This window comes from Streptomyces sp. NPDC127190 (assembly GCF_042672505.1).
GTDB lineage: Bacteria > Actinomycetota > Actinomycetes > Streptomycetales > Streptomycetaceae > Streptomyces.
This window is the reverse complement of record NZ_JBHXVE010000006.1, coordinates 115,343-162,811: the sequence shown is the minus strand read 5'-3', so window position 1 is coordinate 162,811 and position 47,469 is coordinate 115,343. Positions and strand designations below refer to the sequence as shown.

Genomic DNA, 47,469 nt, shown 5'->3' with positions numbered 1-47,469 from the left:
GCGGGGGTGCGTTTCCGGGGGTGTGGGCGTGCGGGTGGGGGTGGGGGTGGCGGGGGGGCCCGGGGGGCGGGGGGGCGGGGCCGCGCCCCCCCCCCCCCCCGCCCACCCTCCTGGAGCGTCAGGCCGCCAGCGCGGCGGGCTGGTCGGCCTCGTCCAGCAGGTCGATCAGCGTTGCGCGGGCCCGGGCCACGCGGGAACGGACGGTGCCGATCGGGCAGTCGCTGATCGCGGCGGCCTCCGCATAGGGCAGGCCGAGCAACTGCGTGAGGGTGAACGCGTCCCGACGGTCGTCGGGCAGCGAGGCCAGCAGATCCAGCAGGGCGATGCCGTCGTCGAAACCGGGCAGGTCGCGCGGCTGGGCCAGTTCGGCGACCAGCTGCCAGTCCGGTACGTCCGCGAGGCGCGGGCGGGCGGCGGCGTACCGGTAGCTGTCGATCACCGCTCGGCGGGCGATGGACAGCAGCCACGCCCGGGCCGAGGAACGACCCTCGAACCGGTGCAGGCTGCCGAGCGCGCGCAGGAACGTGTCCTGTGCCAGGTCGTCGACGGCCTGGGGATCCCCGCAGAGATGGGCGACGTAGCGCTGGACGTCCCGGTGCAGGGCGCCCACGAACTGCTCGACCGCGTCCGCGTCACCGCCGCGTGCGGCCAGCGCCCACGCGGTGATCGATTCGTCGCTCCGGTCGCTACTGGCGCGCGAGGTGGGCAGGGCAGAGGTCATCACCTGGTGTCCTTCTCGGGTCAACCGTGATCCGGACCAGGGCACGCCGCAGCGCGCGGTCCGGCGAAAGGGGAAGAGACGGCCCTACGGCGTCGCAGTGGCGCTAGCGCGCCATGCAGGCGTACAGCGCCTGTGCGGTCGTACGGCCGTGGCCCGAGGCGCACACGGGGAGCCGGGCGGCCTCGGGAAAGCAGCTGTCTTCAGACGACAGCCGTTCCCACGGGCGGACCTCGAGAAGTGATCGCGTGGACGAGGAGCAGAAGACGCGGTGCCCGGGCCGAGCGGCGGCGCCGCAGACGGACGTCCGGACGGTCGGGAGTAGGGGGCAGGGCCAGCAGCAACCGCAGCGGCGCCGCCAGCCATCCGGCCGCCGCCCGCAGGATCCGGAATGCGGCCTTCTCGCCGTAGGCCAGCCACAGGCCACTGAGCACCGCGGCGAGCAGGTGGGCGGCGAGCATGCCGGACGACGACGAACCGCTGTCCATGGCGTGCCCCATGTGACCCATGGGGCTCATGCCCGTGTGGTCCATGTGCATGGCGCCCATGTCCATGGAGCCCATACGCATCGCGCCCATGTCCATGGCGGCGGTGGCACCGGACGGGCCGTACGTCGACTGGGCGCAGGAGAACGCCTCGTGGAGCGCCGTCTGAGCGGCGACCACGACCGTCACGATCAACGGCAGCCCGCGCTCACGCCCTGCCAGACACCAGCCCACGGAACCGGTCACGGCCCCGCCGGCGGCCAGCGCCCACGCGGGCACGTCGCTGCCGGACATCAGGACGTGGCCCAGGGCAGCGAGCAGCACGCACACGGCCGCGAACACCGCGGCCCGTGTCGCGCGAGCACACCACCCTGCTGTCATGGCGCCTCATCCTCGCATCCGGGCTTCGGTCGTCATGCCTGGGTACGGACATCCAGGGGGACCGTACTCAAGGCGATCACAGACTGCTGCCGCCCGGGCGGACCACCACCGCGACCGTCTCGACCGGCGCGCTGCGCTCGAAGTGCAGCGTGAACGGCACGAGGTCACCCACCCGCCGGCCCGCCCCGGCCCGCAGCGTCACGTCCACACCGCGCGGCGACATCGACAGCACGCCGCCCGCGGGCACGCCGGCCGAGGTCACGTCCGCCGCGGAGGCGGCCCGGCCGCCCAGCATGCGATGCCCGCTGAGGGCGATCCGGCCGTGCACGGCGGAGGACGTCACGCTCACCAACCGGTCGTCCGCGCCACCGACGTTGGCGATGTCGAAGAACGCCGCGGTGTCCGTGCTGTCCCCGTACGGCAGCAGGACGCGCCCGTTCGAGACGGTGATCCGGGCCGGGCTGCCCGCCTTCCCGGCCCCGGCCCAGGTCGCCAGCCCGCCCAGGGCGAGGCTGCACGCGGCCACCGGCGCGAGCGCGGCGAGAAGGGCGTCGGTCAGCCGACGGCGCGTGGGTCGCCAGGGATTCTCCGTCATCGGGTACGCCTCCGGGCGGGTGCGGGCTTGGGCTGCCAGGCGCGCAGCCGCAGGCTGTTGCCCACGACCAGCAGCGAACTCACCGACATCGCCGCCGCGGCGAGCATCGGGTTGAGCAGGCCGACCATGGCGAGCGGCACGGTCACGACGTTGTAGCCGAAGGCCCAGACGAGGTTGGCCCGGATCGTGCCCAGCGTGCGCCGGGCGAGCCGGACCGCGTCCGCCAGCGCCTCGATGTCCCCGCGTACCAACGTCACGTCGGCGGCCCCGATGGCCACGTCCGCGCCACTGCCCATGGCGATGCCCAGGTCGGCGCCGGCCAGGGCCGCGGCGTCGTTCACCCCGTCGCCGACGACCGCGACGCGGCGGCCCTGCTCCCGCAGGTCGCGGACGAGTTCGGCCTTGGCCTCGGGGGTGCAGCCGGCGTGCACCTCGTCGACGCCCAGGGCCGCGGCCACCGCCCGAGCGGGGGCCTCGCGGTCACCGGTGGCGAGCACCGGGCGCACGCCGAGGCGCCGTAGCCGGTCCACGGCCCGGTAGCTTCCGGGCCGTACGACGTCTCCGACCTCGATCAGGGCTTCGGCGGTACCGTCCACCCGGACCAGGACGGGGGTGTGGGCGGCGGCCTCGGCCACCGCCAGCGCGTCTGCCAGGGCGGTGGGCAACTCACCGTCCGGGGCGAGGACTTCCACCCGCCGGCCCTCGACCAGGCCGCGCACGCCCCGCCCCGGCGCGGCGGCGAACTCGCTCACGTCCGGCAGCGGCCCCTCGGGGAGGTGCCGCCGGGCGTGGGAGACGATCGCCCGGCCCAGGGGATGCTCCGAGCCGCGCTCGACGGCACCGGCCAGCCGCAGCACCGCCTCCTTGCCCAGTCCGCCGGGTACGACGGTGACATGGGCGACGGTCATGTGGCCGGAGGTGAGTGTGCCGGTCTTGTCCAGGACGACCGTGTCGATGTGCTGGAGCCCCTCCAGCGCCTGGGCTCCGCCGACCAGGACGCCCAGTTGTGCGCCGCGGCCGGTCGCGGCCATCAGCGCGGTCGGTGTGGCCAGGCCGAGCGCGCACGGACAGGCCACGACGAGCACCGCCACGCACGCGGTCACGGCGGCCTGGGGATCGGCCCCGGCACCGAGCCAGAAGCCGAGACAGGTGACGGCCAGCGTCAGTACGACGGGGACGAAGACGCCCGCCACCGTGTCGGCCAGCCGCTGCGCCCGTGCCTTTCCGGCCTGGGCCTCGGTCACCAGCCGGGTGATCCGGGCGAGCTGGGTGTCGGCGCCGACGGCGGTGGCCTTCACCAGCAGCAGCCCGCCGGCGTTGACGGCGCCGCCGACCACCGCCGCCCCGGGCCCGACCTCGACGGGCTCGCTCTCCCCGGTGACCAAGGACAGATCGACGGCCGAACTGCCCTCCGTCACCCGCCCGTCGGTGGCCACGCGCTCCCCCGGCCGCACGACGAAGACCTGCCCCGGCCGCAACCACTCGATGGGAACGCGCCGTTCGTCGTCGCCTTCGCGGACCATCACCTCTTTGGCGGCGAGTCGAGCCAGTGACCTGAGCGCGGCACCGGTGCCGCGCCGGGCCCGCGCCTCCAGGCACCGCCCCGCCAGGACGAACAGCGGTACACCGACAGCGGCTTCAAGATAGAGGTGCGCCGCGCCGTCCGCGGCCGCGGCCGCGGCCGCGGGCACCAGAGTGAACGGCATCCGCATGCCGGGTTCCCCTGCGCCGCCGAGGAAGAGCGCGTAGGCGGACCAGGAGAAGGACGCCACCACACCCAGCGACACCAGGGTGTCCATGGTCGCCGCCGCATGCCGCAACCCACGCGCCGCACGCACATGGAAGGGCCACGCGCCCCAGACGGCGACCGGCGCGGCCAGCACGAAGCACAGCCACTGCCAGTTGCGGAACTGAAGCGCGGGCACCATCGACAGCACCAGCACGGGCACCGCGAGCAACGCGGTGATCAGCAGCCGGTCCCGCTCCTGGCGGGCTTCCCCGGGCTCGCCCGCGTCCCCGCCCTCGCGGGTCCCGGGCTGCTGGGGCGGTTCGGGCAGGGCAGCGGTGTAGCCGGCCTTCTCGACGGCGGCGACGAGTTCCTCGGGGCTGGTCCGCGGCGGGTGGCTCACCCGCGCCCGTCCGGTGGCCAGATTCACGGTCGCCGTGACCCCGTCCACCTTGCCGAGCTGCTTCTCGACGCGCCGCACACAGGCCGCACAGGTCATGCCGCCCACGGTCAGATCGGTCGTCACCAGGTCGACGGCCACCGGTTCCCCACCCATCAGTGGCCACCCCCGTGCATGTCCCCCATGTCGTCCGTGCCGCCGCCCCCACCCCGGTCCGAGCCGGTGCCGTGCATGCCGGGGGCGACGGGCCCCGCGGCGGCACCGACGGCGTACGACGCCGTGAACAGCAGCGCCAGCAGGAGAAGGAATCCGCACAGGGCGGGCGGAGGCACGAGTCTCCGCACCACCGCACCTGCGCCGGAGGAGTTTTGCCGGGCCTCGTCCATCAACCGCGTCTCCAGATCACGTCCCTACGGCGTCGGTCGGATCGAGCCGCACTGCATCAGGAGTCGGGGCCTTCGGGGGTCGAGTTCCGGAGCGATGTTGTGGTCCGCGTCACGGGAGGGACACCTGTGTCCGGAGGTCACGGCGACGGAGCGGCGCGAAATGTAAGGCACCCTTTCCAGCAAGTCAGGTTTGCTTGACCTGATGGAAGGGAGACTTTACATTCATCGCCATGACACAACAGGGAGAGCAGGACCAGGTGACGCGCGCGGCCCGACGCGCGGTCCTCATCGACGGCATACCTGTGTCCACTTTGGGCGTGGTAGCCCTGGCACTGGGCAGCAACCCTCATCAGAGCACCGCCCAGAAGGCGTGGTGGATCGCCACCACCGCCGTCTTCACCCTCGCGATCGCCTGGGTGCTGCTACGGGCTTTCCGGCGCGCGGACGAATACCTGCGCAGGATCCAGCTGGAGAGCATGGCCATCGCGTTCGCCGCAGTCCTCGTGGCGCTGCAAGCGGCCACCCTGCTCGACGCCGCGGGCATCATCCAGCTCCATCAGCTCGCGCAGGTGATCCTCCTCGGCGGCGTCGCCATCTGGATGACGATCGCCGACCTGCGCACCCGTCTGAACCGGTGACGAAGCATTGTGAAAAACCGACTCCGCGAACTGCGTGCGGCACGCCGGTGGAGCCAGGCCGACCTGGCCGACCGGTGCCACGTCTCACGGCAGGCCATCAACGCCATCGAAACCGAGCGGTACGACCCCAGCCTGCCTCTGGCGTTCACCATCGCCGACGTCTTCGGCCTGACCATCGAGGAGATCTTCCACCCCGACCGGCCGGAAACGACGGACAACCCCACCTGACACGTGAGGGATGGCCGGGACGTCACGTGCAGGGACCGGCGTCGACACAGGCACGCCTGCGCCCGTGCGCGAACCGGACGGCACCGGTGCGGCAGTGGGGGCGCCGGCCTGGACAGGCCCTCACCTGCCGGCCGTCACCTGGCGGGACGGCCGGATCCAGACGTACGGCGTTCCGTCCCGGAACGCGCTGTGAACCGCTCCGGGACCCAAACGGCCATCCCCGCCCCTGCACGCTCGTCGCATGCCGGGACTGCTGCTGCGGCAATCCCCGCAAGCACCCCGGCATCGACCACGCCTGGCCGCTGGACCGGCTGCGCGCCGGCGCGGCGGAACACGGCTTCCGGATCCGTACGACGGACTGCCTCGGGCCTTCCTGCCGTACACCTGCGACCTCATCGCCCGCCTCAGCGGGGAACTGCGGTCCTGCGCAGTGGAGTTCACCGACGACCAGACCCCGCCGCCCTCCAAGGAATGAGCGCGGCCAGCTCCTGCGCGCCCTGTCCAGCCACGGCATACGCCACATCCCCTGCCTGCGCAGCCCCCGAGCAGCCGTTCGCACGCGGGCAAGAGACGGCAACGGTTTCGTCTCCATTGATCCGAAAATCATTTCCATCCAGCGTCGCGGATGTCGCCACCACGCGGCACTGAACGGCTGCCTCATGGCCGATGGCGAGCACCTGCCGCCCACGGACCTGTTCCCCGCCTGGGACACCTACGGCATCGACGACACCTGCGAGCACGAGGATCCCGCACTCGTGGCAGGCCCCTGAGGACCCGGGGCGGATCCGCTGTCGGTACAGGGCACAACGGAAGGTGCCGACACCTTCGAGGCCACCCGCCATGGCATGCAGAACCCTCGGTGGTTCTGCTGCCTACGGCGGGTGGCCATCGCCCTATCGGGAGCTGTACGGAACTATCGGGAGCTGTAGGGCAGGAGCGCCATCTCGCGTGCGTTCTTGACGGCCCGCGCGATCTGCCGCTGCTGCTGACGGGTCACATGGGTCACCCGACGGCTGCGGATCTTTCCACGGTCGGAGATGAACTTCCGGAGCAGATCGGTGTCCTTGTAGTCGATGTAGATGATGCCGGCGGCGTCCAGCGGGTTGGTGCGCTGTCGCGTGGCGGTCTGCCGCCGGGTGCTTGCGGGTCGGGGCATGGTGAGGTCGGTTCTCTCTTTCAGGTCACAGGGTCGAGCAAGCCGTCGAAGGCGTGCGGGAGTTGTTTCCAGCGGTCACTGCCCGCCGCGTACTCGTCGTCGGTGAGCAGGCATGAGTCGAGCAGGGCCAGGAGGCCGTCGCGGTCCAGGCCCGGCGAGGTGAAGGTGAGGTGCTGGCATCGGTCGCCGATTTCCGGGTGCCAGTCCACCGAGGCGGCAAGGCGGCGCTCGGCGGCCACCAACTCCCAGGCGGCGTCGGGCAGGGCGGCCAGCCAGGGGCCGACCGACTCCACGCACAGCGCGCCGCCCGCAGCCTCCCACGACAGCAGTGTGTCGGGGTGGTCCGCCAGCCAGAACCGCCCACGGCTGCGGGCGGCGGCGCAGGTCAGGTCCTCCAGGGCCGCGTACAGGCGCTGCGGATGGAAAGGCCGTTCGCGCCGCCAGACGAAGGTGCTCACACCGTGCTCGTCGCACGACTGCGGCAGCAGCGCGCACGCGGGATGCACACGGGCGGCGGCCGCTGCCACGTCGAAGCCCGCCAACAGCGCTGCCCCCAGGGCTCCGTCGCTCTCCACCCGTACGCTGCGGGCGCCCGGTGTGAGCTGGGCGAGCAGCGCGCGGTCGGTGTCGTCGGCGACCTCGCCGCAGGCATCGTCGTCGCCGAGGGCGATCACCGTGGGGTACTCCAGCTGCCGGGCGAAGGTGTCGGCGACCGTGCGCTGGTCGGTCGGTGCGGCGGCGAGGCCGACGTCGGCCAGGTCGTCGCCGTTGGACAGGTACGGCAGGACGAGTGCCGGGTCGACCGCGGTGGCGACCCCGGTCAGGGCCAGCGGTGCGCCCGCGGCGGCGATGACTGCGGCCATGGCCTGTGGTTCCACGGAGTCCCACAGTTCCACGACGGCCAGCCGGTACCTGCCCTCCGCCGCGAGCCGCAGCAGTTCGGGGACGAGGTCCTCGCGCAGCGCGCAGCACGCGCAGTCGTTCACCAGGGGTGCGTCACCACTGCCCCGCAGGCCGTCGGCGTCGCGCACCGTCCGGTGCACCGCGCTGTCCACGGCGGACGTCAGGTCGTGATGCAGCGCCACCGAGCCGGGGACCGTACGCAGGATCTCCGCTACGGCGGTCCGGCGGGCGTCGGCGTGCAAGCCGGCGACGATCGCGACCGGAAGCCGCGCCCCTCCCCCGCTCACGGCTTCCGCCCTCCGTGACCGTAGCGTCGCTCGAAGCGCTCGACCCGGCCCGCGGTGTCCAGGACCCGCTGGGTGCCGGTGTAGAAGGGGTGGCTCGCCGAGGAGATCTCGACGTCGATGACCGGATAGGTGCTGCCGTCCTCCCACTCGACGGTCTTGTCGCTGGTGGCGGTCGACCGGGTGAGGAAGGCGTAGTCGGCGGCCCGGTCACGGAAGACGACCGGGCGGTACTCGGGGTGGATTCCGGGCTTCACGGCTTTCAGCGTTCCTCTCGGAAGTCGACGTGGCGGCCGGCGGCCGGGTCGTACTTGCGCAGGGTGAGCCGGTCGGGGTTGTTACGGCGGTTCTTGCGGGTCACGTAGGTGTAGCCGGTGCCGGCGGTGGACCTCAGCTTGATGATCGGGCGCAGTTCGTTACGGGCCATGTGCACACCATACAAGAGATTGGTTTTCATTTTCATCTAGCGCTACTGTGGTGCCGCATCCACGCCAAGGAGGAACAGTCGTGTCCGCCCACTGCCAACTCACCGGCCGGCAGCCCGGCTTCGGCCACCACATCTCCCACTCGCACCGGCGCAGCAAGCGCCGCTTCGACCCCAACATCCAGAGCAAGCGCTACTGGTTGCCGAGCGAAGGCCGCCATGTCCGGCTCACGCTCTCGGCCAAGGGCATCAAGACGGTCGACGCGATCGGCATCGAGGCCGCGGTGGCCCGCATCCGCGCCCGGGGAGGGAAGGTCTGATGGCGAAGAAGAGCAAGATCGCCAAGAATGAGCAGCGGCGCCTCATCGTGGCCCGATACGCCGCGCGCCGTGCCGCGTTGAAGGCGATCATCGCGTTCCCCGGAAGCTCCGACGAAGAACGCGCCGCCGCCCAGCGGGAACTCCGCCGACAGCCGCGCGACGCCAGCGCCACCCGCGTGCGCAATCGCGACTCCGTGGACGGCCGCCCCCGCGGTTACCTGCGCACCTTCGGCCTGTCCCGCATCCGCGTACGCGAGATGGCCCACGCGGGCGAGCTGCCTGGCGTGACCAAGAGCAGCTGGTAACCCGGCACGCCAGAGGCCCACCCCGCACGCGAACGGCTCCCGCGTGCGGGGAAGGGCGGGGTGCGCAGCGCCATCGACCCGTCCATGAGAGCGTCCCCCGGGTCACTGGCTCATGTGACAGCCGGATCACTGGACCAATGGATCAGCCGGGCCGAGTCGCGCGCACCGGCCGGAATCGCCATCGGACCAGGTCGGAGGGTTACGGCCGCGCCCGACCGATGAGCCATTGGTACAGTCGTCCATCATGGCCGTGGACGAACTCGACACCCGCATCCTCAGACTGCTGCTGGAGCAGCCGCGCACCAGCGTGCGCGAGTACGCCCGGATCCTCGGGGTGGCCCGCGGCACGCTCCAGGCCCGCCTGGACCGGCTGGAGCGGGATGGCGTGATCACCGGCACCGGCCCCTCCCTCTCCCCCGCCGCCCTGGGCCATCCGGTGCTGGCGTTCGTGCACATCGAGGTCACCCAGGGCCATCTGGACGACGTGGGCGACGCGCTGGCCGCCGTACCGGAGATCGTGGAGGCCTTCTCGATCACGGGCGGCGGAGATCTGCTCGCCCGTGTGGTGGGCCGGGACAACGCCCATCTGGAGGACGTGATCCAGAAGCTGATCAGCCTGCCGGGCGTCGTCCGCACCCGGACCGAGGTCGCGCTGCGCGAACGCGTCCCCTACCGGCTGCTGCCTCTGGTGGAGTCGGTCGGCCGGGCCTCGCGCGGCTGACGCCCGGCGCTCCGGGCGGCCCCTCGGCGACCTTCGGCGGCCGGTCGGCCGACGCGCGCGGAACGCTTCCTTCCGTGCGTTGTGCCTGGTGGCTGCCTAGCGTGGCCCCATGACCATCTCTCAGACCCGGCCGGACACCGGCGACCGGCGACGGTGGAAGGCGCTCGGGGTCTGTCTGACGGCGGGCTTCATGACGCTGCTCGACAGCTCGATCGTGAACGTGGCGCTGCCCTCGATGGAGCGCGGGCTGGGCGCCGCCCCGGCCGATCTGTCGTGGGTGGTCTCGGGGTACGCCCTCACCTTCGGCCTCGCCCTGGTCCCGGCGGGCCGGCTCGGGGACCTGCGCGGCCGGCGCGAGGCGTTCCTGTTCGGACTGGCCCTGTTCACCGTGGCCTCGGTGGCGTGCGGGCTGGCGCCCGGCGCCGGCTGGCTGGTGCTCTTCCGGCTGCTCCAGGGCGCGGCGTCGGGCATCGTCGCACCGCAGACCACCGGGCTGATCCAGCAGATGTTCCAGGGCGGCCCCGAGCGGGCCCGGGCCTTCGGCATGCTGGGCAGCGTCGTCGGGATCTCCACCGCGGTGGGGCCGCCGCTGGGCGGTCTGCTGATCCAGGTGTTCGGCACCGGCGACGGCTGGCGCTGGGTGTTCTACGTCAACCTGCCGATCGGCCTGGCCGCCTTCATCGCGGCGCTGCGCCTGCTGCCCCGCTCACCGGCCCGGACCGGCGGGCGGGAGAGCCTCGACCTGCCGGGCGTGCTGCTGCTCGGCGCGGGCGTGCTCGCTCTGATGCTGCCGCTGGTGCAGGAGCAGCAGTGGACCGGGCGGGAGAAGTGGGCCCTGCTGCCGGTGGCCGCGGTGCTGTTGGGCCTGTTCTGGGGGTGGGAGCGGCGACAGGGACGGCTCGGGCGGGCGCCGCTGCTCGATCTGGCGCTGTTCGCGCAGCGGTCGTTCTCGCTGGGCGTGCTGCTGAACCTGGTGTACTTCGCGGGCTTCACCACCGTGTTCTTCGTCTACACGCTGTTCCTCCAGAACGGGGTCGGCTACGGCGCGCTCGCGGCGGGGCTGTCCTCGCTGCCCTTCGCGATCGGCTCGGCCGTCGGGGCGGCGGTGAGCGGCCGGATGGTGGTCCGCCACGGCCGCAGGCTGGTGATCGCCGGGCTGGCCGGGGTGGCGCTGGGCCTGCTCGGGGTGATCGCGGCCGTGCAGCTGGTGCCGGGGCGGGGTGCGGCGCCGGTGGCGGCGCTGCCGCTGCTGGTCGCCGGGCTCGGCTCGGGGGTGACGATCTCGCCCAACACCACCCTCACGCTGGCCGGCGTCCCCGTGCGGCGCGCCGGGGCGGCGGGCGGGGTCCTGGTGACGGCCCAGCGGATCGGTTCCGCGGCCGGGATCGCCGCGGTGGGCGCGGTGTACTTCGCGCATCTGGCCAACCACGGCAGCGCCGCGACCGCCCTGCAACTGGGGCTGCTCACCGCCGTGGGAATCATCGTGGTGGCACTCGGGCTGGCAGTGGCCGACCTGCGGGGCCGCCGGACGCCGCCGTATCCGGAGCACGGCGGTACGCCGGAGCGCACCGGTGCGCCGGGCGCCCGGCCGCGACCGGAGGAACCGGACCCGGCGCCCTGAAGGGCTCCCCGGCCGCTACGACCGGCGGCGCGGCTTGCCCCGCCTGGGGGCGGTGGGCTTGGCGCCGGCCGCGCGGCCCCGCGCATCGCGTCCCGCCGACTTGCCCTGGCCCTGCTTGGCCTGGCCCTGCTTCGTCTGGCCTTGCTTGGCCTGCCCCTGCTTGGGCCGGGTGCCGCCGCCCTGCTGGGTGCGCTTGCCCTGCTGCCCGGCCGGAACGCCGGCCGCCGTACGGCCCCGGGTGCTGTTGACCGTGCGTCCGCGGACGATGCCGATGAAGTCCTCCACCAGGTCGGTCGTGGCCTCCTCGGGCCAGGACAGGGCGACGCTGGACTGGGGGGCGTCGACGACCGGGCGGTAGGTGAGGTCGCGGCGGTGGTAGAGGCGGGCCAGGGACTGCGGCACGACCAGGAGGCCGACGTTCGCCGCGACCAGCTCGATCGCGTCCGGCGTCGTGGCGGGCCGTTCGAAGGCGGGCTCGCCGGGCGGGGCGTCCCAGTCGAAGACGTCGTCCAGGGGGTGGAAGAGCACCTCGTCGGCGAGGTCGGCGAGGGTGACCTCGTCCGCCGCCGTGATCACGTGGTCCTTGGGGACGATGACCACGGTGGTCTCGGTGTAGAGGGGGATCGCGCTGAAGTAGGCGCGGTCGACGGGCAGCCGTACCAGACCCGCGTCCGCCTCGCCCGCGCGCATCAGTTCCGGGGCCTCGGCGGCGGGGGCCTGGACGAGAGTGAGCGGGATGTCGGGCAGGCGTTCGTGCCAGACCTTCACCCACTTGGCGGGCGTCACTCCGGGGACGTACGCGAGCCGGAACGACGGTGATTCCTCCGAGCCTGTCACCAGGCCAGGTTACCGGGCGTGTCCGACAGCACCGTCACCGGCCACGGCCGCGACCTCCGGCACCGGCCACGGGCACCCGCCACGGCACCGGCCATCGGCCACCGGCACCCGCCACGGCCCCGACCGCCGACACCGGCCACAGCCCCGCCACCGTCACCCGCCCCGGCCCTGGCCGCCGTCACCGGCCACGGCCCCGACCGCCGTCACCCGCCGCGGCCCCCGGGCGCGCTCGCCCGCCGCGGTCGGGCAGGGCCTGTCCGGCCGATACCCTGGAGGCATGAGTTCGCAGCAGAGCACCCAGACGATGAAGCCCGCGACCGCGGCGAAGAAGCTGGGTGTGTACCTCCCCGCCACCCCCGCCTCGTTCCAGGAGGGCGTGGTCACCCGCGCCGAGCTGAACGAGTTGCAGGCCGATCCCCCGGAGTGGCTGCGCGAGCTGCGGCGCAACGGCCCCCACCCGCGTCCCGTGGTCGCCGCGAAGCTGGGCGTGTCCATCTCCGGGCTCGCGCGCGGCGGGATCACCGACGCGCTGACCACCGAGCAGATCGAGGCGCTCAAGCAGGAGCAGCCCGAGTGGCTGGAGAAGGAGCGCGCGACGCAGGCCGAGGTCCGCAAGGAGACGGCGCGGATCAAGAAGCAGCAGGCCGAGCGCGCCGAGCAGGCCCGCCCCTGACACCCGGCGTCCCCGATGCCCCCACCGCCGTCGGCGCTGGGGGCATCGTGCTGACCGCGTGCGTTCCCTTGTCCCCAGGCCCCGGGGGCGTTGTCAGTGGCCTGCCCTAGAGTTCCCGGCACTTGATCACTGCGGGTGCGGGAGGCTCGGATGGGGTGGGTGTCGGCCGGCGACTACGAGGTCGCCCTCGACAGCGGAAAGGTGGTCTGCCGCAACGCGGCCGGGCGGTTGCTGAAGTCGGTCCCGCCCAAGATCGCCGACGATCCGGCCGTGGTGGGGCTCAGGCAGCTGACCGAGTGGCTGGAGCGGCACGAACGGCAGTGTCTGGAGGATGCCGAGCGGTGGATGATCCGCTCGCTGCCGGTGCCGCTCGCCGTCCTCACGCGCGTGTGGCCCGACCCCGCCTGGCAGGCCGCGCTGCGCGACCTCGTCGTCACCGGCGCGGACGGCCGGGTCGCCGGCTTCCTGCGGGACGCCGACCCCGAGCGCGGTCTCGGCCTCGTCGACCTCGACGGCGACACCGTCCGCATCAGCCCCGAGCTGGTCCGCATCCCGCACCCGGTCCTCCTGGAGGAGCTGGAGGAGCTGCGCGAGTTCGCCGTCGAACTGGGTGTGGAGCAGAAGGTCCAGCAGCTGTTCCGCGAGGTCTGGCACCGCCCCGAGGTGTTCGACGCCGAGGCGAAGCAGGTCGAGGAGTACGCGGGCGGCTCCTTCAAGGAGCTGCGCTTCCTCACCGGCAGGGCGGCCCGGCTCGGCCATCGGGTGCGCGGCGGCTACGCCGTGTGTCCCGTGGTGGAGGACGGTCGCAGCGTCGAGGCCCGCGTGTGGGTCGGCGACTACGAGGGCTACGACGAGACCGAGACCGGCCCCCTGCTGTGGGCCGACCCGGCAGGCCGCGTACTGACGCTGGGCCAGGTCGGGCCGGTGGCCTGGTCCGAGGGCATGCGCATGGCGGCCGGGCTGTACGCCGGGCGGGACGTCGAGGACGAGGAGCAGGCGGCATGACGTACGGCGAGTACGACGAGAACACGGCCGCCGCGCTGCTGGACGCGGGGGCGGGGGGGGGGGCGGGGGGGGCGCGGCGGGGGGGGGGGGGGGTGCCGGGGGGGGGCGCCGTGGCGCGCGCGCCGCGGGCGCCATGCCGGCGGGCCACCCCCCCCCCCCCGCGCCCCCGGGGGGGGGGGGGGGGGGGGGGGGGCCCCCCCGGCCCCCCCCCGACCGCGAGGACGCCGACCTGCTCACCGTCCGCACCTACACGCACCCCGCGCTGGACGGCCGCCGGGTGGTCCGGCTGGTGCCCGGCACGCTGGGCGAGGCCGAGGACCTGGCACTGGAGTTCCTGGGACTGGTCCGGGAGCCGGAGACACCCGAGGTCGGCCAGGTGCGCCGGGAGACCCTGGGCTTCCCGGCCTGGGCGCTGGTCCACGACCCGGCCAACGGGCACCACGCGCTGGCCCTGGTGCAGGACATGGAGCGGCTCGCCCGGCAGGCCGCCTCCCGCCCGGGCACGGCCAAGGACGGCTTCGAGGCGCTGGGCGAGCGGCTCGGGCGGGCGGTGCCGCACTTCCTGCCGACGTTCTACGAACAGGCCGCGCGGGTCTTCCTCCAGCAGGAGAACACCACCTACGCCGCCGCGTTCTTCGGCAAGGCCCGCGAGGCCGAGCGGGTGCACGCGCTCGCGGTGGACGAGGAGCGGCAGCGCGCGGTGTTCCTGGAGTTCGCCTTCGCCGGGGCGCTGACCGTGAAGGCCCTCAAGCAGTATGTGAAGGACCTCACCGCGCGGCTCGACCCGGCCGCCGCCTGGGCGCAGTTCCGGCAGCTGACGGTGGAGCGGTGCGCCGCCGGTACGCCGCCGTACGCCTCGCTGCCGCAGGACGCGCGCGGGCTGATCAGGGGCGCGGGCCTGGACCGGGTCACCGAGGAGTGCGCGCTCGTCGCCGACCTGCTCGCCTCGCCCGCGGCCCTCCGGGCGCCCGCCTCCTTCTGGACCGCCTACCGCGCGGTGCTGCCGGTCCTGGCCGACCGCCGGCCGGAGATCCGGGTGCGGCTGCTGGAGATCATGCCGGCCGGGCTCGGCCGGAAGGTCGAGGACGACGAGTTCTGGCTGACGCTGCTCGCGGAGACCGGCGCGGACCGGCTGCTGACCGACCCGGCGGCGGCCGCGGAGCACGGCGTCGATCCGGCCGGCTGGCTGACCCGGTGGGCGTCCTTCCGCAAGCACGGCGGCTCGTGGTCGTGGCGCTCCCCCGCCACGCTGGCGCTGGCCGGGCGCATGGTGCCGTTGCTGCGGGCCGCGGGCCGCCCGGTGGACCTGTTCGCCGGCGGCTGGCATCCCGGCGCCGATGTCGACCTGCTGGACCTGTGCGTGGCCGAGGGCGTCCCGCTCACCGTCCCGGAGGGCGACGACAGGATGTTCCTGCCGCTGGCCGAGTGGCTGGGCGACACCCGCGACGGCCGGCGCGACCTCACCGCCGTCGCGGCCGATCCCCGCTTCCGGCGGCTGCTGCACCAGGCCGTGGAGAAGACCGGCGGACACCAGCGGTCCGGTGAGCTGCTGGCATCGGTCGCCGGCCACCCGGTGCTGTCCGAGGTGCTGCGCGAGTGGCTGGAGGAGACCGCCGTCGCGTACACGCGCGCGGTGGGCCTGCCCGGTGCGCGTGCGGCACTCGACCGGCTCCGGCCGTTCCGGACGGTCGCGGCCGAGGTCAGCCCGGCGGCCGTGGCCCGGATCGCCGGACACGACACGGCTCCGCTGCTGGGCCGCACGCTGCGGGCCGGCATCCTGGACGAGCTGGGCTGGCCCGCCCTGGAGGAGGCGCTCGCCCTGCTCGACACGGAGCAGGGCGCTAAGGGCGAGGACACCTCGCTGGCCGTCCACGAGGCCTGGCCCGCGCTGATCCTGTGCCGCAGGCGCAGGGTGGTCGTGGTCGGCCCGGACCGGGTGCTGCTCGACCACGCACTGCGGCTGCCGCAGGAGCTGGACCGCTGGCAGCGCCCCCGCTACCGGTACGTGGACGGCGAGCTGCTGGTGATGTGGCGGCACGGCGGCAAGCAGTACGGCTACTGGTCGGCCCGGCCCGCCGAGGTGTTCGAACTCGGCGGCGAACAGCTGCCGTCCTGGTGGTCCGGCAACGAGACGATCGTCCCCTCGATCCCGCTGCCCCGCGGCGGCCGCGCGAGCGGCGGCCGCACCCTGCACGCCGGCGACACGGTGCTGCCGCCGACCCGCTCGGTCCTCGGGGACGGCACCACGTACTGGCGTCAGGGCCGCCAGGGCCGGCAGACGGTCTGGCTGGAGTACGACCCGGCCACCGGCACGCACGGCCGTGCGTCGCTGCCCGCGCTGCTGCGCGCCGGCATCCGCGAGGACGCCGAGCTGCTGCCCGGCCGGTGCGAGGTGCTGCCGCTGCAACCGGGCCTGGAGAACAGCCCGTTCGGCACCGACGGCACGGTGCTCGGGCGCTGGGTGCGCACCGAGGGCAAGGGCACCGGACTGCGCCGCACCGCCGGGACGGCGGACGGGCGGACCGTGTCGCTGCCCGGGGTGGTGGACGGCTGGCGGGTCGTTCCCCTGGGGGCGCTGCGGCTGCCCGGCGGCGTCGAGCCCGTCGTCGCCCAGACCCCCCGGCATGTGGCGCTGTTCGCGGGCGACGACGCCGCTGCCGGTGAACTGGGCCGCGTGTCGCCGAACAGCGGGGGCGGCGACTTCGCCGCCGGCACCCGGCTGGTGCCCCCGCTGCCCTACTGGCACGCGCTGCGCCCCCGCGACACGCAGGCCTCGGCCGTGCTGCGCGCCCTGACCGACGCACAGGCCGCGCAGCTGCTGCGGAGCACGGCCGAGGCACTGGCCGTACGGCAGGAGGAGCTGGCCCGCGCCGGTGACGACGAGGCCGCCAAGGCCGCCGTACCGGCCGTGGACACGGTGGCCGTGTGCGCGGTGGCCGCCGCGCTGCCCGCCCTGGCCGACGAGCGGCTGCGCGCCGGCGTCGCCGCCCTGGTCCGGTACGGGCTGCGCGTCGCCGAGTCGGCCACCGCCTTCGCCAACCCCCCGCAGGAGCGGCCACGGCAGCCGCGCAACCGGACGGAGGGCATGTTCGCCGACTACAGCCCCGAACACGGCGACGACCGCGGCCTGTTGGAGGCCGTCTCCGGCTTCGGCGGGGTCCAGGGCTGGTGGCGGCCCGAGCAGTGGAGCGCACTGCGCCAGATCCGCGCGGTCAACCATGTGCTGTCCGGCCATCCCGCCGACGGCACCCCGCTGCCCGACGCCAAGCGGCTGGGCAACCTCGGCGACGGCTGGACCGGCGAGCCGTACACCGTCCCGGACGCCGGGCTGGCATGGCCGAGCCTGCTGGGGCGCTTGCGCGCACTGGCCTACCGGGCCACCTCGGCGGCCCTGACCGACGCCCAGCGGGAGCCGCTGCTGCTGCTGTTGGAGGCCCTCGCCGAAGGACCGCTCGCCACGGCCGGCGGCACGCTCCGCACCCTCCTGCTGAACGAGCCGTACGACCACCAGCAGCGCGCCGGGCAGGTGCTGCGCCGCGCGGGGCGCACGGTGGTGATCCTCGGCTGCCAGAACATCGACGTGCAGCGGGGCGGGGTCAACTGGCTGGCGGTGGACCACGATCCGTCCGGGGCGTTCGGCCGGGTCGCCCACTTCACGCTGCACGCGGAGGCGCACTACGAGCCGGGGATCTCCGCCGAGGACCTGGCCGCCGTCACCCGTCTGATCCGGGCGAAAGGCGCCGCGCCCTGGCCGTCCGAGGCGCCCGCGGCACTGGTGGCGGCGACCGGCGGCGGGCTCGGCCCGCTCCAGGCGGCCGTGCTGCTCGCCGGTCAGCCGCGCGAGCCCCACACCGACGGCCTGACCGCCCTCGGGCTCAAGCCCCGGCAGCGGGAACTCGGCGAGCGGCTGTTGCAGGGGCTGGACGCAGGCGGCCGGACAGAACTGATGGGCGCGCTGCTGCCCGCGGACCCCGCAGCCCTGTGGACGACGGGACCGGACACCGAGGCCGCGGGCCGGGTGTGGGCCGAGCGGTTCGGCTCCCTGGTGCGGGTGCCGGAGGACGTCCGGGAGGAGCTGGCCGGGCTGGGCGTCGGATACGCCGACGACGTGCTCAATCCCTCCCTCACGCCCTGGCTGAGCCGGACCACGGTGCTGCGGCCGGACAAGGACGGCACCCTGGTGCCGGAGGACCCCGCGGCGGTACCGGGCCGGTACGACCTGGGGAACGCCGTGCGGGGGCTCGCCGCGCTGGCCTACGGCCTGCCGTACGGCCACCCGCTGCGGTCCGCGCTGCCTGCGGGACTCGCCGCCGTGCGCCAGCGGATGACCGACCCCGAACTGCTGCTCGGGCTGGGTGTCGAGATGACGGAGAAGGGCGGCCCCACGGCGGTGGAGGTGCGCAAGGCGTACGGGCTGCCGGAGACCGGCGGCGCCGACGCGCACGGACTGACCCGGGTCGGCGCGGCCATCGTGCTGCGCCCCTGGTACCGCGACACGGAGACGGTGCAGATCCGGCCGGCCGGGCTCACCGGGGCCGACGACCCGGTGTTCGGGCTGCTGGAGGGCCTGGTGGGACCGGAGCGCGGAAGCGGTCTGCGGGCTCTGCGCACCCTTCTCGGCGCCGAGCTGGAGCGGGCCGTCGCGGTCGGCGCCGAGGGCCCCGCGGGGTATGCGCAGGACCCGGCCACGAGCGTGCCGGAGCTGGTCGCCGAGGTCGCCGCGGCGCATGGCCTGGGTGCCGACGCGGCCGGGCTCTACCTCCAGTTGCTGGCCCTGCCCGATCCGACGGACCGCAACTGCGCCCGCTGGACCGGCTGGAAGCCCGCGCGGCTGAGGAAGGCCCGCGCCGAACTGGCCGCGACCGACCTGGTCGTGGAGGCGAAGCGGCCGCGCGCCGGGCGGAGCCTGTTCCTGCCCGGCGGCTGGCGGGACCTGAAGTCGCCCGCGCTGCCGGTGGAGACGTGGAAGGAGGGCCTGTACCCGATCGGCCGTCTGCGCGCGATACCGCTGCTGCCGGTGCCCGAGCTGTTCGGCCGCGCCTGGGCCCGGGTCCGCGCGGGCGACGCGCCGGCGTACGAGGAGCTGACCACCCGGGCGACCAGAAGGGGGCGGCGCCGATGAGCGGGCCGTCTCCGCTGCCGCCCGCCCGCCGTTCGCGTGCCTGCGGTCCCGCTGCCCGAGGCCGGCGTGCCGGTACGGCGGCCCTCCGTGCCGTCCGCACCCCGCTCGCCGCCCCTTTCCGCACCCCTGCCCTCGCCCCTGCCGTCGGCTCTGCCGTCCGCGCCGTCTCGAAGGATCCCCGCCCATGACCACCGCCGTCGTCTCCGACCCCGCGCCGCAGCCCGCAGCGGCGGCCCGGCAGATCGTCCCGCCCGAGGACCGGTACGCCACCGAGCTGGCCTTCCTCGCCGCCCATGACCAGGGTCCGCGGCCGCCCGCCTGGCGGCTGACGCCCCGTGCCGTCGTCACGTTCGTCGTGGGCAGCGAGGGCCGGGCGCTGCAGCTGCCGGACGACGTGGAGGCGCCTCAGGGAGTGCCGCGCCGGCTGGAGATCACCGGAAAGTTCGTCGGCGACCGGGCCCTGGTGGAGCGGTGCGTCGTCACGCTGGCCGGGGAACGGGGCCTGCTGCTCGTCGGCGAGCCCGGTACCGCCAAGTCGATGCTGTCGGAGCTGCTGTCGGCCGCCGTCTGCGGCACCAGCGGGCTGGTCGTGCAGGGTACGGCCGGTACCACCGAGGACCAGCTCAAGTACGGCTGGAACTACGCCCTGTTGCTCGCCCAGGGGCCCAGCCGGCAGGCGCTGGTGCCGTCGCCGGTGCTCACGGCGATGACCCGGGGGGCGATCGCCCGCGTCGAGGAGGTCACCCGCTGCCTGCCCGAGGTGCAGGACTCCCTGGTGTCCCTGCTGTCCGAGCGGCGCATCGCGGTGCCCGAACTGGCGGGCTCCGAGGAGGCGCTGGCTCATGCGGCGCCGGGCTTCAACCTCATCGCGACCGCCAACCTGCGGGACAAGGGTGTCTCGGAGATGTCGGCCGCGCTCAAACGCCGCTTCAACTTCGAGACGGTGGGGCCCATTTCCGACCTCGACGCCGAGGTGGCGCTGGTGCGCGGCCAGGCCCGGGCGTCGGTGGCCCGGTCGGGCGCGCCCTTCCAGGTCGACGACGCGGTTCTGGAGGCCCTGGTGACCGTCTTCCGCGATCTGCGCGAGGGCCGGTCGGCGGAGGGCTGGGAGGTGGAGCGGCCGTCCACGGTGATGAGCACGGCGGAGGCGGTGTCCGTGGCGGGCGCGCTGGCCCTGGCCGCGGCCTACTTCCCGGGGGACCGTGACGTCCTGGCGCTGCTGCCCGGCCATCTGCTCGGGGTGGTGCACAAGGACGACCCGGCGGACGCGGCGCGGCTGCGCGGCTACTGGGACGGTCCGGTGCGGCGCCGGGCCGAACAGGGCGCGGCGACCTGGCGCACGCTGTGGGACCTGCGCACGGTCCTGGAGGGCTGAAGCACCGTGTCCCCTGTCTCCCCTCCCGCCGGTGGCACGACCGCCGCCCCGACGCCTCCCGCCGGGGGCACGACCGCTGCCCCGACGCCTCCCGCCGCTGGCACGACCGCTGCCCCGGCACCTCCCGAGGCGGCCGTGGCGGCCCTGACCGACCCGGCGGGGCCGTACCTCATCGGCGTACGGCACCATGCTCCGTCCCTGGCCGCGGCCGTGCCCGCGCTGCTGGACGCGGCCGGGCCGGATGTGCTGCTGGTCGAACTGCCCGCCGAGGTGCAGGACTGGCTTCCCTGGCTCGCCCATGAGGAGACCCGGGCCCCGGTGGCTCTGGCGGCCGCGCCCGTGCCCGGGGCCGGGGCCGGGGGCGGGGGCGGTGGACCGGCGTTCTATCCCTTCGCCGACTTCTCTCCGGAACTCGCGGCCGTGCGCTGGGCCGCGCGGCGCGGCGTCCCGGTGATCGCCTGCGATCTGCCGCTGGCGGACCGGGCGTGGGCGGGGCCGGCGGAGTCCGGTGGGGAGCCGGGCGGGCAGTCCGGCACGGAGGCCGGCGGGGAGCGTGGCACACCCGGTGATACGGCGGGAGGTGACCCGGCATCCGTCGGCGGGCCGGAGCCGGAGAGCGGCTCCACGGCCGGGGGCCCGGGCGTGGCCGGGCTCGGCGCCGCGCTGCGCGCCCGCCTCACCGGGCGCCCCGGGGACGATCTGTGGGACCGGCTGGTCGAGGCCCCCGCGCCCGGTTCCACGCCGGAGGCGCTGCGGCGCGCCGCACTGCTGACCGGTTGGGCGCTGCGGGCGGAGGCGGAGGCCGCGGGCGGGGTGCCGGAGCTGGATCTGCGGCGGGAACGGTGGATGCGCGCGCGGCTGGCGGCGGCCACGGCACACGGGGAGCGCGCCGCCCTGGTGATCGGCGCCTTCCACGCCCCGGCACTGGTCCCCGCGGCCGGGGAGGTGCGGCAGGAACTCACAAAGACGGCTCGGGCGACGGGCTCCCGGGCGGACACGACGACAGCGGAACGCGGCCGGGGCGGACCGAACCGCCCGGCGGAGGCCTCCCCCGCTGCCTGGACGACCTCGCTCATCCCGTACAGCTACCCGCTGCTGGACGAGCGCTCCGGTTACCCGGCCGGGATCCGCGACCCGGAGTGGCAGCACCTGGTGCTGGACGCGGCCGGTGATCCCGGCGCGCTGGCGGAGGCGCTGACCCGGGCCGCCGTGCGGGTGTGCGCCGAGTTGCGCTCCCTGGGACACCCCTCGGGCCCCGCCGACGCGCGCGAGATCGCGCGGGTCGCCGGCGATCTGGCGCGGCTGCGGGGGCTGCCCGCGGCGGGCCGCGGCGAGCTGGTCGAGGCGGTGCAGACGGTCCTCGCCCAGGGCGAACCGCACGGCCGGGGGCGGGCCGTCGCCCGGGCCATGGAGAAGGTGCTCGTCGGAACACGGACCGGACGGCCGGCGCCGGACGCGCCGCGCAGCGGGCTGGCCCCGGCGGTCGAGGCGGAGCTGGCGGCGCTGGGGCTGCCGGGCCCGGCCGAGTCCGGCCCGGGCAGCGCGCGGGACCTGCGCCTGGACCCGCTCCGCTCGGAGCTGGACCGCCGCCGCGAGCTGCTGCTGCGCCGCCTGACAGCGTGCTCGGTGCCGTACGCGGAGCCCAAGGCGGTGACGGGCACCGGCGGCGCCGACGCGCTCACCTCCCGCTGGGAGGTGCGCTGGACCCCGGCCACGGCGGCGATGCTGACCGCGGCAGCGGTGCGCGGGGTGACTCCGGCACAGGCCGCGGAGGGGGTGCTGCGGCAGCGGCGGCGCACGGAGCGGGACGAGGGCGGGCCCACCGCCGCGCAGTCCCTCCAGGGGCTGGCACAGGCCGCGGAGTGCGGGCTGCCCGCGCTGGCCGACGAGCGGCTGGAGGAGCTCGCCGAGGTGCTGCCGGACTCCGGCACGCTGCCCGAACTCCTCGCCGGACTGGCCCTGTTGGACCGGCTGTGCGCCGGGCACATCGCCGGACTCGGCGGTGACGGAGCGCGTACGGCGCGGGCGACGGCCGTCGCGGGGCTGCTGACGGCCGCCGCGGTGCGCCAGGTCGACGGGCTCACCGGTTCCGAGGACCCGGCAGACGCCCACGCCCTGCTGGAGCTGGCGCACCGTGCGGACAGAGAGGGTGGCATCCGGCTGACGGACGCGCTCGCGCGGCTCGCGGCCGGCGGTTCGCCGCTGATGCGCGGCGCCGCCGGGGCCGTACGGGTGCTGCTGGGGCAGGAGGAGGCCCGGGTGTTCGGCGACCGGGTGGCCTCCTGGGTGGACGGTGCCTGCGATCCGGCGGGCCGGTCGGCGCTGAGCGCGCGGCTGGCCGGTCTGCTGACCGCGGCCGGACCGCTGCTGGAGTCGGCGGCGCCCGCCGTGGAGCCGCTGCTGAACCGGGTGTCGGACCTGTCCGACCAGGATTTCCTGGACCGGCTCCCGGCGCTGCGCGACGGCTTCGACACGCTCAGCCCGGCTGCCCGGGAGCGGCTGCTGACCGCCGTGGAGCAGCGGCTGGACGGCGTACGTCCGGACGGAACGGGTGCCGTCACGCCCGCGGCCCTGGCCCGGTGGACCCGAGCCGATCTCGCAGCCCGCGCGGCACTGGACGCGCTGGGGCTCCTGCCGACCGCCGCCCCGGCGAAGGGCGCTTCGGCGGACGCGACCGGCGAGGGGAGGACGGCGGTCGACCGGGAGCGAGCCTCGATCGCAGCCCCGGGCGAACCCACTGCGAAAGCCGCGGGGGAAGCCCCGGGACAGGCCGCCGGCGATGCCCCGGGGACCGCGCCCGCCGCGTCGGACGGCGAGCGGCGGCTGACCCCGGCCGACCGCTGGCGTCTGGTGCTCGGCCGGCGCAGCGACCAACTGCCGGTATCCGCCCGGCCGTTCGCGACCGCGCTGGACGAGCTGTACGGCAGCGGCCGGGGCGAGGGCAGCCGCGGGGACCTCTCCCACCGCGGCGGCGGACGCGAGAGGTCGTATCCCGGGGCGCGGGAGTGGTCGGAGGAACTGGCCGCCCTGTTCGGGCCCGGCATCCGTGAGGAAGTGCTGGCGGCGGCCGCGGCGGCCGGACGCCAGGACGTGTTCGCGGAGCTGGACCCGGACGCCGTACGGCCCTCCGTCGACCTGCTGCGCTCGGTGCTGCGGCACGCGGGTGGCCTGCCCGAGGCGCGGCTGGCCGCACTGCGACCGCTGGTGCGGCGCCTGGTCGACGCGCTGAGCCGGGAGTTGGCGACCCGGCTCCGCCCGGCCCTGCACGGCACCACGCTGCCCCGCCCGAGCCGGCGCCCGGGCGGCGGCCTCGATCTGCCCCGCACGCTGCGGGCCAACCTGGCGACCGCCCGCCGGTTGCCGGACGGCACGGTCCGGGTCGTACCGGAGCGTCCCGTGTTCCGCAGCCGCGCCCGGCGCGCGGCCGACTGGCGGCTGATCCTGGTCACCGATGTGTCGGGCTCCATGGAGGCGTCCACGATCTGGGCGGCGCTCACCGCGTCGGTGCTGGCCGGGGTGCCCACCCTGTCCACGCACTTCCTGGCGTTCTCCACCGAGGTGATCGATCTGACCGACCATGTCGCGGACCCGTTGTCCCTGCTGCTGGAGGTGCGGGTGGGCGGCGGTACGCACATCGCCGCCGGGCTGCGGCACGCGCGCAAACTGGTCACCGTACCCTCGCGCACGCTCGTCGTGGTGGTCAGCGACTTCGAGGAGGGCTACCCGCTGGGCGGGCTCCTCGCCGAGGTGCGGGCGCTGGTCGGCGCCGGCTGCCACGTGCTGGGCTGCGCGAGCCTCGACGACGCGGGCCGCCCCCGGTACTCCACCGGGGTGGCGGGCCGGTTGGTCGCCGCGGGTATGCCGGTCGCCGCGCTCAGCCCGCTCGAACTCGCCCGCTGGGTAGGGGAGAAGATCACATGAACCCGGAAGCCACCCCACAGACCGGTGCCGGACTGCCCGCGGTCGCCCCGTCCGTGACCGCCGAACTCGTCGCCGCGCTCACGCCCCGGCTGCGCAAGCGCCTGGACGCGGGCATCGCCAAGCTGGCCGGCCGTCCCGTGGTCCGCGACGGCGACACCGTGCGGCTCGCCGTCGACGACGACACGGATCTCGTGCTGCACGCGCCCGGCTCCACGGTGACGCGTGCGGACGCGATCCGGTGCGGCTGTCTGCTGGCCCCGGACTGCCTCCACCGCGCCGCGGTGGCGTCGGCGGCCCCGATCGCCGACACCGACACCGTCGCCGTACGGCAGGACTCCACGACCGTCGCGGACGACGCACCCGAGCCACCGGCCGCGCAGGAAACCGCGGCCGCCTCAAAGACTGCGGCCACGCCCCCACAGACCGCCGCCGCCCGCGCGGTGCACGACGCCGCGGCCGCCGTGCTCGAGGCCGGTACCGACGGCGCGGGCGCGGTGCTCCAGGCCGCCTTGCTGCGGGCCGCGCACACCGCACGGCTCGCCGGGCTGCACCGGGCCGCCGCCACCTCCGTCTCCGTGGTCACCGCGCTCCGCGCGGGGCGTTCGGCCGACCCGGCGTTCCGCCTCGCCGACCTGGTGGCGGCCCTGCGGGACGTGCTGTCGGTCGCCCACCGGCTCCGCCACGCCACCGGTGCCGAGCTGGACATGCTGCGCGGGACGGCACGGCAGCCGTACCGCCCGGACGGCGCGCTGCGGCTGTACGGCCTCTTCTCCGAGCCGGTCCTCACCGCGAGCGGTCACGCGGGCGCCGTCACCTGGACCGCCGACGCCGAGGGCCGCCTCTACCAGGTGTCCGACGTGGCTCCGGGCGGGGCCGGGCGCGCGACGGGCGCCGCCGACCGCACGGTGCGGATCGGCGACACGGCGCTGACCCACCGCGAGCTGTCCCGCGCGGGTCTCGCGGTGACAGGGGCGACCGTCTCGCCCACCGGGCGGCTCGGCGCGGGCGCCGGGGTCCGGGCGGTCCGGGCCTCGGGTGCCGACTGGCGCGCGGAGCCGCTGGACCGGCTGTGGGCGGTTCCGGTGACCGAGCAGGTCGCCGGCGCGCAGGCGGGCGGTCCCGGGCTGCTCTTCCTGGAGGTCACGCTCGTCGGTACGGCGGCCGAGGCGGCGGGCGCCTGTCTGCTCGCCGAGTGCGGTGGCGTCCTGGTGCGGCTGACGGCAGCGCACGACGACCCCGCGCTCGCGTACCGGGACAATCTGCGGCTGCTGACCGCCGCCCGGGGCAGCAGGCTGCGGATCGTCGCCCGGCTCGCTGCGGCCCCGCACGCCCGGGCCCTGCTTCTTGCGGCCGAGCATCCGACCGTGCCCGGCGCCCGTGTCGACCTGGGCCTGGACCGCCTCCAGCGCGTCGACCTGCCCGCCACCGGCGCCACCCGGCAGCAGACCGTGCCGACCCCGGAAGAAGCACCGGTCCATCTGCTGCGCCGCCGGGTCCAGCAGGCGGTGGCGGGCGGCCGGCGGGTGCTCTCCTTCCCCGGTGACACGGCCGCGGACGTACGGCGCCTCGGGCGGGCCGGGCTCGCGACGGCGGGCGAGCTGCTCGAGGAGCTGCACGCGGCGGCGGCCGAGCGCTCCCGCGATGTCTTCGGCAGGCTCCTGCCGGCCGACCCGGACCGGTTCGCCCGGGCCTGGCTGGCGGCGGCCCGCTACACCGAGGAGCTGGACCGGGCGCTGTGCGTCGCCGCGTGGTCGGGTGAGGTGGAGTGAGCAGGCGACATGACGGGCGTCACCGAGGCGGGCGGGGAGGGGTCCGATCCGATAGGGGGACCGGTTCTCGAGCAGCCCTGCGCCGTCGGTGACGCCCGCGCTACGGTCGGCCTGAGATCGTCAGGGAAGCGGGGGGGCATGGCCGGTACGACGGACGAGGACGGCCCGAGCGGCACGTGGGCGCGCGAGTTGTGGGACTACGCGCAGGCCGTGCTGAGGGAGTGGCAGTCCACGCAGGTATGGCAACCCGCCCAGCAGTTGCGCGCGGCCTCGCACGGCAACGCGCGCGACTACGCCGGACGCTTCCTCCTGGAACTGCTCCAGAACGGCCACGATGTTCACAGCAAAGACCGGAACGACGGGAGCGTGCACGTCCTGCTCGACGAGGGCGAAGGGGCGCACGGCACGCTCTATGTCGCCAACGGCGGCACTCCCTTCACCTGGGCCCGCATCCAGGCCGTGTGCAAGCTCGCCCGGAGTGAGAAGACCGTCGGCGAGGGCATCGGGAACAAGGGGGTCGGCTTCCGCAGCATCCTGGAAATCACGGATGCCCCGGAGGTCTACAGCGCCGGCGCGGCCGGAGAGGGTCCGGCCGTGCTGGACGGGTACTGCTTCCGGTTCGCGGTGGGGGACGACCTTCGGGTGCTGCTCCGCGACGAGGACCTGGTCCGCAGGGCGGAGGAGGAACTCCCGCCCTTCCAGGTCCCCTTCCCCCTCTCGGACGTGCCCCCGACGTGCAAGGAGCTGGCCGCCGACGGTCATGTGACGGTCATCAGGATCCCGCTGCGCAACGAGGCCTCCCGGCGTGCGGCCGTGCGCCGCCTCGACGAGCTGGGCGCCGCGAAGGCTCCCGTGATGCTGTTCCTGGACCGGCTCGACCGACTGGTCATCGAACGGCGCGGAGGCGAAGCCCCCCGCCGTACGGAACTCACCCGGCGGGAAGCCCCCTTGGCGCTCGGCGGGGACCAGCCCGAGGGGCACGGTGTGCTCGCCGGTGCGGCGCAGAGCGTTCCGGTCGTCTCCCTCGCCCGTGTCGATCTCGGCTCCCTGGGCGCGTACCTGGTGGCCAGGGGCGAGGTGCCCGTGGCACGCCTGCGTGCCACGCTCGAGGCGGCGACCGAGCGGGGGCAGCTGGACGACTCGTGGGGCGACTGGAAGGAACCGGCCGTCGTCGAGATGGCGTTGCCCCTCGACGGCGCCGAGTCGCTGCGGGGTGGCCGGATCTACACCTTCCTCCCCCTGGGCGAGGACGCCGGCGCGCCCCTGCGGGGACACCTCAACGCCCCGTTCTTCACGAAGGTGGACCGTACGGCCCTCGACCGGGAGCACCCGCTGAACAGCATGCTGTTCGCGGCGGCGGCCGAGACCTCCCTGGCGGCGGCCGCCGTGCTGCGGGAGGGGGCGCGGCCCTCGGACCGCAGGCTGGCGGTCGATCTTGTGACATGGGAGCACGAGCCGCGCTCCCACCACCTGTTGCGCGAAGCGGCGCAGCGGGTGCATGGCGCCGAGTTCGCGGACGTTCCCGTCGTACCGCTGCTGGACCGCGGGGCTGCGCACGGTTCCTGGGGCACGCCCCGCGATTCCGTGCTCTGGCCCGATCTCAGGCTGTCGGTGCTCACGGCCGAGGCGGCCGGGGCGGTGGGCATCGCCGTGGCCGACCCGGACGTCGGGGCCAAGCCCCTGAAGCGTCTCGCGAGGTTGTGCGAGGCGCTCAAGTGCCCCTTGGAGCCCTCGGCGCAGCAGCGGGCCGACCATGCCGAGCGGATCGTGGAAACGCTGCCGCGGCCCGCTCCCGATGCTCCCGCCGACCACTGGAACGGCGTGTACGCCGATCTCGCCCTGCTGTTCAAGGAGGAGGGGGGAGTACTGCGGGGCAGGAAGCTGTTGCTGGCGGACGACGGGGAGCTCCGGCGGGCCAACGGCGACCAGTCCACGGGCACGAAGGACGGCTCGCGGCGCAGAGCGGCCAGGCGGGAGGCGTTCTTCCAGCCGGCTCGCGGCGAGACAGCGGGTGACAAGGCCCTGGCCGTGCCCGACGCCTTGAAGAAGCGCATGTTCTATCTGCACCCGGGACTGAACTGGGTGGAGGAGGAAGGTCACGTACGACGTCAGGAAGCCCGGCTCTTCCTGGAACGCTTCCGGCTCGTCCGCCGTTTCGACGCCGCCGGCCTGCTCGACCACGTCCGCCGCGCCCTCACCGAGAGCACCTCGGCGCGGCTGCGCGAACAGGCCCTCCGCTTCGTGTTCCGCCTCCACCAGTCGAGGCAGTCGCAGTCGCTGCAACTGCGCCAGCTGGGACTGTACGTTCCCTCCGCCGAAGGCCCCGCCATCAAAGCGGCCGATGCCGTGTTCGGGGCCGGATGGACCGGGACCCAGGGCGACGCGCTGGCCTCCGTCGTGGCCGAGGGGCGGGAGTCCTCGGCCGGCCTCCGCTTCATGGCGGAGCGGCTCCTGGCGCCGCCCGAGGGCTTCCTGCGGCGGGGCGAAACCCAGGAGGAGTGGCGGGAGTTCCTCGGCTATCTCGGTGTCACCGACGGGCTGCTGCCCGTGGTGTCCGCCGGCGCGGAGACGCAGGCCGAGGGGGGCATGCTCACCACGAGCAACCTGATCAGCATGGCGAAGGTGTCCGACGTGGTCGCCGATCAGTGGCGGCCGTTCATCGACCGCGCGCGGAGCCGGGTCGCTCATCGGTACACCCCGTACGTCGGAACCGCCGCGTTCCGGCTGCCGGGCCAGGACGTCGCCGGGCGGCTGAGCGAACCGGGCCGGATCGCCTATGCACGCCTGGTCCTGGACGGCCTGGCCCGGTGGCAGCACAAGCACCTCACCAGCGTCTGGCACCGGGACCGGACGGGCAACAAGGATTACCAGCAGGTCCCGACTCCCCTGTCCGCCTTCGTCCGCGGTCAGCGCTGGCTCCCGGTGCGTGGCCGTGGCGGCAGCGTCCACTTCGTACGGCCGGACGAGGCGTGGCATGCCCCCGCGACCCTGGAGCAGGAGCCGGTCTTCGCCCCGACCGTGCTGCGGCAGCTCCGCCCCCTGCTGGACGACGATCAGGTCCTGCGACGGCTGCGCGACGCCGGGCTGCCGACCTGGGGCGACCCCCGGGACAGCGCCCGGCTCATCGCCACCCTGGGCGAGCTGGTGAAGACGGACGCCGTGGACGACGGGGACCGGGCCGCCCTTCAGCGGGCGAACGAGCGCGCCTGGCAGAGCCTGGCCGCCCAGGCGTCCTCCCTCGAGCCGCTCATCGGCTCGGCCCTGCTCGCGGAGCGGGGCAAGCAGCTCATCGCGGTCGACTTCGCCACGCTCCTCGACGGCTCGGTCCGGCTGTACGTCACCGGGGACCGGGACAGCCTGAAGGCACGCCTGGCCGGAGAGCTCACGCTTCCGCTGCTCGTGGTGCCGGAAGCGGCGGCTGACGTCGCCCGCATCCTGCGCCGGCGCTGCCCGGACGCGATACGGCACGCCGACGACGCCGACCTGTCGGTCGAAATCGTCAGCACCTCCGGCACCACCGTCGTCGGAGCCTCCGGCACGACCGAAGGGCTCGGCACGCCACTCGTCGACGAGCTGCCGTGGCTTCCGCTCGCGGTGGGCGTGCTGGCCGACCATCCGCCCCGGGGCGGCCGTCCGACCGATGCCGAGCTCACCGAACTCGTCGCCGCCGTCCGCCGCGTCCGCGTCCACCGCTACCTCTCGCTGAAGATCACCCTCGACGGGGCGGACGTGGAACTCCCGGAACGGCAGGACGGCATGCTGCCCCTGCCCGACCCCTCGCACCCGCTGGTCCTCACCCCGGACCTGCCCCTCTCCTGGGACTTCGTGGCCCGGACCGGCTACGCGGTCAGCCAGGTCCTGGACCGTCCGACGTACGCCGTCCCGCTCAAGCTCGCCGCCCGCGAACTGGAGCGGTGGCACGCGTCCCTCGATGAGCCGACCGAGCAGCAGCTCGCAGCAGCGCTCGACTTCTCCGTCGACCAGGTCGGGGAGACCGCCCACCGCCTCGACGGCTCCCTGGCGGGAGTGCTGGAGCGCTGCCACCCCTTCCTCGTCCACGCGCTCGGCGCCGGCAGGGCCAGGGAGCTGACGGAGCCTGCTCCGGCCGACGCCCGGGAGTTCCTCGCCCGCCTCGCACCGTACGAGGGCGCCCTTCCGCTGCCCGCCGCGCAGCTCATCGAGGCCGCGCGCGACGCGCGGGACATCGACGGCCTCCGGAACGTGGCCGAGGTCGACTTCGCGGACCTGAACCGCACCCTGGCGGGGCTCGCGCCCCGGTACCGCCCGATCAGCCACGCCGAGGCCCACGACGAGGCCGTACGCCGGTACGTGGACTTCGGTCGCGGCGTCCTCATCGACCGGCTGCGCTGGGCCCGTCGGGAAGAGTTCGACCATCGCAGGCCCATCGCCGACTGGCCCGCCCTCCGCTCCCTGAAATGGATCACGGCTCCGCAGGAGTGGGCGCTCACCGTCGACACCGCCGACGACGGCCTGCTGCGGGCCCACGTCGAAGAGGCACTCACCGCCCGGCTGGGGGCGCCCGCCCCGGCCAAGGGCGAACGGCTTGCCGCCATGGACAGGGTGCGCAGCCACAACCACGCGCTCATAGCCAAGGCGGCACCCGACCTGGTCGCCCTGGTCAACGCCGCGAAACAGCCGCTGCCCGCGGCGCTGGCGAAGGCGGCCGCCGCGGAGGAGATCACCGCCCTGCTGGACGAGGCGGGCGCGCTCGACTTCCGTGAGCTCTCGGCGGACGATGTCGTCGGCTGGCTCGCGGCCCTCGGACAGTGGCCGGCGGGGATGGACGCCTCCTCGGATCCCCGGGTGCACGGGCTCACCCCGGCCGAGCTGGACCGAGCACGGAACGCCGCGGAGCGGGCCCGCACCGAACGGGCCAAGCGCAAGCGGATCATCTCCCTCGGCGAACGGGACTTCGACATCGAGTCCGGCGACTTCTCCGAACTGGCCGCGGAGCTGCGCCGCACTCTGGAAACCGACCCGCCGCTCCACGGCAGCCCCCGATGGCGCTGGGCCGCGCTGAAGCCGATCCCGCCCCGGAGGACGGCCGGCCCCTCGGGTGAACGGCCAGGCGGGCGCGTCGAAGCAGAACGCGGGCTGTCGTCGGCCCAGCGCTCGGCGATCGGCTTCGTCGGCGAGTGGTACGCGTACCAATGGCTGCGCGAGCAGGACCGGGCGACCGACGAGACGAGCTGGGTCTCCGGGAACCGGGCTCACGTCTTCCCCGGCCCTGGCGACGACAGCCTCGGCTACGACTTCACGGTCGGCTCCGGCAGGAGTCCGCGGCTGTACGAGGTCAAGGCCACCCAGGGGCCGGGCGGGCGGATCGAGCTCGGCGAAACCGAGGTGCGGGCGGCGCAGAAGTACGCCGGCAGTGACCGCTGGCGGATCCTGGTGGTCACCTCGGTGCTGGACGCGGAACACCGACAGGTGCGCATGCTGCCGAACCCGTTCAGCGAGCGCGGCCGCGGGCTCTACCGCGAGGAGGGCGGCGCGCTCCGCTTCGCCTATCGGCTGTGAGGCGCGGCCGCTCCCTCCGCCACGATCGGCTCGGTCAGCCGAGGAAGCTCAGCCGCACCGTGCGGTCCGGGTTGTCCTTGTTGGTGTCCACCAGGCAGACGGACTGCCAGGTGCCGAGTTCCAGCCGGCCGGCGATGACGGGAAGGGTCGCGTGCGGCGGGACGATGGCCGGCAGGACGTGGTCGCGGCCGTGGCCGGGGCTGCCGTGCCGGTGCTGCCAGCGGTCGTCGGCGGGGAGCAGGCTGTGCAGGGCGGCGAGGAGGTCGTCGTCGCTGCCGGCACCGGTCTCGATGACCGCGACCCCGGCGGTGGCGTGCGGGACGAAGATGTTCAGCAGGCCGTCGCGGCCGGCCGCCGCCTCCCGCAGGAAGTCCTCGCAGTCCTGGGTGAGGTCGACGACGCGCTCCCGCGTACCGGTGGAGACGTTCAGCGTCCGGGTGGTGAAGGCATCTGGCATGAGGTCATCCTGACCCATGAGCCGGGATCCACACTCCCCGGCACGGCCGGTTCTGATACCGGCGGTCCACGGAGCGAGATGCGGCGTGGCTTTTCCGGCACCCCGGCCGGCGCCCCGGAAGGGGGTACATGCCCGAACGCTGCGTCGCCGAGCGGGTGTTGGCCGAGGCCGGGCTCGGCCACCGGACGGGCGCCTGGCCGCGCCCCCTCTCCGGCGGCGCGGCCCGGCTCGGCGTCGACCCTTGGGCCGGCACGGCTACTGTTCGCCGGTGGCCGGACGGCCGGGCCTCATTTCAGGTGTCGGGTGAAGAACTGGGCCGCGGCATCCGCCGCGAACTGCGGAACACCGGTATGGCCGCCCATATTTGCGTGCAGCGTCTTCTCCTTGGAGCCGAAGGCGTCGAACAGGTCCAGGGCCGCCTGCCGGTCGTTCCCCTCGTCGTCCCACTGCAACAGGACGTGCAGCGGGATGGTGACCTTGCGGGCCTCCTCGAACATGGCGCGAGGGACGAGACTCCCGGCGAACAGAACAGCGGCCGAGATGCGCGGCTCGACCACCGCCAGCCGGGTGCCGATGGAGATCACTCCCCCCGAGTATCCGACCGGACCGCCGATCTCGGGCAGCGACAGGAGGCCGTCCAGGGCGGCCTGCCATTCCGGGACCGCCTGGTCGACCAGCGGGAGGATGAGGGCGTCGATGATCTCGTCGCTGACCGGCTCACCGGCCTCAATAGCCCGGCGCAGATCGGCGCGAGCCTGCTCGGCGCCGGGCAGACGGGGCCGCTCGCCGCTTCCGGGAAGTTCGATGGTGGCCGTGGCGAAGCCGTCCGCCGCGGAGTTCCGGGCCCGGGCCACCAGCCGGGGGTACGCCGTGCGCAGCCCGAGAGGAGGGGGGCTGAGCAGGATCAGCGGCGTCGGTGCGGATGCGGATGAGGGCGTCCACAGGATGCCGGGGATCTCGCCGAGGGTGAATTCGCGTTCGAGGACAGCGTCGTCGAGACGCCGGGCAGAAGTGACGTGCATGGTCGTGCCTTTCGGGAGTGCCATGGAACGGCGCTCCCGGACGACCTATCGCCCGACCGTGACCCCGGAGGGGAGCACCCATGTCGATACGTTCACGGGTACCACCTCCTCGCTCTCTTGCACGGCCTTCCGAAACGTAGCAGTGGCCGCCATGACTTCGCCAACGGGTTTTCGCTGAGCACCGGTCACGCGGGCCCTTCGACCTGTGACGTCAGCCGTCGACGCCTCGGCGGATGCGGCGGGAGGGGGTGAACGCGTACAGGTCGAGCACGCCGGGCGGCTCGGCGAGACCGGGGCCGCCGGCTTCGATCCAGGTGGCGATGTCGTCGGCGGCGTCGGGGTCGTTGACCAGGCCCAGCCATACCGGGCGGCCGCCGGCCACCCGGCCGGCGGCGGAGGGCTGGACGACGATGACGTTCGCCTGCTCACAGGCGTCCAGGCAGTCGGTCACCCGCACCTGCGCAAGGCCGTCGAGCGCGTGGCGCAGCCCGGCCAGCTGAGCGGCGTGGTCGATGCCGGGGATCTTCGCGGTGCCGCAGCAGCAGCCGCGGCAGACGGTGACGGTACAGCGGGCCGGTCCGTCGGTGGCGGGGGCGGCCTTGCGTGCTCGGCGGCTCACCGGGCGGCACCGGCCCGGGCCTCGGCGGCGCCGGTCGGACGTATGACGCCGGAAACGGCGGACCGCTGTGCTGCGGTCGTCACTGATCCCCCTTGAGACATGCCATCGGCCGACAGACGCGGGCCGTTGCGTCCGACGATAACAGTGGAGCCTTCGTGACCTGCGGCGCCGAGGGGCAAGGGGCGGGTGCCACCGGGTCCGGATGGTCAGGCAGCGAGCGGCGCGGCAGCGGGAAGATCCGGGCCCGGCACCCTGTTAGTGGAAGCGTGAACGAATCACGCGAGGTCGAGGTTGTGGTCATCGGCGCCGGTCAGGCGGGGCTGGCGGCCGCCTACCATCTGCGGCGCACCGGTTTCGAGCCCGGCCGCGACGTCGTGGTGCTCGACCACTCCCCCCGGCCGGGCGGCGCCTGGCAGTTCCGGTGGCCCTCACTGACGTACGGCAAGGTTCACGGGATGCACGCGCTGCCCGGCATGGAGCTGACGGACGCCGATCCGGCGCGGCCGTCGGCGGAGGTGATCGGCGAGTACTTCGACCGGTACGAGCGCGTCTTCGACCTGCGGGTACGGCGCCCCGTCGATGTGCGGGCGGTGCGCGAGGGCGACGCGGGACGGCTGCGTGTGGAGACCTCGGACGGCGTGTGGTCGACGCGGGCGCTGATCAACGCCACCGGCACCTGGGACCGTCCGTTCTGGCCGCGCTATCCGGGGCAGGAGACCTTCCGCGGACGGCAGTTGCACACCGCGCAGTATGCGGGGCCCGAGGAGTTCGCGGGGCTGCGGGTCGTGGTGGTGGGCGGTGGTGCCTCGGGCACCCAGCACCTGCTGGAGCTGGCCCCGTTCGCCGCCGCCACGACCTGGGTGACCCGGCGGCCTCCGGTGTTCCGCGCCGGGCCCTTCGACCAGGAGGCGGGCCGCGCCGCGGTCGCGCTGGTGGAGGAACGGGTGCGCCAGGGGCTGCCACCGCTCAGCGTCGTCTCGGTCACCGGGCTGCCGCTGAACGACGCCGTCCGGCAGGGGCTCGCGGACGGGGTGCTGGACCGGCAGCCGATGTTCGACCGGATCACCCCGGACGGGGTGGCCTGGGACGACGGTCGGCGGGTGGACGCCGATGTGATCCTCTGGGCGACCGGGTTCCGGGCCGCGCTCGACCATCTCACGCCGTTGCGGCTGCGCGGGCCGGGCGGCGGTATCCGGCTGGCGGGGACCCGGGTGGCGGCCGATCCACGGATCCATCTGGTCGGGTACGGCCCCTCGGCCAGCACCATCGGCGCGAACAGGGCCGGGCGGGCGGCCGTACGGGACATCCGGCGGCTGCTGGCGGAGCAGGAGGCCGTCGCCGCGTGAGGTCCCGCCGGTTCAGCGGCCCGCGTCCTGGGCGGCGACCGGGGGCCGCTGCGGACCGCCGCTCGGTGTCTGCGTCTGGCCCGTCCCCTGGTGGAGGGCGTTGAACTCGGCCACGTTGCGCATGTGTGCCGGGTAGTCGGCGGTGAAGCGGGTGTCCCCGGGTTTGACGGTGACGAAGTACAGCCAGTCGCCCGGCGTCGGGTTGACCGCGGCGCGCATCGCCTCCTCGCCGGGGTTGTCGATCGGCGTCGGCGGCAGGCCCATGCGCTGGTAGGAGTTGTACGGGCTCTCGATCCTGGTGTCGTCCTGGCTGGTGCGGACGGTGCTGCGGTTCAGCGCGTAGTTGACGGTGGAGTCCATCTGGAGCGGCATTCCGCGCTCCAGCCGGTTGAAGACCACCCGGGCGACCTTGCCCATGTCGGCCTTGGTCGCGGCCTCGGCCTGGACGATGCTGGCGATGGTGACGGCCTGGTAGAGACTCATGGTGTGGCGCTGCGAACCGGCCGTCAGCGTCGGGCCGTTGAACTTCCGGTTGGCGGTGTCGACCATGAACCGCAGCACGGACTCGGGGGTCTCTCCCTTCCGGATGGGATAGGTCGCCGGGAAGAGATAGCCCTCGGGGTTGCCCCCGGCGTCGTTCGGCAGCTTCAGGCCGGCCCTGCCGACGGCCTTGCGGGTGCTGCCGGGGGGCAGCTCAAGGGCGCGGTCGACGGCCTCGTACACCTGGCCCGCGCGCCAGCCCTCCGGGATGACCAGCATGGTGGGCTTGGGCTCCTCGGGTGCGGCCCCCAGGGTCAGCAGCGGCACCGCCACGGCGGTGCCGGCCACGACGGCGCCGGCCACGACGAGGACGAGCCTGCCCCGGCGGGTCAGTCGGATCGTGTTCCGTGGCGGAGATTTCAGCTGCATGCAGGCACGGTAATACGCATATCACTACAAACCCGGCATATAGTCAGTTTGTCGGCGGTAGCGTCTCCTTGCCGCGCGGGATCGCCGCCTCCCGCATCAGCTCGTCGGCTCCAGCTGAGCGTCCCGGCGCACCAGGGCCGCGTACCGCCCGTCGCGCTCCAGCAGCTCCTCGTGGGTGCCGCGTTCGGCGACCCGCCCGGAGTCCAGGACCACGATCTGGTCGGCGCCGCGGACGGTGGACAGACGGTGGGCGATGGTGATCGTCGTCCGGTTCGCCGACAGGGCGTCGATGGCCTCCTGGACGGCGGCCTCGGTCCGGGTGTCGAGCGCGCTGGTCGCCTCGTCGAGGATGAGGACCGGCGGGTCGCGCAGGATGGTGCGGGCTATGGCGAGGCGCTGCTTCTCGCCGCCGGAGAAGCGGTGGCCGCGTTCGCCGACGACCGTGTCGTAGCCGTCCGGCAGCGCGGCTATGTGGTCGTGTATCTGGGCCGCCTTCGCCGCCGCGTGCAGCTCCTCGTCGGTGGCGTCCGGCTTGGCGAAGCGCAGGTTCTCGGCGACCGAGGCGTGGAAGAGGTACGTCTCCTGGGAGACCACGCCGACCGCGCGCGCGAGGGTGTCGAAGTCGAGGTCGCGGACGTCGACGCCGTCCAGGGTGACCCGGCCGCCGGTGACGTCGTAGAGCCGCGGCACCAGATAGCCGAGGGTGGACTTGCCGGCGCCGGTCGGTCCGACGACGGCGAGACTGTCGCCGGCCGGGACCGTGACGTCGATGCCGGCCAGGACCGGGCGCGTCCTGTCGTCGCTGTCGTAGCGGAACTCCACGTCCTCGAAGCGGACTTCGCCCTTGATCCGGTCCAGGCGGACGGGCCGCTCGCGCTCGGTGATGTCGATCGGCAGGTCCAGATACTCGAAGATGCGCTGGAAGAGCGCGAGCGAGGTCTGGATCTGGACGCCGGTCGCGAGGAGGCTCACGGCCGGGCGGAACAGGCCCTGCTGGAGCGAGACGAAGGCGACGATGGTGCCGAGGGAGACCTCCGGGCCGCCGAGCTGGAGGGCGAGGCCCGCGGTCCAGTAGATGACGGCGGGCATCGCGGCCATGACGATCGTGATCACGGCCATGCGCCAGCGGCCGGCCATGTTCGCTCTCACCTCGAGGTCGACCAGGCGCTCGGACTCCTCGGCGAAGGACGTGGTCAGCGAGTCGGAGCGGCCCATGGTGCGGCCGAGGAGGATGCCGCTGACCGACAGCGACTCGGTGACGGTGGCGGCCATCGCGGCCATCTGCTTCTGCCGCTGGGTGGTGATCTTCTTGCGTTCGTTGCCGACCCGCCGGCTGATCCAGACGAACACCGGCAGCAGAAGCAGCGAGACGACGGTCAGCCGCCAGTCGAGGGCCACCATCGCGACGATCGTGGCGACGACGCTGGTGACGTTGGAGACCAGGGAGGTGGCGGTGGAGGTGACCGTCGCCTGCATGCCGCCGATGTCGTTGGCGATGCGGGACTGCACCTCACCGGTGCGGGTGCGGGTGAAGAAGGCGAGCGACATGCGCTGCAACCGGCCGTAGACGGCGGTGCGCAGGTCGTGCATGACGCGCTGGCCGACGGTGGTCGAGATCAGCGTCTGGAGCACACCGAAGACGCTGGACAGGACCGCGCTGAGGATCATGCCCAGCGCGAGCAGGCTCAGCAGACCGGTGCGGCCCTGCGGGATCGCGACGTCGAGGGTCTCCCGCAGCAGGAACGGTGTGGCCACCGAGACCAGCGAGGAGGCGCCGACCAGCAGGCCGACGATCGCGAGCCGTCCCCGGTAGGGACGGAAGAGCTTCAGGATGCGACGCACCTGCCGCGGCTGTTCCTTGGCGTCGGCAGGTGGGGTCCAGGAGGGTTCACGGTCGGGATGCATGGGCTCCTACGGAGGTCGGCAGGCGCCGGTCAGGGATCGGCCGACGATGACGGAACGGATCGTAGCTCATTGTTACCTATACTCACAATGAACGGCATCCTGATATTGTTCCCGCATGACCTCCCCCGATCCCGAGGGCCTGCTCGCGGAGCAGTTGCTGCGGCTCACCCGCCGGGTGCACCGCATCCAGAAGCGCCATCTGGAGCAGCGCGCGCTGGGTGTCACCCCGGCCCAGTCCCGGCTGCTGCGCACCCTCGCGCACTACGGCTCACCCCCGCGCATGGCCGATCTCGCCGAGCGCCTGGAAGTGGTGCCGCGCGCGGTGACGACGCTGGTCGACGGGCTGGAGGCGAGCGGCAAGGTGCGCCGGGTGGCGGACCCGTCCAACCGCCGCGTGACCCGGATCGAGTTGACGGACGACGGCCGCGCGACCCTGCGCGAGCTGCGCGGCGCCCGCCACTCGGCGGCCGAGGAGATACTCGCCCCGCTGACCGAGAAGGAGCGTGAGGTGCTGGGCGTGCTGCTGGACACGCTGGTCGACGGGGAGACGGCCAAGCGCTGCTGACAGCCGGGGCGTGCGGCCAGGGGACGGCTGTGGCCTGCTCCGGCCCCGGCCGCCGCGCACCCCTGCCGCGTCAGCAGCGGTCGCGATCCTCCGTCAGCACCCCCTGGACCGACGTCAGCGAGCGGTCGTAGCAGCCGTCCGAGCCGTACAGCCGATAGCGCTCGGTCGATGTGCCGACCGCGTGCCGCTGGTCGCGCGGGACGTCGAGCGTGTACGCGGCGTCGCCGCGATAGGTGTCGTCGAGCCGGGACCACACCGTGCGGCGCCCGTCGCGCTCCTCGGTGACCGAGGCGCGGTCGCCGAGGGTCAGCACGGTGCGCAGCCGGTTGTCGGAGCCGAGGGTCGTGGCGCCGTTCATGGCGTACGTCCGCTGCGTGTGCGTCGTCCGCACGGGACCGTGCCCCGCGACGGTGACCGTCTCGTCGTCGGTCCAGGTCGCGTCGAGTCCGTCCGTGTTCTCGCCGTCGGTCCAGCGGTGCGCGGAGGTGTTGCCGAGCGTCCGGGTGACGGTGGTGGTCACGCGGCCGTGCGAGGTGTCCAGGTAGCCGGAGACGGTGAGCCGGTGCCCCGCCCGGGTGTCCACGCGGTTCTCCGCACCCGGCGTGTAGACGGAGGAGTTGGCGAGATCGGTCGCCGTGTCCTCGGTGACGGCGCCGGTGAGCCGGTCGCGGTGCGCGTCCTGCCAGACCAGGACGTTCACCGGGGTGCTCCAGCCGGACTGCCCGGCCGGGACACCGGCCACGGAGACCTCGACGCGGTGCGGCCGGCCGTCGTCGAGCAGCGCGGCGAACGGCGTCAGGTCGTACTGGATCGGCCGGACGTCGAAGGCGTGCGGGGCCGGGACGACGTACCAGAGGAAGGGATTGGACCAGCCGCCGGTCCAGACGTTGGGGTAGGGCGCGGCGATCCCGGCGAGCCGGCCGTCGACCGTGATCTGCACCTCGCGGTAGGGCCCGTGGTCGGCCTTGCAGGAGTACGACGCCGGGTCGGCCACGGTCAGATACCAGAACTCCTCACAGCCGCCGCCCGATCCGGTGGCGTACACCTCGGCGACGATCCGCTCGCTGTTGCGCGGGGCGGTGAGGGTGGTGCCGCCGGGAGCGCCGGCGAGGGTCAGGACGCGGTCCGGGGTCCGCTCGGCGGGACGGCCCGCGTAGAAGGTCAAAGTGACGTGCACGTCGATGACACCGGTGTAGGTGTCGTTCACGACGTTGCCGATCAGCATCTCGACGTCCTGCGGGCTGCGGAAGGTGTCGCTGTAGCGGGTGACGTCCTTCTCGACATGCCACTCGATGCCGTCGGGCGAGGGCTCCGGGGTGGAGGTGCGCAGGATCTCGACCCCGCCGACGTGCAGATAGCCGAGCCGGTCGTACTGTCGTCCCTTCACCTTGCCGTCCAGGCGCAGGACGACCTTGCTCCACCGGTCGCCGCAGCCCTGCGGCGGGGTGTAGGCGCTCCGGTAGGGGGTGAAGTCACGGAACTGGGCGTCGGCGAGGGTGACCTGGCACGACGTGGTGTGGGGCCGCTCGACGGGGGGTTCCGCCGTCACCGGGTCGTGCCAGTCGGTGCCGAACTCGGCGGGCACGTCGGCGGCTTGGGCGGTTCCCGCCCCCGCGCCGAGGAACGTGCTCAGCAGGAGGGTCGCCCCTATGAGCATGGACATGACTATCCGTCTCTTCATGCCCGGTGTTCTAACGGGGCCGCCACCCCGTCCGCAATGCCACCCGCCACGGTTCGGCCGCGCACGGGCGGTGGCGGACGGAAGCCGGGCCGGTCAGGCGCGCAGGTCGTCCCTGTCCCCCATCACCATCACCGGATGCCCGGCCGGGTCGAGCCTGCGCAGCAGGAACCGCATGGCCTCCGCGGAGACGCTGATGCACGCCGAGGTGCCGCTGTCATGGTCCACGTGCAGCCAGATGCTGCCGCCCTTGTCGTCCCCCTCCGGGCGGGTGGGGTCGTCGGGGGCGGTACCCCGGGCGCGGTTGTAGTCGATGGCGATGACGTAGTCGAAGTCATGCTGATGCTCCTCGCCCTCGAACGGCGGGGAGTAGGCGTCCTCGTCCTGGTCGTACGGCAGCTTCGTGCCCGGATCGGAGAGCACCCCGCCCGCGTCGGAGAGCGTGAACACACCGACGGGGCTGCGCTCGTCGCCCATATGATGGTCCGCCGTCCAGCCGTTGCGGCCGTTGTGCGCGGGCCAGCTGCCCACCGGCCGCCATTCCGCGCCCTGCCGGGTGTACAGCACGACCGTGGAGTCGGCCGAGTCCGCACCCTCCCCGTAGACGGCCACCACCTGGCGGGAGTCCGCGGGGATCTGCCGGAAGAGGCGGTCGCCCACCCCCGGGATACGGGCCGGATCCGTCGCCGGGGGCTCCGACACGGCCGGACTCTTCGGGAGCCCGCCGCTCGGACCCGGCGCTCCGCCGGTCCGGGGCGGCCCCGGGTTGTCCGTGTCGCACGCGGACACGGATGCCAAGAGTGTTCCAAGGGTCGCCACCGCGACCGTCATTCGCCGCACGCTGTCGCTCTGCACTCAATCATCGTGCATCACATACCCGTTGCTTGTGTGATCTTCTGGACATTCGGGTGACGGGGTGCGGGACGGCCGGAACGGGGCCCCGCGGGCCCGTGGCGGAAAGTCGGCGAACTGTGCGGAGCGGCCGAGAAAACCGGTTGAAATCCGCAGCGCCCCGAAGCGAACCTTGCACGGTTTGGTGCCGCCCTTCGCCTTGCACTCCCCCCTCGCCCCCATTCCTCTCCCCCTCCGCTGACACGAGCCACTGGGACGTCAGACCTCATGCAGATTCAAGACCTTCCGTACTCCGATCCGGGCGTTCCCGACGCGCGCTCGGGTCCTCGATTCCTGTGGTGGCTCTGGCGCAACCAGCTGGGCGGGCAGCTGAAGTCGCTCGCCTGGGGCCTGCTCCACTTCGTCTCCGTCTCCGCCCTCCCTTTCTGTGTCGGTCTCGCCGTACAGGCGGTCGTGGACCGCTCCGGCACCCGGCTCGCCCTGACGGGTGGTCTGCTGGCGCTGTGCGGGACGGGCATCGCCCTCGGTGACACCTTCCTGCACCGGACCGCCGTCACGAACTGGATCACCGCCGCCGCCCGCGTCCAGCAGCTCCTCGCACGCAAGGCCGCCCATCTGGGCTCCGCGCTGACCCGGCGGGTCGCCGCCGGTGAGGTGGTGGCCGTCTCCACCGGTGACGTCGAGAAGATCGGCTGGTTCGTGGAGGCCGTCTCCCGGTTCACCGCGGCCGCGGTGACGGTCGTCGTGGTCTGCGTCGGCCTGCTCGTGTACCAGCCCGCGCTGGGTGTGGTGGTCGCCGTCGGCCTGCCCGTCGTGGCGGTCGCGGTGCTGCCGCTGCTGCCTCGGGCGACCCGCCGCGCCGATGTCCAGCGCGAGAAGGCCGGCCGCGCCACCGAGCTGGCCTCGGACACGGTCGCCGGACTGCGCGTGCTGCGCGGCATCGGCGGCGAGGAACTGTTCCTCGACCGCTACCGCCGCGCCTCGCAGGAGGTGCGGCACGCCGCGGTGCACAGCGCCCGCATGTGGTCGCTCATCTCGGCCATCCAGGTGCTGCTGCCCGGGCTGCTGCTGATCGCGGTCGTCTGGCACGGCATCCACCTCGCCCGCCAGGGACGGATCGCGGTCGGTGAACTCGTCACCGTGTACAGCGCGGTCATGATCCTCAACTATCCGCTGCGGCACTTCGAGGAGATCGCCATGGCGTACTCCTTCTCCCGGCCCTCGGCCAAGCGGGCCGCGCGGGTGCTGTCCCTGCAACGGCCCACGGCCACGGACGGAGTCCGCGCGGCCGAGCAACCGAGCGGCGATCTGTACGACCCCGAGACCGGTCTGCTCGCGCCCGCGGGCCGGCTCACCGCCGTGGTGTGCGGCGACCCGGACGCGGCGGGCCGGCTCGCGGACCGGCTGGGCGGCCACCCCGCCGAACCGGGCCGCTCGGTGCTCCTCGGCGGCGTGCCGCTGGACGAGCTGCCGCTGGACAGCGCCCGGACCGCGGTCCTCGTGCAGGACAAGGACCCGGTGCTGCTCTCCGGCACCCTGCGCGAACTGCTCGACGTGCCCGCATCCGGTGCCGTACAGGCCGCGGACGCGCTGGCGGCGGCCCAGTGCGCGGACGTCCTGGACGCGCTCGTCCAGGGATCGCTGGGCGCCGACGACCCGATGGACGCGCGGATCACCGAGCGCGGGCGCTCGCTCTCCGGTGGCCAGCGGCAGCGGCTGGCGCTGGCCCGGTCGCTGTTCACCGACCCCGAGGTGCTGGTGCTGGACGAGCCGACCTCCGCCGTCGACTCGCACACCGAGGCCCGTATCGCGGACGGTCTGCGCCGGCTGCGCTCGGGACGGACGACGGTGGTGTTCACCTCCTCCCCGCTGCTGCTCGACCGCGCGGACCGGGTCGCGCTGGTCCACCAGGGCGAGGTGGTCGCGACCGGCCCGCACCGGGAGCTGGTCGCCGGCGAGCCGCGGTACCGGGCCGTGGTGACCCGGGACACCGAGGAGGAGCTGGCCGCCGCCGAAGAGGGCGCTCTGCTGGACGCCCTCCAGGAGCTGGAAGAGATCGAGGAGAGCGCATGATCGGCGTTGCGCCGCCGGCCTACGACCCGGCGGCCCCGACGACCGCCACCACCCTGCCCGTCGGTACGGCCGCGACCGTACGGACCTACGTCGTCGCACTGTTCCGCCGGCACCGCCGGTCCTTCCTGCTGCTCATCGCCGTCAACACGGTGGCCGTGGTCGCCTCCATGGTCGGGCCGTACCTGCTGGGCGGGCTGGTCGAGCGGGTGTCCGGCCACGCGCGGGATCTTCGTCTCGGATGGAGCATCGGACTGTTCCTGCTCGCGCTGGCCGTGCAGGCGGTGTTCGTCCGGCAGGTCCGGCTGCGGGGCGCGATGCTCGGCGAGCGGATGCTGGCCGATCTGCGGGAGGACTTCCTGGTCCGCTCGGTCGGGCTGCCGCCGGGGGTGCTGGAGCGGGCGGGCACCGGCGACCTGCTGTCCCGCATCACCACCGACATCGACCGGCTGGCCAACGCCATGCGGGAGGCGGTGCCCCAGCTGGCGATCGGCTTCGTGTGGGCCCTGCTGCTGCTCGGCGGGCTCGTCGTCACGGCACCGCCGCTGGCGGCCGCCGTGCTGCTGGCCGTGCCGGTGCTGGTGGCCGGGTGCCGCTGGTACTTCAAGCGCGCCCCCTCCGGCTACCGCTCCGAGGCCGCCGGGTACGCCGCTGTCGCCGCCGCGCTCGCCGAGACCGTCGACGCGGGCCGCACCGTCGAGTCCCACCGGCTCGGGGACCGCCGCATCGCCCTGTCGGAGCAGCGGATCAAGGAGTGGACGGCCTGGGAGCGCTACACGCTCTGGCTGCGGTCGGTGCTCTTCCCGGTCATCAGTGCCGTGCATGCCATCGTGCTCGGCTCGGTCCTGATGGTCGGCGGCGTGTTCGTCCTCCAAGGCTGGATCGGCGTCGGCCAGCTGACCACCGGCGCGCTCGTCGCGCAGATGCTGGTCGACCCGGTGAACCTGATCCTGCGCTGGTACGACGAGGTGCAGGTGGCCCAGGTGTCGCTGGCCCGGCTGGTCGGGGTGCGGGAGATCGAACCGGACGCCGGGGAGGACACGCTGGCCCCCGACGGGCGGGACGTGCACGCCGACCGGGTGCACTTCGGCTACCGGGAGGGCGTCGACGTGCTGCGCCATGTCTCCCTGGAGGTGGCGCCGGGCACCCGGCTGGCCCTGGTCGGCCCCTCCGGCGCCGGCAAGTCCACCCTGGGCAGGCTGCTCGCCGGCATCTACGCGCCGCGGGACGGCCGGATCACCCTGGGCGGGGCGGAGCTGTCCCGGATGCCCGCGGAACGCGTCCGCGCGCATGTCGCCCTCGTCAACCAGGAGCACCACGTCTTCGTCGGCTCCCTGCGCGACAACCTCCTGCTGGCCCGCACCAGCGCCACGGACGCCGAGCTGTGGGCGGCCCTGGGCGCGGTCGACGCGGACGGCTGGGCACGGGCGCTGGACGACGGTCTGGACACCGAGGTCGGCTCCGGCGGGCTCGCGCTGACACCGGCGCAGGCCCAGCAGATCGCGCTGGCCCGGCTGGTGCTGGCCGACCCGCACACGCTGGTCCTGGACGAGGCGACCTCCCTGCTCGACCCGCGCGCGGCCCGCCATCTGGAACGCTCGCTGGCGCGTGTCCTCGACGGCCGGACGGTGGTCGCCATCGCCCATCGGCTGCACACCGCGCACGACGCCGACATGATCGCCGTGGTGGAGAACGGCCGCATCAGCGAGCTGGGCAGCCACACCGAGCTGGTCGCGGCGGACGGCGCGTACGCCGCGTTGTGGCGCTCCTGGCACGGCTGAGGCCCTTCGACCGCTTCCGTCGGCGCCCGCTGCTCGGGCGGGCGCCGGCGCCGGGCGGCCGGGGACGTCGGGAGACCGGCGGGACCGATGCCGGTGCCGACGGTGCCTGGGCGGCCGGCCCGGGGGCGCGCCGGGCCCGTGGCGGCGGTGCGGGTGCGGGCTGTGCCGGGGCCCGTCTGGGACCGCGGGCCCGGAGTGCGGCTGCTCGGGCCCCGGGCGGGGCTCGTGACGTTGCGCGGTCCCGAGCAGGGGTGGAAGTCTGGAGAACGGCACCGGTTCGTGGCACACCCGGGAACCAGCTGGTCCCCGTCGTGCGGCACCTGTGCCGACGGCCCGCGCCCCGTCTCGGCGGTACGTGGCCGTCCTCACCAGATGGAGGTACCCGTGGACAGCGCCGGCGGCTGGGGGGACGACGTCTACCAGCCCGATCCCTCGGAGATCCGGGAGGACTCGGGGGTGCTCGACGTCGAGGACACACTGGACTTCGACGGCGTCGACGATCCGCTCGACCGCGGCTGGTCCCCGCCCGAGCGGCCATGGGCCGTGGAACACGACGGAGTGACGGCGGCCGAACGCCAGGCGGGCGAGACCCTCGACCAACGCCTGGCCGAGGAGCTGCCCGACCTCGCCGCGCCCGACGGCGACGGCATCGGTGACCACGACACCGACGGGGAACCCCTCGACAACGAGGTCGGCAACCGGCGTTCCGGCCGGTTGGTGGCCCCCGACGAGGGGGCGCACGAGGACGACGAGCCCGCCCTCCTCGCGACCGACGTCGGCATCGACGGCGCCGCCGCCTCCGCGGAGGAAGCCGCGATGCACATCGTCGACGAGGACTCCCTGCCCGGCTGACCACCCCCGTGGACGGCCGGCACCGAGGGCCGCATCGCCGGCATCGCCCGTCTCGCGCGCCCGTACGGCGGCGCCGACGCGAGCCGGCCGGGAGCCGCGGCCGGGACCAGGGATCAGATCACGTTGAGAGCCGCCGCGCAGCCCACTCCGCCGAGCAGCATGAACACGGGCATCAGCACCCTCAGCTCGACCCAGCTGCCCGCCCGGAACCGCATCGCCTTCGGCGGCCCCACCGGGTACCAGCGCTTGCGGCCCACGGGGATCGGCCACAGGATCGGGCAGCCGGACACGGTCAGCGCGTCCCCGATGTCGTGCACCAGCGCGCCCAGCACGATCGGCAGGCCGAGCCAGAGGTACTGCTGCCCGGGCTCGGTGAACAGCCAGTGCGAGCCGTTGCCCGGCTTGTCCAGCACCCCGGCGAGGATCCACGAGGTGGTCGCCGCCAGCAGCCAGACCAGGACATCGCTGCTGGAGCCGCGCGCCGCCCGCCACAGCAGGCCCTCGATCGCCAGCACCATGTGCACGAAGAGGATCGCCAGCACACCCCAGCGGCCGCCGGTGACCGCCGCCGCGGAGCAGCCCGCGCCGATCAGCACCGCCCACACCCAGGTGTGTGTCAGGGTGCGATGCCCACCGGAGCGGCGCGGGTCGCCCTGCTTCCTGGTCGTCTTGTAGGTGGCGTACGACAGCTTGTCCACGATCTCGCACAGCCAGCGGGAGATCGGGCCGAAGGCCCGCGAGATGGTCGCCGCCTTGTGGTCGAGGTCCGGGGCGAGCGCGGCGCCGGCGCAGATCAGGGCACCGGCGAGCAGCACCGGCCAGGGCATCGGGTGCCCGGCCGCCGCGGCGGCCGCTCCGACGCCGAGCCAGGCCGCGGCCCCCGACAGTGAGTGTGCTGGTCCCATCATGGCCGCTTCCCGCCCCATTCCTCGTGTGCCGCTGACCAGTTGACCTGGTGCGTTGACGCTGCGTCGGCGACACAGCGTAGCGGCCATGATCGTCGGTCCCGCAGCCGATTCCCCTCTCGGGGACAAGGACAGGCAAGATGGGGTCGTGACCCTCATCGATCAGCTGCCGCCGACCGCCGACCCCGACGCCCTGTACGAAGCCTTCGAGTCGTGGGCCCAGGAGCGCGGCCTCACCCTCTATCCCCACCAGGAGGAGGCGCTGATCGAGGTGGTCTCCGGGGCGAACGTGATCGTTTCCACCCCGACCGGCTCCGGCAAGAGCATGATCGCCGCGGGTGCGCACTTCGCGGCACTGGCCCGGGACGAGGTCACCTTCTACACGGCGCCGATCAAGGCGCTGGTGTCGGAGAAGTTCTTCGAGCTGTGCAAGATCTTCGGCACCGAGAACGTGGGCATGCTCACCGGCGACGCCTCCGTGAACGCCGACGCGCCCGTGATCTGCTGCACGGCCGAGGTGCTGGCGTCGATCGCGCTGCGCGACGGCAAGGACGCCGACGTCGGCCAGGTCGTGATGGACGAGTTCCACTTCTACGCCGAGGGCGACCGTGGCTGGGCCTGGCAGATCCCGCTGCTGGAGCTGCCGCAGGCGCAGTTCATCCTGATGTCGGCGACCCTGGGTGACGTGTCCTTCTTCGAGAAGGACCTCACCCGCCGCACCGGCCGCCCTACCGCAGTCGTCCGCTCGGCGACCCGCCCGGTGCCCCTCTCCTACGAGTACCAGTACACCCCGCTCACCGAGACGCTCACCGATCTGCTGGAGACCAAGCAGGCACCCGTCTACATCGTCCACTTCACCCAGGCGCAGGCCGTGGAGCGGGCGCAGGCGCTGATGAGCATCAACATGTGCTCGCGGGAGGAGAAGGAACAGATCGCCGAGCTGATCGGCAACTTCCGTTTCACCACCAAGTTCGGCC

At 73.9% G+C, this 47,469-nt stretch carries 37 protein-coding genes and 2 pseudogenes (1 of these 39 running past the window's edge); 20 read left to right on the top strand and 19 right to left on the bottom strand.

Features of this window, described 5'->3' with window-relative positions; translation table 11 throughout:
* Positions 1-118: 118 nt before the first annotated feature.
* The 5 genes from ACFVIU_RS12630 to ACFVIU_RS12610 form a co-directional block, all read right to left on the bottom strand.
* Positions 119-724 carry a sigma-70 family RNA polymerase sigma factor gene (locus tag ACFVIU_RS12630; protein WP_385842341.1) on the bottom strand — a complete coding sequence of 202 codons (606 nt, stop codon included), beginning with the start codon at positions 722-724 and terminating at the stop codon, positions 119-121.
* A 197-nt stretch (positions 725-921) separates the two neighbouring features.
* The gene (locus ACFVIU_RS12625) at positions 922-1,584 is read right to left on the bottom strand and encodes a hypothetical protein (RefSeq protein WP_385842340.1); all 663 of its coding nucleotides are present in this window, start codon (positions 1,582-1,584) and stop codon (positions 922-924) included.
* A 76-nt stretch (positions 1,585-1,660) separates the two neighbouring features.
* A complete protein-coding gene (locus ACFVIU_RS12620) occupies positions 1,661-2,179 on the bottom strand; it encodes a copper chaperone PCu(A)C (protein ID WP_385842339.1) in 519 nt (172 codons plus the stop codon).
* The gene (locus ACFVIU_RS12615) at positions 2,176-4,461 is read right to left on the bottom strand and encodes a heavy metal translocating P-type ATPase (RefSeq protein WP_385842338.1); all 2,286 of its coding nucleotides are present in this window, start codon (positions 4,459-4,461) and stop codon (positions 2,176-2,178) included. Before ACFVIU_RS12615 ends, ACFVIU_RS12620 begins: the two co-directional genes overlap by 4 nt.
* Positions 4,461-4,691, bottom strand: a complete 231-nt coding sequence (locus ACFVIU_RS12610; protein WP_385842337.1) for a hypothetical protein — start codon at positions 4,689-4,691, stop codon at positions 4,461-4,463. The genes ACFVIU_RS12615 and ACFVIU_RS12610 overlap by 1 nt, the downstream gene beginning before the upstream one ends.
* Before the next feature lie 230 nt (positions 4,692-4,921).
* On the opposite strand from ACFVIU_RS12610, the gene ACFVIU_RS12605 reads away from it, so the two are divergent.
* From ACFVIU_RS12605 to ACFVIU_RS12595, 3 genes and pseudogenes are all read left to right on the top strand, one after another.
* On the top strand, positions 4,922-5,329 hold the full coding sequence (locus ACFVIU_RS12605; protein WP_385842336.1) for a hypothetical protein: 408 nt from the start codon (positions 4,922-4,924) through the stop codon (positions 5,327-5,329).
* A gap of 9 nt (positions 5,330-5,338) precedes the next feature.
* On the top strand, positions 5,339-5,557 hold the full coding sequence (locus ACFVIU_RS12600) for a helix-turn-helix transcriptional regulator (protein WP_385842335.1): 219 nt from the start codon (positions 5,339-5,341) through the stop codon (positions 5,555-5,557).
* Positions 5,558-5,778: 221 nt separating this feature from the next.
* Positions 5,779-5,928 (top strand): annotated as a pseudogene (locus ACFVIU_RS12595) ((2Fe-2S) ferredoxin domain-containing protein); the annotation flags it as partial.
* A 542-nt stretch (positions 5,929-6,470) separates the two neighbouring features.
* Here the strand turns inward: ACFVIU_RS12595 and rpsR are convergent.
* From rpsR to rpmG, 4 genes are read right to left on the bottom strand one after another with little or no spacing between them, the layout of a single operon-like run.
* A complete protein-coding gene (gene rpsR / locus ACFVIU_RS12590) occupies positions 6,471-6,713 on the bottom strand; it encodes a 30S ribosomal protein S18 (RefSeq protein ID WP_385842334.1) in 243 nt (80 codons plus the stop codon).
* Between the two features lie 20 nt (positions 6,714-6,733).
* Positions 6,734-7,903 (bottom strand): GTP-binding protein, encoded by a 1,170-nt coding sequence (locus ACFVIU_RS12585; protein ID WP_385842333.1) that lies wholly within the window; start codon positions 7,901-7,903, stop codon positions 6,734-6,736.
* Positions 7,900-8,157 (bottom strand): type B 50S ribosomal protein L31, encoded by a 258-nt coding sequence (locus ACFVIU_RS12580; RefSeq protein ID WP_385842332.1) that lies wholly within the window; start codon positions 8,155-8,157, stop codon positions 7,900-7,902. Before ACFVIU_RS12580 ends, ACFVIU_RS12585 begins: the two co-directional genes overlap by 4 nt.
* Before the next feature lie 5 nt (positions 8,158-8,162).
* Positions 8,163-8,327 (bottom strand): 50S ribosomal protein L33, encoded by a 165-nt coding sequence (gene rpmG / locus ACFVIU_RS12575; protein WP_385842331.1) that lies wholly within the window; start codon positions 8,325-8,327, stop codon positions 8,163-8,165.
* 80 nt (positions 8,328-8,407) lie between these two features.
* Between rpmG and rpmB the strand changes: the two genes are divergently transcribed.
* From rpmB to ACFVIU_RS12555, 4 genes are all read left to right on the top strand, one after another.
* Complete coding sequence (gene rpmB, locus ACFVIU_RS12570; RefSeq protein ID WP_385842330.1) at positions 8,408-8,644, top strand: 50S ribosomal protein L28; 237 nt, start codon at positions 8,408-8,410, stop codon at positions 8,642-8,644.
* Positions 8,644-8,949, top strand: a complete 306-nt coding sequence (gene rpsN, locus ACFVIU_RS12565; protein ID WP_385842329.1) for a 30S ribosomal protein S14 — start codon at positions 8,644-8,646, stop codon at positions 8,947-8,949. Before rpmB ends, rpsN begins: the two co-directional genes overlap by 1 nt.
* Before the next feature lie 244 nt (positions 8,950-9,193).
* The gene (locus ACFVIU_RS12560; RefSeq protein ID WP_385842328.1) at positions 9,194-9,670 is read left to right on the top strand and encodes an Lrp/AsnC family transcriptional regulator; all 477 of its coding nucleotides are present in this window, start codon (positions 9,194-9,196) and stop codon (positions 9,668-9,670) included.
* Positions 9,671-9,779: 109 nt separating this feature from the next.
* A complete protein-coding gene (locus ACFVIU_RS12555; RefSeq protein ID WP_385842327.1) occupies positions 9,780-11,291 on the top strand; it encodes an MFS transporter in 1,512 nt (503 codons plus the stop codon).
* A 15-nt stretch (positions 11,292-11,306) separates the two neighbouring features.
* Here the strand turns inward: ACFVIU_RS12555 and ACFVIU_RS12550 are convergent, their stop codons facing one another.
* Positions 11,307-12,128, bottom strand: a complete 822-nt coding sequence (locus ACFVIU_RS12550) for a LysR family transcriptional regulator substrate-binding protein (RefSeq protein WP_385842326.1) — start codon at positions 12,126-12,128, stop codon at positions 11,307-11,309.
* A 277-nt stretch (positions 12,129-12,405) separates the two neighbouring features.
* Between ACFVIU_RS12550 and ACFVIU_RS12545 the strand changes: the two genes are divergently transcribed.
* The 7 genes from ACFVIU_RS12545 (at position 12,406) to ACFVIU_RS12515 (ending at position 31,531) form a co-directional block, all read left to right on the top strand.
* The gene (locus tag ACFVIU_RS12545; protein WP_385842325.1) at positions 12,406-12,801 is read left to right on the top strand and encodes a DUF5997 family protein; all 396 of its coding nucleotides are present in this window, start codon (positions 12,406-12,408) and stop codon (positions 12,799-12,801) included.
* A gap of 150 nt (positions 12,802-12,951) precedes the next feature.
* Positions 12,952-13,806 carry a DUF4132 domain-containing protein gene (locus ACFVIU_RS12540; protein WP_385842324.1) on the top strand — a complete coding sequence of 285 codons (855 nt, stop codon included), beginning with the start codon at positions 12,952-12,954 and terminating at the stop codon, positions 13,804-13,806.
* Between the two features lie 133 nt (positions 13,807-13,939).
* Complete coding sequence (locus tag ACFVIU_RS12535) at positions 13,940-18,928, top strand: hypothetical protein (RefSeq protein WP_385842323.1); 4,989 nt, start codon at positions 13,940-13,942, stop codon at positions 18,926-18,928.
* Between the two features lie 184 nt (positions 18,929-19,112).
* Positions 19,113-20,303, top strand: a complete 1,191-nt coding sequence (locus ACFVIU_RS12530; RefSeq protein ID WP_385842322.1) for an AAA family ATPase — start codon at positions 19,113-19,115, stop codon at positions 20,301-20,303.
* 135 nt (positions 20,304-20,438) lie between these two features.
* Positions 20,439-24,224: a DUF5682 family protein gene (locus tag ACFVIU_RS12525; RefSeq protein WP_385842321.1), complete on the top strand. Its 3,786-nt coding sequence runs from the start codon at positions 20,439-20,441 to the stop codon at positions 24,222-24,224.
* The gene (locus ACFVIU_RS12520; RefSeq protein ID WP_385842320.1) at positions 24,221-25,993 is read left to right on the top strand and encodes a hypothetical protein; all 1,773 of its coding nucleotides are present in this window, start codon (positions 24,221-24,223) and stop codon (positions 25,991-25,993) included. Before ACFVIU_RS12525 ends, ACFVIU_RS12520 begins: the two co-directional genes overlap by 4 nt.
* A 138-nt stretch (positions 25,994-26,131) precedes the next feature.
* Positions 26,132-31,531, top strand: a complete 5,400-nt coding sequence (locus ACFVIU_RS12515) for a sacsin N-terminal ATP-binding-like domain-containing protein (protein WP_385842319.1) — start codon at positions 26,132-26,134, stop codon at positions 31,529-31,531.
* A gap of 34 nt (positions 31,532-31,565) precedes the next feature.
* Here the strand turns inward: ACFVIU_RS12515 and ACFVIU_RS12510 are convergent, their stop codons facing one another.
* From ACFVIU_RS12510 to ACFVIU_RS12495, 4 genes and pseudogenes are all read right to left on the bottom strand, one after another.
* A complete protein-coding gene (locus tag ACFVIU_RS12510; protein WP_385842318.1) occupies positions 31,566-31,988 on the bottom strand; it encodes a secondary thiamine-phosphate synthase enzyme YjbQ in 423 nt (140 codons plus the stop codon).
* A gap of 287 nt (positions 31,989-32,275) precedes the next feature.
* Entirely contained in the window at positions 32,276-33,010 is a 735-nt protein-coding gene (locus ACFVIU_RS12505; protein WP_385842475.1) for an alpha/beta hydrolase, read from the bottom strand.
* A gap of 211 nt (positions 33,011-33,221) precedes the next feature.
* A complete protein-coding gene (locus tag ACFVIU_RS12500) occupies positions 33,222-33,629 on the bottom strand; it encodes a (2Fe-2S) ferredoxin domain-containing protein (protein ID WP_385842317.1) in 408 nt (135 codons plus the stop codon).
* Positions 33,626-33,820: pseudogene (locus tag ACFVIU_RS12495) on the bottom strand (hypothetical protein); the annotation flags it as partial. The pseudogene ACFVIU_RS12495 and the gene ACFVIU_RS12500, both read right to left, overlap by 4 nt.
* A 75-nt stretch (positions 33,821-33,895) precedes the next feature.
* On the opposite strand from ACFVIU_RS12495, the gene ACFVIU_RS12490 reads away from it, so the two are divergent.
* Positions 33,896-34,975, top strand: coding sequence for an FAD-dependent oxidoreductase (locus ACFVIU_RS12490; protein ID WP_385842316.1), 1,080 nt, complete (start codon positions 33,896-33,898; stop codon positions 34,973-34,975).
* Positions 34,976-34,987: 12 nt separating this feature from the next.
* On the opposite strand, the gene mltG is transcribed toward ACFVIU_RS12490, so the two are convergent.
* Together mltG and ACFVIU_RS12480 are read right to left on the bottom strand one after the other, a co-directional pair.
* Positions 34,988-35,884 carry an endolytic transglycosylase MltG gene (gene mltG / locus ACFVIU_RS12485; protein WP_385842315.1) on the bottom strand — a complete coding sequence of 299 codons (897 nt, stop codon included), beginning with the start codon at positions 35,882-35,884 and terminating at the stop codon, positions 34,988-34,990.
* Between the two features lie 96 nt (positions 35,885-35,980).
* Positions 35,981-37,789, bottom strand: a complete 1,809-nt coding sequence (locus ACFVIU_RS12480; protein ID WP_385842314.1) for an ABC transporter ATP-binding protein — start codon at positions 37,787-37,789, stop codon at positions 35,981-35,983.
* A gap of 115 nt (positions 37,790-37,904) precedes the next feature.
* Here ACFVIU_RS12480 and ACFVIU_RS12475 point away from each other — a divergent pair, with 115 nt between their 5' ends.
* Positions 37,905-38,354, top strand: a complete 450-nt coding sequence (locus ACFVIU_RS12475; protein ID WP_385842313.1) for a MarR family winged helix-turn-helix transcriptional regulator — start codon at positions 37,905-37,907, stop codon at positions 38,352-38,354.
* Positions 38,355-38,424: 70 nt separating this feature from the next.
* On the opposite strand, the gene ACFVIU_RS12470 is transcribed toward ACFVIU_RS12475, so the two are convergent.
* Both ACFVIU_RS12470 and ACFVIU_RS12465 read right to left on the bottom strand, forming a co-directional pair.
* Entirely contained in the window at positions 38,425-40,035 is a 1,611-nt protein-coding gene (locus ACFVIU_RS12470) for a peptide-N4-asparagine amidase (protein ID WP_385842312.1), read from the bottom strand.
* 93 nt (positions 40,036-40,128) lie between these two features.
* A complete protein-coding gene (locus tag ACFVIU_RS12465; RefSeq protein ID WP_385842474.1) occupies positions 40,129-40,863 on the bottom strand; it encodes a L,D-transpeptidase family protein in 735 nt (244 codons plus the stop codon).
* Between the two features lie 288 nt (positions 40,864-41,151).
* Between ACFVIU_RS12465 and ACFVIU_RS12460 the strand changes: the two genes are divergently transcribed.
* From ACFVIU_RS12460 to ACFVIU_RS12450, 3 genes are all read left to right on the top strand, one after another.
* Positions 41,152-42,957 carry an ABC transporter transmembrane domain-containing protein gene (locus ACFVIU_RS12460; RefSeq protein ID WP_385842311.1) on the top strand — a complete coding sequence of 602 codons (1,806 nt, stop codon included), beginning with the start codon at positions 41,152-41,154 and terminating at the stop codon, positions 42,955-42,957.
* On the top strand, positions 42,954-44,735 hold the full coding sequence (locus ACFVIU_RS12455) for an ABC transporter ATP-binding protein (protein WP_385842310.1): 1,782 nt from the start codon (positions 42,954-42,956) through the stop codon (positions 44,733-44,735). The genes ACFVIU_RS12460 and ACFVIU_RS12455 overlap by 4 nt, the downstream gene beginning before the upstream one ends.
* Before the next feature lie 384 nt (positions 44,736-45,119).
* Positions 45,120-45,587 (top strand): DUF5709 domain-containing protein, encoded by a 468-nt coding sequence (locus tag ACFVIU_RS12450; protein WP_385842309.1) that lies wholly within the window; start codon positions 45,120-45,122, stop codon positions 45,585-45,587.
* A 113-nt stretch (positions 45,588-45,700) separates the two neighbouring features.
* Here the strand turns inward: ACFVIU_RS12450 and ACFVIU_RS12445 are convergent, their stop codons facing one another.
* Entirely contained in the window at positions 45,701-46,495 is a 795-nt protein-coding gene (locus tag ACFVIU_RS12445; protein WP_385842308.1) for a metal-dependent hydrolase, read from the bottom strand.
* A gap of 145 nt (positions 46,496-46,640) precedes the next feature.
* Between ACFVIU_RS12445 and ACFVIU_RS12440 the strand changes: the two genes are divergently transcribed.
* A protein-coding gene (locus tag ACFVIU_RS12440) for a DEAD/DEAH box helicase (RefSeq protein ID WP_385842307.1) crosses the window boundary here: on the top strand, positions 46,641-47,469 show its start. The gene runs 1,685 nt beyond the window's last position; only the first 829 of its 2,514 coding nucleotides appear in the window; it begins with the start codon at positions 46,641-46,643; its stop codon lies off the right edge, out of view.

Coding starts and splice junctions, on each gene's coding strand:
- rpmG (WP_385842331.1), bottom strand. CDS start 8,327: ATGGCCCGTAACGAACTGCGCCCGATCATCAAGCTGAGGTCCACCGCC.
- ACFVIU_RS12465 (WP_385842474.1), bottom strand. CDS start 40,863: ATGACGGTCGCGGTGGCGACCCTTGGAACACTCTTGGCATCCGTGTCC.
- ACFVIU_RS12515 (WP_385842319.1), top strand. CDS start 26,132: ATGGCCGGTACGACGGACGAGGACGGCCCGAGCGGCACGTGGGCGCGC.
- ACFVIU_RS12475 (WP_385842313.1), top strand. CDS start 37,905: ATGACCTCCCCCGATCCCGAGGGCCTGCTCGCGGAGCAGTTGCTGCGG.
- ACFVIU_RS12620 (WP_385842339.1), bottom strand. CDS start 2,179: ATGACGGAGAATCCCTGGCGACCCACGCGCCGTCGGCTGACCGACGCC.
- ACFVIU_RS12460 (WP_385842311.1), top strand. CDS start 41,152: ATGCAGATTCAAGACCTTCCGTACTCCGATCCGGGCGTTCCCGACGCG.
- ACFVIU_RS12535 (WP_385842323.1), top strand. CDS start 13,940: ATGCCGGCGGGCCACCCCCCCCCCCCCGCGCCCCCGGGGGGGGGGGGG.
- ACFVIU_RS12625 (WP_385842340.1), bottom strand. CDS start 1,584: ATGACAGCAGGGTGGTGTGCTCGCGCGACACGGGCCGCGGTGTTCGCG.
- ACFVIU_RS12615 (WP_385842338.1), bottom strand. CDS start 4,461: ATGGGTGGGGAACCGGTGGCCGTCGACCTGGTGACGACCGATCTGACC.
- ACFVIU_RS12530 (WP_385842322.1), top strand. CDS start 19,113: ATGACCACCGCCGTCGTCTCCGACCCCGCGCCGCAGCCCGCAGCGGCG.
- ACFVIU_RS12470 (WP_385842312.1), bottom strand. CDS start 40,035: ATGAAGAGACGGATAGTCATGTCCATGCTCATAGGGGCGACCCTCCTG.
- ACFVIU_RS12510 (WP_385842318.1), bottom strand. CDS start 31,988: ATGCCAGATGCCTTCACCACCCGGACGCTGAACGTCTCCACCGGTACG.
- ACFVIU_RS12520 (WP_385842320.1), top strand. CDS start 24,221: ATGAACCCGGAAGCCACCCCACAGACCGGTGCCGGACTGCCCGCGGTC.
- ACFVIU_RS12480 (WP_385842314.1), bottom strand. CDS start 37,789: ATGCATCCCGACCGTGAACCCTCCTGGACCCCACCTGCCGACGCCAAG.
- ACFVIU_RS12605 (WP_385842336.1), top strand. CDS start 4,922: ATGACACAACAGGGAGAGCAGGACCAGGTGACGCGCGCGGCCCGACGC.
- ACFVIU_RS12545 (WP_385842325.1), top strand. CDS start 12,406: ATGAGTTCGCAGCAGAGCACCCAGACGATGAAGCCCGCGACCGCGGCG.
- ACFVIU_RS12455 (WP_385842310.1), top strand. CDS start 42,954: ATGATCGGCGTTGCGCCGCCGGCCTACGACCCGGCGGCCCCGACGACC.
- rpsR (WP_385842334.1), bottom strand. CDS start 6,713: ATGCCCCGACCCGCAAGCACCCGGCGGCAGACCGCCACGCGACAGCGC.
- rpsN (WP_385842329.1), top strand. CDS start 8,644: ATGGCGAAGAAGAGCAAGATCGCCAAGAATGAGCAGCGGCGCCTCATC.
- ACFVIU_RS12555 (WP_385842327.1), top strand. CDS start 9,780: ATGACCATCTCTCAGACCCGGCCGGACACCGGCGACCGGCGACGGTGG.
- ACFVIU_RS12540 (WP_385842324.1), top strand. CDS start 12,952: ATGGGGTGGGTGTCGGCCGGCGACTACGAGGTCGCCCTCGACAGCGGA.
- ACFVIU_RS12445 (WP_385842308.1), bottom strand. CDS start 46,495: ATGATGGGACCAGCACACTCACTGTCGGGGGCCGCGGCCTGGCTCGGC.
- ACFVIU_RS12505 (WP_385842475.1), bottom strand. CDS start 33,010: ATGCACGTCACTTCTGCCCGGCGTCTCGACGACGCTGTCCTCGAACGC.
- ACFVIU_RS12560 (WP_385842328.1), top strand. CDS start 9,194: ATGGCCGTGGACGAACTCGACACCCGCATCCTCAGACTGCTGCTGGAG.
- ACFVIU_RS12610 (WP_385842337.1), bottom strand. CDS start 4,691: ATGGACGAGGCCCGGCAAAACTCCTCCGGCGCAGGTGCGGTGGTGCGG.
- mltG (WP_385842315.1), bottom strand. CDS start 35,884: ATGCAGCTGAAATCTCCGCCACGGAACACGATCCGACTGACCCGCCGG.